General features: G+C 73.2%; 50 protein-coding genes and 1 tRNA gene (1 of these 51 cut by a window edge). 20 read left to right on the top strand and 31 right to left on the bottom strand.

Annotated elements, in window-relative coordinates:
• Window positions 1-129 precede the first annotated feature (129 nt).
• Window positions 130-990, bottom strand: coding sequence for a helix-turn-helix domain-containing protein (locus ACZ6AQ_RS21420; RefSeq protein ID WP_388692498.1), 861 nt, complete (start codon window positions 988-990; stop codon window positions 130-132).
• 326 nt (window positions 991-1316) lie between these two features.
• Entirely contained in the window at window positions 1317-2015 is a 699-nt protein-coding gene (locus tag ACZ6AQ_RS21415; RefSeq protein ID WP_388692500.1) for a GOLPH3/VPS74 family protein, read from the bottom strand.
• A gap of 162 nt (window positions 2016-2177) precedes the next feature.
• On the opposite strand from ACZ6AQ_RS21415, the gene ACZ6AQ_RS21410 reads away from it, so the two are divergent.
• Both ACZ6AQ_RS21410 and ACZ6AQ_RS21405 read left to right on the top strand, forming a co-directional pair.
• Window positions 2178-4913, top strand: coding sequence for a D-alanyl-D-alanine carboxypeptidase family protein (locus tag ACZ6AQ_RS21410; RefSeq protein ID WP_468761372.1), 2736 nt, complete (start codon window positions 2178-2180; stop codon window positions 4911-4913).
• A gap of 122 nt (window positions 4914-5035) precedes the next feature.
• Window positions 5036-7054, top strand: coding sequence for an MFS transporter (locus ACZ6AQ_RS21405; RefSeq protein ID WP_468761370.1), 2019 nt, complete (start codon window positions 5036-5038; stop codon window positions 7052-7054).
• Between the two features lie 203 nt (window positions 7055-7257).
• On the opposite strand, the gene ACZ6AQ_RS21400 is transcribed toward ACZ6AQ_RS21405, so the two are convergent.
• The 3 genes from ACZ6AQ_RS21400 to ACZ6AQ_RS21390 all read right to left on the bottom strand — a co-directional run bounded on the left by ACZ6AQ_RS21400 (window position 7258) and on the right by ACZ6AQ_RS21390 (window position 10059).
• A tRNA-Arg gene (locus tag ACZ6AQ_RS21400) sits at window positions 7258-7330 on the bottom strand.
• A gap of 185 nt (window positions 7331-7515) precedes the next feature.
• Entirely contained in the window at window positions 7516-8550 is a 1035-nt protein-coding gene (locus ACZ6AQ_RS21395; protein WP_468761368.1) for an aldo/keto reductase, read from the bottom strand.
• A gap of 42 nt (window positions 8551-8592) precedes the next feature.
• On the bottom strand, window positions 8593-10059 hold the full coding sequence (locus ACZ6AQ_RS21390) for an MFS transporter (RefSeq protein WP_468761366.1): 1467 nt from the start codon (window positions 10057-10059) through the stop codon (window positions 8593-8595).
• Between the two features lie 57 nt (window positions 10060-10116).
• Between ACZ6AQ_RS21390 and ACZ6AQ_RS21385 the strand changes: the two genes are divergently transcribed.
• The 3 genes from ACZ6AQ_RS21385 (at window position 10117) to ACZ6AQ_RS21375 (ending at window position 12690) form a co-directional block, all read left to right on the top strand.
• Window positions 10117-10992, top strand: a complete 876-nt coding sequence (locus ACZ6AQ_RS21385; RefSeq protein WP_468761364.1) for a helix-turn-helix transcriptional regulator — start codon at window positions 10117-10119, stop codon at window positions 10990-10992.
• Window positions 10993-11119: 127 nt separating this feature from the next.
• A complete protein-coding gene (locus ACZ6AQ_RS21380) occupies window positions 11120-11635 on the top strand; it encodes a cupin domain-containing protein (RefSeq protein ID WP_468761362.1) in 516 nt (171 codons plus the stop codon).
• Window positions 11635-12690, top strand: a complete 1056-nt coding sequence (locus ACZ6AQ_RS21375; RefSeq protein ID WP_468761360.1) for a 3-oxoacyl-[acyl-carrier-protein] synthase III C-terminal domain-containing protein — start codon at window positions 11635-11637, stop codon at window positions 12688-12690. The genes ACZ6AQ_RS21380 and ACZ6AQ_RS21375 overlap by 1 nt, the downstream gene beginning before the upstream one ends.
• A 151-nt stretch (window positions 12691-12841) precedes the next feature.
• Here the strand turns inward: ACZ6AQ_RS21375 and ACZ6AQ_RS21370 are convergent, their stop codons facing one another.
• The 4 genes from ACZ6AQ_RS21370 to ACZ6AQ_RS21355 form a co-directional block, all read right to left on the bottom strand.
• Window positions 12842-13699, bottom strand: coding sequence for an AfsR/SARP family transcriptional regulator (locus tag ACZ6AQ_RS21370; protein WP_468761358.1), 858 nt, complete (start codon window positions 13697-13699; stop codon window positions 12842-12844).
• Window positions 13700-13998: 299 nt separating this feature from the next.
• Window positions 13999-14448, bottom strand: coding sequence for a MarR family winged helix-turn-helix transcriptional regulator (locus ACZ6AQ_RS21365; protein WP_468761356.1), 450 nt, complete (start codon window positions 14446-14448; stop codon window positions 13999-14001).
• Window positions 14449-14540: 92 nt separating this feature from the next.
• Window positions 14541-14972: a hotdog fold thioesterase gene (locus ACZ6AQ_RS21360; RefSeq protein ID WP_468761354.1), complete on the bottom strand. Its 432-nt coding sequence runs from the start codon at window positions 14970-14972 to the stop codon at window positions 14541-14543.
• A gap of 10 nt (window positions 14973-14982) precedes the next feature.
• A complete protein-coding gene (locus ACZ6AQ_RS21355; RefSeq protein ID WP_468761352.1) occupies window positions 14983-16587 on the bottom strand; it encodes an MFS transporter in 1605 nt (534 codons plus the stop codon).
• Window positions 16588-16734: 147 nt separating this feature from the next.
• Here ACZ6AQ_RS21355 and ACZ6AQ_RS21350 point away from each other — a divergent pair, with 147 nt between their 5' ends.
• A complete protein-coding gene (locus ACZ6AQ_RS21350; protein WP_468761350.1) occupies window positions 16735-17691 on the top strand; it encodes an aldo/keto reductase in 957 nt (318 codons plus the stop codon).
• 66 nt (window positions 17692-17757) lie between these two features.
• On the opposite strand, the gene ACZ6AQ_RS21345 is transcribed toward ACZ6AQ_RS21350, so the two are convergent.
• The 10 genes from ACZ6AQ_RS21345 to ACZ6AQ_RS21300 form a co-directional block, all read right to left on the bottom strand.
• Window positions 17758-18495: an HAD family hydrolase gene (locus tag ACZ6AQ_RS21345; protein WP_468761349.1), complete on the bottom strand. Its 738-nt coding sequence runs from the start codon at window positions 18493-18495 to the stop codon at window positions 17758-17760.
• Entirely contained in the window at window positions 18492-20087 is a 1596-nt protein-coding gene (locus ACZ6AQ_RS21340) for an FAD-dependent monooxygenase (RefSeq protein ID WP_468761347.1), read from the bottom strand. Before ACZ6AQ_RS21340 ends, ACZ6AQ_RS21345 begins: the two co-directional genes overlap by 4 nt.
• The gene (locus ACZ6AQ_RS21335; RefSeq protein WP_468761346.1) at window positions 20075-20833 is read right to left on the bottom strand and encodes an SDR family NAD(P)-dependent oxidoreductase; all 759 of its coding nucleotides are present in this window, start codon (window positions 20831-20833) and stop codon (window positions 20075-20077) included. Before ACZ6AQ_RS21335 ends, ACZ6AQ_RS21340 begins: the two co-directional genes overlap by 13 nt.
• 86 nt (window positions 20834-20919) lie before the next feature.
• Window positions 20920-21906 carry a 3-oxoacyl-ACP synthase III family protein gene (locus ACZ6AQ_RS21330; protein ID WP_388692531.1) on the bottom strand — a complete coding sequence of 329 codons (987 nt, stop codon included), beginning with the start codon at window positions 21904-21906 and terminating at the stop codon, window positions 20920-20922.
• 54 nt (window positions 21907-21960) lie between these two features.
• The gene (locus ACZ6AQ_RS21325; protein WP_468761344.1) at window positions 21961-22704 is read right to left on the bottom strand and encodes an SDR family oxidoreductase; all 744 of its coding nucleotides are present in this window, start codon (window positions 22702-22704) and stop codon (window positions 21961-21963) included.
• A complete protein-coding gene (locus tag ACZ6AQ_RS21320; RefSeq protein WP_468761342.1) occupies window positions 22701-23960 on the bottom strand; it encodes a beta-ketoacyl-[acyl-carrier-protein] synthase family protein in 1260 nt (419 codons plus the stop codon). The genes ACZ6AQ_RS21325 and ACZ6AQ_RS21320 overlap by 4 nt, the downstream gene beginning before the upstream one ends.
• Window positions 23960-24199 carry an acyl carrier protein gene (locus tag ACZ6AQ_RS21315; protein ID WP_388692536.1) on the bottom strand — a complete coding sequence of 80 codons (240 nt, stop codon included), beginning with the start codon at window positions 24197-24199 and terminating at the stop codon, window positions 23960-23962. The genes ACZ6AQ_RS21320 and ACZ6AQ_RS21315 overlap by 1 nt, the downstream gene beginning before the upstream one ends.
• A gap of 140 nt (window positions 24200-24339) precedes the next feature.
• A complete protein-coding gene (locus ACZ6AQ_RS21310; RefSeq protein WP_468761341.1) occupies window positions 24340-25395 on the bottom strand; it encodes a ketoacyl-ACP synthase III family protein in 1056 nt (351 codons plus the stop codon).
• 6 nt (window positions 25396-25401) lie between these two features.
• The gene (locus ACZ6AQ_RS21305; protein ID WP_468761340.1) at window positions 25402-26430 is read right to left on the bottom strand and encodes a ScbA/BarX family gamma-butyrolactone biosynthesis protein; all 1029 of its coding nucleotides are present in this window, start codon (window positions 26428-26430) and stop codon (window positions 25402-25404) included.
• A 319-nt stretch (window positions 26431-26749) separates the two neighbouring features.
• Window positions 26750-27679, bottom strand: a complete 930-nt coding sequence (locus tag ACZ6AQ_RS21300; protein ID WP_468761338.1) for an NADP-dependent oxidoreductase — start codon at window positions 27677-27679, stop codon at window positions 26750-26752.
• Between the two features lie 160 nt (window positions 27680-27839).
• On the opposite strand from ACZ6AQ_RS21300, the gene ACZ6AQ_RS21295 reads away from it, so the two are divergent.
• On the top strand, window positions 27840-28481 hold the full coding sequence (locus ACZ6AQ_RS21295; RefSeq protein WP_468761336.1) for an MBL fold metallo-hydrolase: 642 nt from the start codon (window positions 27840-27842) through the stop codon (window positions 28479-28481).
• Window positions 28478-29509, top strand: a complete 1032-nt coding sequence (locus tag ACZ6AQ_RS21290) for a quinone oxidoreductase family protein (protein WP_468761334.1) — start codon at window positions 28478-28480, stop codon at window positions 29507-29509. Before ACZ6AQ_RS21295 ends, ACZ6AQ_RS21290 begins: the two co-directional genes overlap by 4 nt.
• 94 nt (window positions 29510-29603) lie before the next feature.
• Here the strand turns inward: ACZ6AQ_RS21290 and ACZ6AQ_RS21285 are convergent, their stop codons facing one another.
• Window positions 29604-30875 carry a M6 family metalloprotease domain-containing protein gene (locus ACZ6AQ_RS21285; RefSeq protein ID WP_468761332.1) on the bottom strand — a complete coding sequence of 424 codons (1272 nt, stop codon included), beginning with the start codon at window positions 30873-30875 and terminating at the stop codon, window positions 29604-29606.
• Window positions 30876-31134: 259 nt separating this feature from the next.
• Here ACZ6AQ_RS21285 and ACZ6AQ_RS21280 point away from each other — a divergent pair, with 259 nt between their 5' ends.
• Together ACZ6AQ_RS21280 and ACZ6AQ_RS21275 are read left to right on the top strand one after the other, a co-directional pair.
• Window positions 31135-31815 (top strand): TetR/AcrR family transcriptional regulator, encoded by a 681-nt coding sequence (locus ACZ6AQ_RS21280; RefSeq protein WP_388692550.1) that lies wholly within the window; start codon window positions 31135-31137, stop codon window positions 31813-31815.
• 280 nt (window positions 31816-32095) lie between these two features.
• The gene (locus tag ACZ6AQ_RS21275; RefSeq protein WP_468761330.1) at window positions 32096-33634 is read left to right on the top strand and encodes an MFS transporter; all 1539 of its coding nucleotides are present in this window, start codon (window positions 32096-32098) and stop codon (window positions 33632-33634) included.
• Between the two features lie 130 nt (window positions 33635-33764).
• On the opposite strand, the gene ACZ6AQ_RS21270 is transcribed toward ACZ6AQ_RS21275, so the two are convergent.
• On the bottom strand, window positions 33765-34262 hold the full coding sequence (locus ACZ6AQ_RS21270; protein ID WP_388692554.1) for a MarR family winged helix-turn-helix transcriptional regulator: 498 nt from the start codon (window positions 34260-34262) through the stop codon (window positions 33765-33767).
• A gap of 189 nt (window positions 34263-34451) precedes the next feature.
• Here ACZ6AQ_RS21270 and ACZ6AQ_RS21265 point away from each other — a divergent pair, with 189 nt between their 5' ends.
• Together ACZ6AQ_RS21265 and ACZ6AQ_RS21260 are read left to right on the top strand one after the other, a co-directional pair.
• On the top strand, window positions 34452-35240 hold the full coding sequence (locus ACZ6AQ_RS21265) for a dioxygenase family protein (RefSeq protein WP_468761328.1): 789 nt from the start codon (window positions 34452-34454) through the stop codon (window positions 35238-35240).
• A 462-nt stretch (window positions 35241-35702) separates the two neighbouring features.
• Window positions 35703-36704 carry a sigma-70 family RNA polymerase sigma factor gene (locus ACZ6AQ_RS21260; RefSeq protein ID WP_468761327.1) on the top strand — a complete coding sequence of 334 codons (1002 nt, stop codon included), beginning with the start codon at window positions 35703-35705 and terminating at the stop codon, window positions 36702-36704.
• Window positions 36705-36786: 82 nt separating this feature from the next.
• On the opposite strand, the gene ACZ6AQ_RS21255 is transcribed toward ACZ6AQ_RS21260, so the two are convergent.
• On the bottom strand, window positions 36787-37746 hold the full coding sequence (locus tag ACZ6AQ_RS21255; protein ID WP_468761325.1) for a helix-turn-helix transcriptional regulator: 960 nt from the start codon (window positions 37744-37746) through the stop codon (window positions 36787-36789).
• Between the two features lie 63 nt (window positions 37747-37809).
• Here ACZ6AQ_RS21255 and ACZ6AQ_RS21250 point away from each other — a divergent pair, with 63 nt between their 5' ends.
• The gene (locus tag ACZ6AQ_RS21250) at window positions 37810-39435 is read left to right on the top strand and encodes an MFS transporter (protein ID WP_468761323.1); all 1626 of its coding nucleotides are present in this window, start codon (window positions 37810-37812) and stop codon (window positions 39433-39435) included.
• Window positions 39436-39523: 88 nt separating this feature from the next.
• Here ACZ6AQ_RS21250 and ACZ6AQ_RS21245 read toward each other — a convergent pair whose 3' ends face one another.
• The 3 genes from ACZ6AQ_RS21245 to ACZ6AQ_RS21235 form a co-directional block, all read right to left on the bottom strand.
• A complete protein-coding gene (locus tag ACZ6AQ_RS21245) occupies window positions 39524-40300 on the bottom strand; it encodes a DUF6227 family protein (RefSeq protein ID WP_468761321.1) in 777 nt (258 codons plus the stop codon).
• A 137-nt stretch (window positions 40301-40437) separates the two neighbouring features.
• Entirely contained in the window at window positions 40438-41514 is a 1077-nt protein-coding gene (locus ACZ6AQ_RS21240; protein ID WP_468761319.1) for a P1 family peptidase, read from the bottom strand.
• Window positions 41515-41547: 33 nt separating this feature from the next.
• The gene (locus tag ACZ6AQ_RS21235; RefSeq protein ID WP_468761317.1) at window positions 41548-42723 is read right to left on the bottom strand and encodes a low temperature requirement protein A; all 1176 of its coding nucleotides are present in this window, start codon (window positions 42721-42723) and stop codon (window positions 41548-41550) included.
• A gap of 355 nt (window positions 42724-43078) precedes the next feature.
• Here ACZ6AQ_RS21235 and ACZ6AQ_RS21230 point away from each other — a divergent pair, with 355 nt between their 5' ends.
• The gene (locus ACZ6AQ_RS21230) at window positions 43079-43300 is read left to right on the top strand and encodes a hypothetical protein (RefSeq protein ID WP_388692571.1); all 222 of its coding nucleotides are present in this window, start codon (window positions 43079-43081) and stop codon (window positions 43298-43300) included.
• A gap of 19 nt (window positions 43301-43319) precedes the next feature.
• On the opposite strand, the gene mscL is transcribed toward ACZ6AQ_RS21230, so the two are convergent.
• The 5 genes from mscL to ACZ6AQ_RS21205 form a co-directional block, all read right to left on the bottom strand.
• The gene (gene mscL / locus ACZ6AQ_RS21225; RefSeq protein ID WP_468761516.1) at window positions 43320-43853 is read right to left on the bottom strand and encodes a large conductance mechanosensitive channel protein MscL; all 534 of its coding nucleotides are present in this window, start codon (window positions 43851-43853) and stop codon (window positions 43320-43322) included.
• A gap of 117 nt (window positions 43854-43970) precedes the next feature.
• Window positions 43971-44231 carry a hypothetical protein gene (locus ACZ6AQ_RS21220; protein WP_468761315.1) on the bottom strand — a complete coding sequence of 87 codons (261 nt, stop codon included), beginning with the start codon at window positions 44229-44231 and terminating at the stop codon, window positions 43971-43973.
• A 732-nt stretch (window positions 44232-44963) separates the two neighbouring features.
• A complete protein-coding gene (locus ACZ6AQ_RS21215) occupies window positions 44964-45293 on the bottom strand; it encodes an FmdB family zinc ribbon protein (protein WP_468761313.1) in 330 nt (109 codons plus the stop codon).
• A gap of 68 nt (window positions 45294-45361) precedes the next feature.
• The gene (locus ACZ6AQ_RS21210; protein WP_388692877.1) at window positions 45362-46588 is read right to left on the bottom strand and encodes an MFS transporter; all 1227 of its coding nucleotides are present in this window, start codon (window positions 46586-46588) and stop codon (window positions 45362-45364) included.
• A gap of 359 nt (window positions 46589-46947) precedes the next feature.
• A complete protein-coding gene (locus ACZ6AQ_RS21205; RefSeq protein ID WP_468761311.1) occupies window positions 46948-48585 on the bottom strand; it encodes a potassium/proton antiporter in 1638 nt (545 codons plus the stop codon).
• Between the two features lie 259 nt (window positions 48586-48844).
• On the opposite strand from ACZ6AQ_RS21205, the gene ACZ6AQ_RS21200 reads away from it, so the two are divergent.
• Entirely contained in the window at window positions 48845-51607 is a 2763-nt protein-coding gene (locus ACZ6AQ_RS21200) for a penicillin acylase family protein (RefSeq protein ID WP_468761309.1), read from the top strand.
• Window positions 51608-51634: 27 nt separating this feature from the next.
• On the opposite strand, the gene ACZ6AQ_RS21195 is transcribed toward ACZ6AQ_RS21200, so the two are convergent.
• Complete coding sequence (locus tag ACZ6AQ_RS21195; RefSeq protein ID WP_468761307.1) at window positions 51635-52243, bottom strand: 5-formyltetrahydrofolate cyclo-ligase; 609 nt, start codon at window positions 52241-52243, stop codon at window positions 51635-51637.
• Window positions 52244-52347: 104 nt separating this feature from the next.
• Here ACZ6AQ_RS21195 and galU point away from each other — a divergent pair, with 104 nt between their 5' ends.
• The 5 genes from galU to ACZ6AQ_RS21170 all read left to right on the top strand — a co-directional run.
• The gene (gene galU, locus ACZ6AQ_RS21190; protein WP_468761305.1) at window positions 52348-53259 is read left to right on the top strand and encodes a UTP--glucose-1-phosphate uridylyltransferase GalU; all 912 of its coding nucleotides are present in this window, start codon (window positions 52348-52350) and stop codon (window positions 53257-53259) included.
• Between the two features lie 163 nt (window positions 53260-53422).
• Window positions 53423-54691 (top strand): molybdotransferase-like divisome protein Glp, encoded by a 1269-nt coding sequence (gene glp, locus ACZ6AQ_RS21185; protein WP_468761514.1) that lies wholly within the window; start codon window positions 53423-53425, stop codon window positions 54689-54691.
• A 57-nt stretch (window positions 54692-54748) separates the two neighbouring features.
• On the top strand, window positions 54749-55234 hold the full coding sequence (moaC, locus tag ACZ6AQ_RS21180) for a cyclic pyranopterin monophosphate synthase MoaC (RefSeq protein WP_468761303.1): 486 nt from the start codon (window positions 54749-54751) through the stop codon (window positions 55232-55234).
• Entirely contained in the window at window positions 55231-55797 is a 567-nt protein-coding gene (locus ACZ6AQ_RS21175) for a MogA/MoaB family molybdenum cofactor biosynthesis protein (RefSeq protein ID WP_468761301.1), read from the top strand. Before moaC ends, ACZ6AQ_RS21175 begins: the two co-directional genes overlap by 4 nt.
• On the top strand, window positions 55794-56249 hold the 5' portion of the coding sequence (locus tag ACZ6AQ_RS21170; RefSeq protein ID WP_468761299.1) for a GNAT family N-acetyltransferase. The gene runs 156 nt beyond the window's last position; 456 of the gene's 612 nt are visible here — the first part of the coding sequence; it begins with the start codon at window positions 55794-55796; its stop codon lies off the right edge, out of view. Before ACZ6AQ_RS21175 ends, ACZ6AQ_RS21170 begins: the two co-directional genes overlap by 4 nt.

The following is a 56249-nucleotide window of genomic DNA, read 5'->3' as shown; positions in this document are numbered from 1 at the left end:
CGTGATCGACGCTACTCGCAGGCCCCGGCCGACGGGGTCGGCGTTCACACGTCCGAGTGGCATATACCAATCAGGCTTCCGTGGGAGCGATTTCGCGGTGTACGGTGCCTGCCCCGACCGGTTCGGCCCTCAGCCCTGAGCGTGCTTCTTGGCCATTTTCACGATGAACTCCCTGGTCTGGTCGACGTTCAGTGCCTGTGCCCGCAGGTGCTCGTACATGACGCTGTACTTGCCGACGTCCTGGGCCTTCTCCAGGTACAGGTCGCTCGTGACGCCCTCGATGTAGACGACGCTGGAGTCCGACGTGTCCGGGAACTCCAGGATCGAGTACTGCCCGCTGATCCCCGGGTGCGCGCCCATCTCGAACGGCATCACCTGCACGGTCACGTGCGGCAGCTGCGACTGTTCGAGCAGGTGCTCCAGCTGCTGCACCATCAGCTGCCGGCTGCCCACGATCCGGTGCAGCGCGCCCTCGTCGATGACGGCCCAGAGGCGCAGCGGACGCTCCTCGTCCCGGATCCGCTCCTGACGGCGGGTGCGGACCTGGACCCGCTTCTCGATGTCCGCGGGCGTGGACTCCGGCAGCGCGCCGGCGATCACCGCCTCGGCGTACGCGTGGGTCTGGAGCAGTCCGGGGATGATCTGCGGTTCGTACATCCGCAGGCTCTCCGCGTCCGTCTCCAGGCCGATGTAGACGCTGTACGGGATGTCGCCGAAGGCGTGCCACCAGCCCTGCTGGCGCGAGTCCTTGGCCATCTGCATGAGGGAGTCGACCATGCGCTCGTCCTCGACCTCGTACACGCCGCACAGGTCGCGCACGTCACGCTGGCTGATGGAACGGCGGCCGTTCTCCAGGCGGCTGATCTTGGACTGGGAGACGAGGAGGCGCTCGGCGACCTGCTCGGCCGTCATGTTCTTCGCCTCCCGGAGCTTGCGCAGCTCCTGTCCCAATCGGCGTCGCCTGACGGTGGGGTTGACGTTGGACGCCACGGAAACGGCACCTCCGGCTGTCTGCTGCGTAGCTGTGGGTATCTCCTGCTTGGCAGACTGCCACCAACGGCCGGGTGCGCGCTGGGAAACCGGGACAACGCACGCGTGCGGGGCGGTCGTCCAGACCGCCCCGCACAGTGGTGCGGCTCCCGGGATGGTTCGGTGGTGCGTGGGTGAAGCGCGGTGGTGCGTGGTGCTGCCGGGCCCGCGTGGTGCGTGTGCGTGTGGTGGTGCGCGCTCGAATGGTGCGTGTGCGTGTGCGTGTGCGTGTGCGCGTGGTGGTGCGTGTGCGCGCGTGGCGGCGGCTCGCTACCGCCGGCCGGTGCTCAGTGCGCCGCCGCGCGGGCCATTCCGCCGCGTGGTTGCGCCGGAACGCCCCCGGCGCCCCGGCGCGGTTGCGCCCCCGCGCCGTTCTGGACGTCCATCACGGCGTGTGCCACGAGGCCGCCCATCGGGTCGTGCCGGATCAGGTCGCGCAGCCGTGACCGCGACGACCGTCCTTCGTTGCCGGGATAGAGGTGCTTGCCGAGTCCGACCGCGTGGGCCAGCGCGGCGAGCGCCGCGGTCCGCGGGTCCGGCGGTACGCCGGTGCGGATCGCACTGTCCAGCCGGGCACGGATCTCCCTGCTGATCGCCGTCTCCGTCGCCTGGTAGCGAGTCGTCGGCAGCACCCCGCACATCTGGCCCTCCACGGCATGGACCATGCCGCATCGCTCCAGATGCGAGAGGTACGTCTGGCGGAGCCCCAGCCGGGGCCCGCCTATCCAGTGGACGGCCCGGACCGGACTGCCGCGCCTGCGCAGCAGTTCCAGTGCGGAGTCCAGTGTCGGATCTCCGGTCGGCCGTGGCATCACCACGGCGATACGATCCCCATCAGGGGCTATCCGGCCTGCCAGCGCCAGCTCCACTAGCTGTGCTCCGGCCAGGCCGAGGTCGAGCGACTGCGGCTGCGCTGTGGTACCCGTGGTCGGGTCCAGAGCGAGCAGCAGAAGCTCCTCCGGAATGGTTCTGCGGCTCCTGCCCATCCATGCCTCCCCGCGTGGATGAATGACAGGGTGACCCCTCTCACATTCATCTGTCGAGAGCACCCGGGTGGTTCATCCGGGAACCAGTAGGTATGTCGTTCTCGTCTAGCACGGGGGCCAAGGGGTTCACACAGGACACTGGTAGACGGTTCGGACGTACGCATGACGCATGGAGGAGGCACGGTGGCGGGCGAGTCCCCCGACAGGGCGGAGCAGCAGGGGTCGTCGCAGGAGACGGCGGGCTCGGGCGGCGGCCGTGATCCCCGGCTCTCCGTGCTCCGCGAGGCAGAGCCCTCGGGGTCCTCGGTGTCTTCAGGGTCTGCGGAGTCTTCGGTGTCTTCGGTGTCTTCGGCGTCTGCGGCGCCCTCGGCGTCTTCCGCGCGGACGGCTCCGGACGCGCCGGAGCGGACCGACCAGCCGACCGCCGTCTTCAGGAACCTGGTTCCGCGCACGTCCGGGGACGACGCGGTGAAGGACCCCGCCGGACCGGAGACCGGGACCGGGGCGGACGAGGACGCGAAGGCCCCCCGGGAGCGCGCCGAGGACGCGTCCTCGAAGCCCGAGGCGCCCGAGGCGTCCCGGGAGACCGGGAAGTCCGGGGAGGCCGACGGTTCCGGCCAGGCGGCGTCGGAGCCGGAGAGCGAGCGCCTGAAGGCGGCTGTGGCGGCGTGGGTCGCCACGGCGGCGGAGGAGCCCCGGGGCGACGCGCACGACGACACGGACGACGACACGGCCGGCGGTGCGGACGGCGGTGCGGACGGCGAGAAACCGGCCGGGAAGGCGGCGGAGGCGGAGCCGGCGGACGGGAAGCCGACGGCCGGGAAGCCGTCCGCCGCCGAACCCGAGCCCTCGGAGGCCAGGGAGGCCGCCGCCTCCACCGGTGCTTCCGCGGAGCCGGCCTCCGTGGAAGACATCTCGAACACCTCGAACACCTCGAACACCTCGGACACCGAGAACGCCGAGGACGCCGAAGGCACGGGGAGCACCGGGAAGTCCGGGAAGGCCGGGAAGCCCGGAGACGTCGAGGACGCCGGAGGCGCCGGGAAGGCCGGGAGCGGCCGGAACGCCGGGGACACGGGGACCACCGAGGCCCCCGGCACCCCGCGCCCCTCCGTTCCCTCGCCGGGTTCCGCCCCCGCCTCCCCTTCGGCGGCCGACTCCCCGGCCGATGCCTCGCCCGAGGGCAGGACCGGAACCGGCAAGGCAGAGGCCGAGGCCGACGAGACCAAGACCAAGACCGAGACCAAGAACAAGACCGAGACCAAGAGCAAGACCGAGGCCGAGGCCGACGAGGAGCCGGTCGACCAGCCCACGGCCATGTTCAGGACGGTCCGCCCGCCCGTGGACCAGCCGACGACCGCCCTGAAGCTCCCGGGCGGCCCGAAGGGCACGGGCGCGGACCCCGACAGCGAGCGCACCAGCACCTTCCTGCCGCTGCGGCCCGACATTCCGGCCGAGCGAAAGGCCGAGCGGGAGCGGGACGCCGTCTCCACGGCCTCCGCCGCCGCTCCGGGTGCCCCGGCCGCCCCCGGGGCCCCCGGGGCGCCCGCGTCCGCCCCCGTACCCCCGGCGCTCGCCGAGGCGGAGCGGACCCGGCAGCAGCCGCTGCCGCCGCTGCCCCCGCTCGACCTGCTCGCGGAGCTGACGAACACCCCGCCCCCGCCGCCGACCCCGCTGCGGACGGCCGTGCGCCGCCTCCGGATCTGGACCCCGCTGGTCCTGCTCCTCCTGATCGTCTTCGCGATCGCGCAGATGGTCCGCCCGCTGCCCGCGCCCGCGCTCTCGCTCACGGCGGCGCCCACCTTCACCTTCGAGGGCGGCGCGCTGAACATGCCGTGGCCCGGCGAGGGACAGGGGGCCGTCGAGGTCGAGGGCGTCGGCTCCATGGGCACGTACGGGCCGCAGAAGCCGGCCCCGATCGCGTCCGTCACCAAGACGATGACGGCGTACGTGATCCTCCGCGACCACCCCCTGAAGGGGAAGGCGACCGGCCCCGAGATCAAGGTCGACAAGAAGGCCGCCGACCAGGGCAGGTCCGAGCACGAGTCGACCGCGCCGGTCAAGGAGGGCCAGACCTACACGGAGAAGGAGCTCCTGGAGCTCCTCATGATCCCCTCCGCGAACAACGTGGCCCGGCTGCTCGCCCGCTGGGACGCCGGTTCCGAGGCCGCGTTCGTCCAGAAGATGAACGCCGCCGCCAAGGACCTCGGCATGACCCAGTCCGCGTACACGGACCCGTCCGGTCTGCTCGACAGCACCGTGTCGACCCCGCAGGACCAGCTGAAGCTGGCGAAGGCGGTCATGCAGTACGACGTGTTCCGCGAGATCGTGAACATGCCGAACGTGACCGTCGAGGGCATCCCCGGCCGGATCGAGAACAACAACAACATCCTCCTCAAGCCGGGGGTGAGCGGCATCAAGACCGGCTCCTCCACCCCGGCCGGCGGCAACCTGCTCTGGGCGGCGAACACCGTGGTGGACGGGCAGAACCGCCGCATCCTCGGCATCGTCATGGGGGCCAAGGACGCCAAGCTCCTCAACGACAAGCTCCAGCTCTCCATCGACTACAGCTACGAGCTGATCAAGCAGGCGCAGAAGGACGTCACCTCGGCCGTCGTGATCCGCAAGGGCCAGGTCCTCGGCCACGTCGACGACGGTCTCGGCGGCAGGACCCCGGTCGTCGCCACCAAGGAGCTCAAGGCGGTCGGCTGGCCGGGCCTGAAGGTGAAGCTGGAGCTCACCGACGGCGGCAGGGCCGTCCCGCACAGCGGCCGGGCGGGCGACGTCGTCGGCCAGGTGTCGATCGGCACCGGCGCGGGCCGGGTCAGCTCCCCGGTGGCCCTCCGGACCGATCTGGTGGAGCCCGGCTTCGACAAGAAGCTGACCCGCGTGGGCTGAGGAGCCACCCGCTCGGCCCGACGCCCCGGCTCTCCGGGGCGTCGGGCTGTTAGCGTTTCCGGGGGACGAGAAGCACGCGTGATCCCCGCGCCGTGCGAGAGGGACGTACGGAAGGGGCCGCAGTGACCACCGCCGAGCCGACACGCGCCGACCGCGCGGAACCGCCTTCCGGCGTCCTGCCAGGAACCCTCCCCGGCACGGAACCCGGCCCCGGCGCCCCGCCCGGCCCGGACCCGGCGCTTCCGGACCCGGCCCGTACGGACCGGACGGCCCCGCCCCGTACGGACCGGACCGCCCCCTCCCGTACGGGGGCGGGCGTCCCGGCCGGGGACACCCCCCTCCCCGGTGACCCATCGGGAGTAAAATTGCTCTCGCGAATACCGCTACCGGCCCAGCGGACCTCCTCGGAGCCGTCCGCCCCGGCCCCCCGGCGCAAGCGCCGTCACACCGTCATGGCGGCCACGGGCCTCGCCGCGCTCACCCATGTCCTCTGGTTCTTCTTCTTCGCCAACAGCGGCGGGGACCTGGCCGCGCAGGACGCCTGGGCCGAGTTCGTCGGCCGGCACCCGGACTCGGCGTACAACCTGGCCTGGTACGGCGGGATGCACCCGGTCTCGTACAGCGTCGTCTCGCCCTACCTGATGTCGGTGCTCGGCGTCCGCAGCACGATGATGATCGCGGGCACCCTGTCGGCCGCGCTGACCGCGCTGATCCTGGTGCGGGTGCGGGCGGTCCGCAACCCGATGGCCTGCGCGGTCGCGGGCGTCTTCGCCTTCCTCTGCAACGCCCTGTCGGGCCGGGTGACCTTCGGCCTCGGCATGATGTTCGCGCTCGGCGCGGTCGCGGCCGTCTTCTGCTGGCCCCACCGCTGGCGCCGCAAGCGCTGGGCCAAGGCCGCGGTCGCCGCCCCCCTCGCCGGCCTCGCGACCGCGTGCAGCCCGGTCGCCGGACTCTTCCTCGGGGTGGCGGCGGCGGCGCTCTTCCTCAACAAGCGGCGCCCCGGCGCGTACGCCCTCGGCCTCGCCCCGGTGGCCGTGGTCGCCCTCTCCTCCTGGCTCTTCCCCTTCTCGGGCACCCAGCCGATGGCCTTCGGATCGGCCGCGCTGCCGATGCTCTTCGGGGTCCTGGTCCTCCTCCTCGTGCCGAAGGACTGGCGGACGGTCCGCACCGCCGCCGCCGTGTACACCGTGGGGACCTTCCTCACCTGGGCGATCGACTCGCAGATCGGCTCGAACATCTCGCGGCTGCCGATGCTCTTCGCCGGGGTCGTGCTGCTCGCCGCCCTGCCGTACACCGCGCCGCGCTCGCGCCGCTGGTACGCGCTGCTGCTCGCCTTCGCCGGGCTGAACTTCTGGATCGGCTTCAAGGGCGTCGACGACGTCATCCGCACCGCCCCGGACGCCTCCTGGGCGCGCGAGCTGGCACCGCTCGTGAACCAGCTCCAGGTACGGGGCGCGGGCAAGGCGCGGGTCGAGGTCGTGCCGGCCTCCAGCCACCGCGAGTCCTCCGCGCTCAGCCCGTACATCAACCTGGCGCGGGGCTGGAACCGGCAGGCCGACATGGAGCGCAACCCGCTCTTCTACGACGACACCCTCGACGCCGTGAACTACGAGGACTGGCTCGACCGCTGGGCCGTCCACTTCGTGGTCCTGCCGACCGGCGCCCCCGATTCCGGCGCCGAGCAGGAGGCGGAGCTGGTCCGCAAGGGCCTGCCGTACCTGAACCAGGTGTGGTCGGACGAGAACTGGCGCCTGTACGAGGTCGAGAACCCGACCCCGCTGGCGGACCCGCCCGCCCGGGTGGAGAGCGCCGCGGCGAACGAGGTCGTGATCCGGGTCGACAGGCCCGGCCGGGTCCTCATCCGCGTCCCGTACTCGCCGTGGCTCGCCCTCGTGGACGAACACGGCGCCAAGATCGAGCCGCCGCAGGAGACGGAGGCGTCGAAACTGGCCCGCGAGACGTCGGAGACGGAGCTGCCCAAGGTCTTCGCCAACAAGGAGGGCTGCCTGTTCAGGACCGAGGCGGACAGGGAGGGCGACGAATGGACGCAACTCGTCGCCCCCAAGGCGGGCGTCTACCGCCTGGCCGCCCCGTACAAGCTCTCCCGGGGGACGGCGTGCCCGGAGGAACTGCGGCACTGAGCCCTTGTGCGGAGGGCCCCGGCCGGCGTGCGTGCGACCCGGACGCCCGGGGCCCCACGCGCCGGACGGCACTGATCGTTGAGGGGGCATTTAGGGGTCCACGACCTCCGCCCCCCTGCGCCAACGGCCCCGGACGAGACGTCCGAGGCCGAAGCGGGCCCCTTCCCGGGAGGAAGAACCCCAGGTCAGAGCGTGATGTGCTGTGCCCCCGGCAGGATTCGAACCTGCGACACCCGCTTTAGGAGAGCGGTGCTCTATCCCCTGAGCTACGAAGGCGGGGATCCGTGGAAACGCGCGGGAACCGCGAGGAAAGCCGCGATACCGGACACGGGCCACCGACCCGGCGGTGCGCCGGTGGTCTGGCGCACCGCCGTCAGTGTAGCGGGTGAGGCGTGCGGGCGTAGGGCCGCCCGTGGTCGCCCGTCGGTCCTCCGGCGGGCGGTGCCCGGCCCCCGGCGCCGTCAGCTCTCCTCCGGCTCCCGGACGCGGTCCGCGTCGCAGTAGTCCTGGTGCCAGTACGGGTAGGGCAGCGGCGAGGAGCTGACCTCGTCGAGGGCTGCGCGCTCCTCGGGGGTCAGTGACCAGGTCGTCGCGGCCAGGTTGTCGGCGAGCTGCTGTTCGTTGCGGGCGCCGATGACCACGGAGGTGACGCCCCTTCCGTCCAGCGCCCAGCGCAGTGCCACCTGGGCCGGGCTCACCTCCCGTTCCCGTGCGATCCGGCGCAGCACGTCGACGGTGTCGAAGGCGAGCCCGGGGTTCACGGGCTCGAACCAGCCCACCGCCCGCCGCGTGCCCGGAGGCGGTGTGGCGCCCCGCTCCTGGTGGCCGCTGAGCAGGCCGCCGGCGAGCGGGCTCCACACCATGACGCCCACGCCTTCGGCCTCGGCCATGGGCAGCAGTTCCCACTCGACCTCGCGGGCGGCCAGGTTGTACTGGATCTGGTGCGAGGCGAAACGCTCCAGACCGGCCCGCTCGCTGGTGGCGAGGGCGCGGGTGAGCTGCCAGGACGTCAGGTTGGACGCGCCGATGTAGCGGACCTTGCCCGCCCGGACGAGGTCGTCCAGGGCCCGCAGGGTCTCCTCCCACGGGGTGCGGCCGTCCCAGCCGTGCGTCTGGTAGAGGTCGATGTGGTCGGTGCCCAGCCGGCGGAGGCTGGCCTCCACCGAGCGCACGATGTGGTGCCGGGACAGGCCGCGGTCGTTCGGGCCCCCCTTGCCGTCCGGCATCTGCCAGCGCACCTTCGTCGCGATGACCACGTCGTCGCGGCGGGGGCCGAGGGCGGCGCCGAGGACCTCCTCGGACTGTCCGGCGGAGTACATGTCGGCGGTGTCGAAGAAGTTGACGCCCGCGTCCATGCTCGCGTGGACGAGCCGCCGGGCCTCGATGGTGTTGAGCTGCCCCATGTGCTGGAATCCGTGGCGGCCGCCGAAGGTCATGGTGCCGAGACAGATCTCGGAGACCTGGAGGCCGGTGCGGCCCAGGTAGCGCATGCGCATGTGGATCGTTTCCCTCAGTCTCTCCGTGTGTTCCGCGGTCGCTCAGTGCGCCTCGGCGGGGACCTGGTGGTCGGCCGCCGGGGCCTTCGCCCCGGCCCGGCCGGGACGCAGGAGGGCGAGGGCGGCGAGGCCCGCGAGGAGCAGCGCGCCGGCGGCGACCAGCAGGCCGTTCTGTACGCCGTTCAGGACGGCGGAGGGGCCGCTGCCGCCCGCGGAGTCGATGCCGGCCGCGGCGACGGTGGCGAGGACCGGGGTGCCGACGGTGACGCCGAGCTGCTGGCCCGTGTAGGCGAGGCCGGTGGCCAGGCCCTGCTCGCGGTCCGGCAGGCCCGAGGTGGCGGTGATCATGTAGCCGACGACCGCGAGGAGGTGGCCGAACCCGCCGGTGGCGGTGGCGACGAGGAGCAGCGGCATGTTGCCCGCGGCGTCGAGGAAGAAGAGGGCGGCCGTGCTGGCGGCCTGGAGGAGCAGGCCGTGAACGAGGGCGCGGTGGACGCCGATCGCGCCGATGATCCGGGCGGCGAAGGCGCCGCCGAGGACGGCCGCGACGCCGAGGGAGGCGAAGGTGAAGCCGGCGTTGAGCGGGCTCATCCCGCGTACCTGCTGCATGTACAGGGTCAGCAGGAAGACCATGCCGGTCATCATCGCGAAGGTGATCAGGCCGGTGGTGTTGCCCCAGCTGACGGTGCGGCGGCGCAGCACCTTCAGGTCGACGAGGGGGGTGGCGACCCGCGACTCGACGGCGAAGAAGGCGACGAGGAGCACGAGTCCGGCGGCGAGGGAGAGCAGGGTGACCGTGGAGCTCCAGCCGTTGCGCTCGGCCGAGGTGATGCCGAAGATCACCGAGAGGAGACCGCCGGTGACGGTGACGGCGCCGAGGAGGTCCAGCTTCGGGGTCTCCTCGTTGCGGCTCTCCTTGATGAGGATCGGGGCGGCGACGGCGGCGACGACGCCGACCGGGACGCTGATGAAGAGCGTCACGCGCCAGCTGGTGAGGTCGGTGATGACTCCGCCGAGGACCACGCCGGACAGGAAGCCGAGCGACAGCAGGGCGCCGTTGATGCCGAGCGCGCGGTCGCGCTGGGAGCCCTCGGCGAAGCTGGTGGTGAGCAGGGACATCGCCGCCGGGGTGAGCATGGCGGCCGCGACGCCCTGGGCGGCGCGGGCCGCGAGCAGGAAGCCGGGGGTGGGGGCGAGGCTGCCGGCGAGGGAGGCGATCGTGAAGAGGACCATGCCGGCGACGAACCAGTTGCGGCGGCCGTAGAGGTCGGCGGCCCGGCCGAAGAGCAGCAGCAGGCCGCCGGACGGCAGGGCGAACGCGGTGACCACCCACTGCAGGTCGCTCAGTTCGAAGCCGAGGTCCTCGCCGAGGACGGGGAGCGCGACGCTGAGGATGGAGAAGTCGAGGGCGAGCATGAACTGCGCGCCGCACAGCAGGGCGATGATGAGCCACTGACGGGTGGTGAACGGCACCTTGTCCGTCCGCTGAGTGGCTGAGTCTTGAGTCATGGCAGAAGGCTGGCAAAAGACGGCATGCTGTGGGGAGCCCGAAGATATCCTGGGTCCATGACCACCAGCCTCAACGCAGTGCGGGAGCCCCGTCGACGCGAGGAGCTCAAGCACTTCCTGCGCACCCGCCGGGAACGGCTCAAGCCCGAGGACGTGGGAATTCCGCCCGGTGCGCGCCGGCGCACGCCGGGGTTGCGCCGGGAGGAGGTCGCGATGCTGGCCGGCATCGGCGCCTCCTGGTACACGTGGCTCGAACAGGGCCGCGACATCAAGGTGTCGGAGCAGGTCGTGGACGCGATCAGCCGGACGCTGCTGCTGGACGCCGTGGAACGGGACCACCTGTACCGGCTGGTGGGGATGAACCCGCCGCAGCGCGCGGCGGACGACCTCGCGGACACGGCGCAGCTGACGTCCCTCGTGGAGGGCTGGATGCCGAGCCCGGCGTACGTGATCGACCGGTGCTGGGACATCGTGGAGCTCAATCGCGCGGCCGGCCTCGTCTTCGGGTTCGGCGAGCGGGACACCAACTGCCTGGTCTCCTTCTTCACCAACCCGGTGTTCCGGGCGCGCCACCGGTACTGGGCGGAGGTCGCCCCGGGGCTGGTGTCCGAGTTCCGCAGGGACGCCGCCCGTTACCCGGAGGAGGCGCGGTTCGCGTCGATCTCGCGGAGGCTGACGGAGGAGAGCGAGGAGTTCGCGGAGCTGTGGTCCCGGTACGAGCTCACGGCGAAGAACCAGGGCACGAAGGCGATCGACCATCCGCGCGCGGGGTTCATGATCTTCGACCACTCGGTGCTCGAGATCCCGGACAGGCCGGGCATCCGGCTGATGCTGCACACGGCGCGGCCCGGTACGGAGACCCGCGAGAAGGTCGTGGAGCTGCTGGGGCGGGACGAGCGGAAGGGCAGGATCTCGCTGGTCGAGGTGGGGTGAGCGGCTCGCACGAGGACGACTGAAGACCGGCTCAAGGACCGTACGGGAAGTCACGACAGGGCACGTTTTCATGCCAATGCTCTGATACACATGGCTGCGTTCGGTTCCCGTGAGCGGAGGACTTCCCGTGGTCAAGAAGAACAGGTTCATCACCGTCGGCGCCGCCGCGGCGGTGGCGCTCGGCGTCGGATTCGCCACCCAGCCCGCCCGGGCCGACGTCGCGGCCGACGTCCCCCCGGTCAGCTCGGTCACCCTGAGCCAGGGCGTCACCTCGGCGCCCTTCAGGATCAAGGCGCAGGACGGCCGCAAGGTCCTCTACCGCAAGGCGGTCGTGCAGCCGGGCGCCTCCACCGGCTGGCACTACCACGTGGGCGAGGAGATCGCCGTCATCAACTCCGGTACGTTCACCCGGATCGACGGCTCGGACTGCTCGGTGAAGGAGTACGGTCCGGGCGAATCGCTCGTGGAGCCCGTCGGCCCGACCACCGTGCACATGGGCGTCAACAGGGGCACCGAGCCGGTCGAGCTGTACGTCGTCGACATCGTCCCCACCACGGCGACCGGGCCGACCACGCCCGCTCCGGACCCGGGCTGCGACGTCGACGCGATGGCCTCGAAGAGCACGGCCGCCGGGGCCGAGTGATGCGTCTGCCGAGACCTCTGGGCATCTCGGGCCCCTCGCTCTGGCTGCCCCCGGACCGGCAGAGCGGGGCCGAGGCGGTCGCACGCGGCCTGGTCGACGCCGAGACCGCCGACGAACTCGGTTACACCGGACTGCCGGTGGCCGGCCTGGCGCCGCCCGAGATGGCAGTCGAGGCCGGCCGGGAGGCCCTCTCCGCGGCCGGGGTCGACCCCGGTGCCGTGGGGCTCCTGCTGCACGCCTGGATCCATTACCAGGGGCACGACCTGTGGTCCCCCGCGCACTTCGTCGCCGACCGGCTGGGCGCCGACGGCGCCGTGCCCCTCGGCGTCCAGCAGGTCTGCAACGGCGGCGCGGCGGCCGTGGAGCTGGCCGCCTCCCGCCTCTTCGTCGAGCCCGGCCTCGGGCACGCCCTGGTGACCACCGCCGACGCCTTCCCGGAGCCCGGCTTCGACCGCTGGAGCGGGGACTACGGCATCGGGTACGGAGACGGGGCCACCGCCCTCGTCCTGCACCACCTGCCGGAGGGCGGGGGCGGCCGGCCGGCCGACCTGGTCCTGCACGCGATCGCCACGGTCGCCGCGCCCCGGCTGGAGCGCATGCACCGCGGCGACGACCCGTTCGGCCCGGCCGCCCGCTCCCTCGGGCCGAAGATCGACATCCGCCGGACCAAGAAGGCGTTCCTCCGGGCCGAGGGCATGGAGGCGTTCACCGAGGCGAGCACCGCGTCGCTGCGGACGGCGGTGGAGGCGTGCCTGACGGACGCGGGGCTGTCCGGGGGGCCGTCCGCGGGAGGCGACAGGCCACTGCGCTACGTGGTGGCGCCGCGGCTCGGCCGCAAGACCGTCGACCTGGCCTACGCGCCGCTGCTGTCCGGGATCGGCGGTGCCGAGCTGCTGCGGCCCGGCGCCGACACCGGGCACCTGGGAGCCGGTGACGCCGCGGCCAGCCTCGCGGAGCTGCACGCCCGGCGGATGCTGGGCCCCGGCGAGTACGCGCTGGTGGTCAGTGCCGGGGCCGGGTTCACCTGGTCGTGCCTGCTGGTCGGCGGGGTCTGAGCGGGCGTCGCACGCCCCCGTCGCGCACCCCAGTCGCGCACTCCCCGGCGCGGACGCCGGGGAGGCGGGCCGGCCCCGGGAGGGCCGCCCGGGCGGAACGCCCGGCCGGGAGATCCCGGCCGGGCGTTCCGTCGCGTGCCGCCGGCCCGGTTCAGCCGGTCGCGCGCAGCGCCGGCGCCAGGCTGCGCACCGTACCGCCCACGATCCGGCGGTTCTGCTGCCGTACGACGGTGGTCCGGTCGGCCGACCGGAACCGGTGCGTGTCGAGCGACGGCTCGCCGCGCAGGATGTCCTGCTCCATCTGGACCAGGAACGGCGACGGCTCCAGGCCCAGTTCCTCCACCAGCCGGGCCCGCAGCCGCCGCATCACGGCGAGCGACTCGGCCCGCCGGCCGCAGCGGTAGAGCGCGAGCATCAGGTGGCGGTGGAAGTTCTCGTGGAGCGGGTGCCGGGCGGTGAGCTCGGTCAGCTCCGGAACCAGGGTGTGGTGCGCGCCGCGCTGGAGGTCGGCGTAGATCCGGTGCTCCAGCGTGCACAGGAGGGACTCGTCCAGATGGACGATCCGGGCACCGAGCAGTTCGCCGGCCTCCACGTTGACGAGCGCCGGGCCGCGCCACAGCGCCACGGCCTGGTGGAGCAGATCGGACCCCTCGACGAATTCGCCGCGCTGGACCGCCGCGTTCCCGGCGGCGGCCAGCATCTCGTATTCCGTGATGTCGAGTGCGACCCTCCGCGTGGACAGCACGTAACTGCTGCCCTCGGTGACGAGGATTTCTTCGGCTATTTCGTTGACGCTCTTCTTGAGGGCTTCCGCGAGGATGCGGCGGACCTGCCCGATATATGTCTGAATCGTTGCGGTGGCCGTACGAGGGGGACTGTTCCCCCACAGCTCCCGCACGAGCGAACCGACCGATACCGCGCTGTCGGCGTTGACAGCGAGTAAGGCGAGCAGACGACGCGGCTTGGGCGCCAGCGCCACTGGTTCCAGGTCGTCGCCGAATACGTTCATCGGCCCCAGGACATGAATCTGCACCATTCCCCCTTATTGGTACATCCATCACACTCTGCGGTGAAGTGATTGAACATTCCACCTCTCGTCCGGGTGTGTGTACCTGGCACGAGTCACGGGGTCAGCCTAGCAGGGACCTGGCCGAAAATCGCTTCCAGTTGATCTTCGTACGGAGTGTTTACGAGCCGGAGTCCTCTTTGTTACCTGCCGCCTCCGAGGGCAAAAAGAAAACCACGTCGAATTTCGCCGGCGAGCGAAATTCGACGTGGTTTTCCCACGTTCCCGGAATAACCGGGAGGTTATTTCATGGTGCCCAGGACGGCGATGGCCCGCTCCAGGTACTCCTCGAACAGGGCCCTCTCCTCGGGCGTGAACGCGGCGCCCAGCGTCCCCTCGACGTGGAGGGCCGCCTTGTCGGCCTTCTTCGCGATGGCGCGGCCCGCCCGGGTCGCCCGGTTGACCACGACCTTCTGGTGCAGCTCCGAGGGTTCCCGGAACACCAGGTCGGCCTTCTCCAGGTTGGCCAGGACCGTCGCCATCGTCTGCGGCGTGACCATGCACTCGCGCGCCAGCTGCGCCGCGGACATGCCGTCCGACACCGACAGCAGCAGCAGGACCGAGTACTGGGGAACCGTCAGGCCGAATTCCCGCAGCGCGTCCGTCTTGCGCCCGATCAGAGCCTGCTCGGCCCTCTTGATCGTGTGCCCGAGCCGTCCCGCGGCGACCGTCTCCGTCGTCGTCTTCGCCATGTCAACAGTCTTGCATACGACAGAGGACGAAGCAGTAGACGCGTATTGTCTCCGCCGGGCCGGCCGGCCGTCGTTTCCCGGGGAGCGTCCGGTCACCGGCTCGGCCGACGCCTGGCCGGCGGGATCGCGCAGGTCAGCCGGGCGGTGCAGGTGCGTCGGCCCCGTTCGTCGCGGATGACGATCTCGTACGTGGCGGTGTGCGTGCCCACGTGCAGCGGACGGCACTCGCCGGTGACCCGGCCCGACCGCGCCCCGCCGTGGTGGGTGCAGGACAGTTCCTGGCCGACGATGATCCGGTCGGCGCCCGCGTGCGTCCAGGCCGCGAGCGAACCGAGCGTCTCGGCCAGCACGGCGTTGGCCCCGCCGTGCAGCAGGCCGATCGGCTGGCGGTTGCCCGCCACCGGCATGGTGCCGATCACGAGGTCCGGCCCGCAGACCTCGATCTCGATGCCGAGCCGCTCCACCAGCTGCTCGTCGGCGTAGGGGGACAGGACCTCGACGGGACCGAGGGCGGTCTGTGTCATGCCCGCCCCCTCAGTGCGCGGAGGCGGGCTCGGGCGACGCCGCGGACGGCTCGCCGACGGCACCGGCCTTGTCGCCGGCCGCCGCCCCGCCGCCCTTCAGCAGGCTGCCGACGACCACGGCGGTGACCACGCAGGCCGCCGCGACGATCCACATCGTGGTGTGCAGGCCGGAGGCGTAGGCGTCGGCCATCGCGGTCACCGCCCGGTCCCGGACCCCGCCCGCGGGCAGCGTCCCGGCGGCCTCGGTCAGACCGCCCTGGAGGGCGCGCGAGGTCAGCGCGTCGGCACCGCCCCGGAAGGCGGAGACGGCGTCCTCGTCGAGGGCGCTCCTGGTGAGCGCCGTGACCAGGGCGCCGAGACCGGCCATGGAGACCGCGTCCGAGGTGAGCCGCACCGTGTTGAACATGCCGGCGGCCATGCCCATCCGCTCCGGCTCGACGGCCGACACGGCCGCGCCGTCCAGGATGCCCAGCGAGATGCCGTAGCCGATGCCCAGGAAGAGCAGCGGGCCGGCCAGGGCGGGGGCCGGGGCGCCCGGTTCGACCAGGGTCAGCCAGGCGGCGCCGACGGCCGAGAAGGCGAGCAGCACGACGAACAGGACGCGCTGGGAGACCTTCTGCGCGGCCATGCCGGTCAGGGCGGGCATCACCAGCGAGGGGCCGGTCAGCAGCAGCAGGACCAGACCGATCCGGACGGCCGACAGGCCGCTCGTGGAGGTCAGGTACGGCGGCAGCACGATGACGAGCGCGACGAAGCTGAACGCCAGCACCAGCGGGACCAGGCAGACGGCGAGGAACTGCGGGCGGGCGAAGAGGCCCAGGTCGAACATGGGGTGCTCGGAGCGCCGTTCCACCACCACGAAGACGGCGAGCAGGAGCAGGCAGCCGACGGCCGGGGCGAGCACGATCGGGTCGGTCCAGCCGCGGCCCGGCCCCTCCACCAGGGCGAGGACGAAGAGGGCGATGCCGAGGCCGAAGGCGAAGGTGCCGGCCCAGTCGAAGCGGGGCCCGCGGTTCGGCTCCGTGCGGGGCAGCAGCGGGGTGCTCAGCAGGACGAGCGCGGCGACCCCGGCGAGCACGAGGAACACCGAGCGCCAGCCCCACAGGTTGACCAGGACGCCGCCGAACATCGGGCCGAACGCGAGGCCCGCTCCCAGGAAGGTGCCGAACAGGCCGAACGCCTTCGCGCGGGCCGGGCCGTCGAACGCCTGGGCCACGATCGCGGTGATGGAGGCGAGCGCCGCGCCGCTGCCGAAGCCGGAGACGGCGCGCGAGACGTCGAGCAGCAGGATGCTGTCGGAGAGGCCGGAGACGGTCATCCAGAACGCGAAGAAGGCCATGCCCCAGGTGAACATCCTGCGGTGGCCCACGCGGTCGGCGAGCGAACCCATCGCCGCGAGGCTGCTGGACGCGGTCAGCATGTAGCCGTCGACCACCCACTGGGCGGCGGCGAGAGAGCTGTGCAGGTCGGCGCCGATGTCGGGCACGGCCACGGACGGGCCGGTCACCACCAAGGTCATCAGCGGGCCGACGACGCACGCCGCGGCGAGAGTCGCCCGCGGGTTGCCGGTGGACACGGGAATCACCCCTGTTCTGTTCTGTTCGTTGTCAGGCATGTGTAAGAACCCTGGCATAGATTAGGAGTCTCAACCTATGCGATGTCAATGTCGTATGGCAGAGTTCTGTCTGAAGGCGAGGGACTGTCTCACGGATCGAGTGGACGGCCCTCGCGGGCACACACGGGAGAGGCGGTGCGCACGCACATGCGCAGGATCCAACTGGGCGGTTCACGGCGGAGCTTCGCGGCCGTCGGCCTCGGCTGCATGGGCATGTCGTGGGGGTACGACGAGCTGGGCCGGGACGAGAGCGAGTCCATCGCGGTCGTACGGCACGCGCTCGACCTCGGCGTCGACCTGATCGACACGGCCGACCAGTACGGCCCGTTCACCAACGAACTGCTGGTCGGCAAGGCGCTGCGGGGCCACCGCGACAGGGCGCTGCTCGCCACCAAGGGCGGGCTCGTCGTGGACGACCCGGCCACCTACAGGAGCCACCGGGACGGCCGGCCGGAGTACCTGCGCGCCGCCGTCGACGCGAGCCTGGAGCGGCTCGGCGTGGACCACATCGACCTCTACCAGCTGCACCGCGTCGACCCCGGGGTGCCGGTCGAGGAGAGCTGGGGCGCGCTCGCGGAGCTGGTCGCGGAGGGCAAGCTCGGCGCCCTCGGGCTCTCCGAGGCGTCGGTGGAGGAGATCCGCCGGGCGCACGCGGTCCACCCGGTCGCGTCCGTGCAGAGCGAGCTGTCGCTGTGGAGCCGGGAGGCCCTGAAGGACGGCGTGGTGGACCACTGCGGACGCGAGGGCATCGCGTTCGTCGCGTTCGCCCCGCTCGGCCGCGGCTTCCTGTCCGGCCTCATCAGCAGCCCGCGGGACCTGCCGGAGGTGGACGGCCGGCACCGGATCCCCCGGTTCCAGCCCGAGGCCATCAGCGCCAACCAGGCCCTCGTCGACCGGGTGCGGTTCCTGGCCGACGAACTCGGCGCGACCACCGCCCAGGTGGCGATCGCGTGGGTGCTGGCCCAGGGCGAGCACGTGGGCGTCATCCCCGGCACCAAGACCCTCCGCTACCTGGAGGACAACGTGGAGGCCGGCTCCCTGGTCCTCCCGCCCGGCGCCCTCGCCGCGCTGGACGACCTGCCGGAGGCGGTCGGCGCCCGCTGACCCCTCCGCGCGGCACGTACCGAAGGGGCGCCCCGTCCGCGGCGCCCCTTCGCGTCCGTCCGGCGGCTACACCGGCTGGCGGTGCGTCCCGGCCGTCAGGGTGGCCGGGAGGACCGGCCAGCCCCGCTCGGCCGCGTGGGCCGTCATCCGCGGGTTCTCGCCGACGACCGTCGGGTGGCCCACCATGCTCAGCATGGTCAGGTCCCCCGGGTCGTCGCCGTACGCGTGGCAGTCGGCCGGGTCCGCGCCGAACGTCGCCAGCGCCTCCCGGACCGCGTCCGCCTTCGCCGGGCCGAACATCGCGTGCCGGATCGCCCCCGTCATGCGCCGGTCCGCGTCCAGCTCCGGTTCCGTGCACAGGACCAGATCGACGCCCAGGTCGTCGGTGATCGGGTGGAGCGTCGCCGGCCAGGAGCCGGAGATGACCACGGTGTGGTGGCCCGCCTCCTGGTGGGCGCGCAGCCGCGCGACCGTCGGCTCGATGAACGGCGCCCCGCGCTCGCGCAGATGGGCGTACCACTCCCGCGCCTCGGCGACCACGTCGTCCCAGGGGACGCCGGCGAACAGCTCGTAGAACCTGGACACCACCTCGACCGGCGTCACGCCCTTCGAGGCCATCCGCCGCAGCGGCTCGACCAGCCGCTCGTACGCGGCCCCGGTGACGTCGCCCTCCCGCTTCATCCGGTGCCGCAGCAGCGAGAACGGCGTCTTCATGGCGACGAGCGTCTCGTCGGCGTCGAAGAACGCCACGACCGGACGGGAGTGGCCGGTGGTGAGGGACGGGAGGACGGGGGACGTGGTCAAGACCGGCTCCTGGGGTGTGCCGCTCGGGTGAGCAGTCGTGTGGTGCCCCGGGGGTCCCGGGGGTCGATCCGCGCGAGCAGGTGGCCGTCCGGGCGCACGACCGCCACGGCGGGCCGCGGACCGAGCGCCCGCGCCAGGCCCCGGGGGACGGCCCGGGTCAGGTCGAGGACCGGGGTGCCGTCGGGAAGCTCCCGGCGGACCCGGTCGCCGGTCCGCCGCCAGTCCTCCGGCGGGGTCCGCGTACCGGGCCACAGCAGCACGGTGTGCCGGTCCCGGTCGATCGTCGGCCAGCCGCCGCCGTCGAGCCGCGGGGCGGCGGGCCCGCGGCCGGCGGCGGGCCCGCCGGGAGCGGCGACGGGGCCCGACGAGACCCGCAGCGGCATCCGGGGGTGGCGGTCGCCGTCGTAACTGACGTCCGTCTGGCTCAGCTGCGGGGCGAACCTGCGCTGGAAGAGGCCGGTCCGGTCGGCCACCGCGAACGCGGCGTCCCGCAGCGCGACCTTCGCGGGCGTGTCGACCAGGCCCGCCTTGGTCAGCAGCGCCGTCGAACGGGCCACCTCGTGCGAGACGGTGCGCCGCTCGGAGTCGTACGAGTCGAGGATCGCCTCGCCGAACTCCCCCCGGAGGACGCCGGACAGCTTCCACGCCAGGTTGAACGCGTCCTGCATGCCGGTGTTCATGCCCTGGCCGCCGGCCGGGCTGATCACATGGGCGGCGTCGCCCGCGAGGAAGCAGCGGCCGCTGCGGAAGGCGGAGGCGATCCTGACCCGCACCCGGAAGGACCCGCTCCACAGCAGTTCCTCGACGCGGCTGCGGCCGGCCGCCCGGTCGTCGACGACCTGCTGGAACATCTCGCGGGGCGGCGGGTTGTCCTCGTCGTACGCGTCGTGCGGCACGTTCAGCGCGATGCGGTGCACGCCGCCGCCCATCGGGCCGAGCACCATGGCGCCGCTCGGCGCGTAGCAGTAGTGCGACAGGTCCTCGGAGAGGGTGGTGGTCAGCCGGGCGTCGGTGATCGCGAACGACACGTCGACCGGCGGGCCGTCGTAGCCGATGCCCAGCTCCTTGCGGACGGTGCTGTGCGCCCCGTCCGCGCCGACGAGCCAGGCCGGCTCCACCTCCTCGGTCCGGCCGTCCTCGTGCTCCAGTGCGACGGCGGGACCGTCCGCCGCGTTGTCGAGAGCGGTGAGCCGGACGCCCTGCTCGACGGTTCCGCCGAGGGCGGCGAGCCGCCGGCGCAGCACCCCCTCGGTGTCGCTCTGCGGGAGGGTGAGCGCGAACGGGTAGGGGGAGTCGGGCAGTCTGCTCATCCAGGCGGTCGCCAGGCGGCGGCCGCGGGAGTAGAACGCGGTGCCCGCGAGGCGGTGGCCCGTGTCGAGCAGCTCCTCGGTGACCCCGATCCGGTCGAGGAGTTCGAGGTTGCGCGGCCAGACGACGTTCGCGCGGGAGTGCGCGGTGTGTCCGCGGCCGGCGTCCACGACGCGCACCGGGACGCCCTGCTGGAGCAGTTCGCACGCGACGACCAGGCCGACCGGGCCGGCGCCGACGACGAGGACGGGCCGGTTCGCCCGTACGTCCGTCAGGCCGCCCACATCAGGCCCCCGTTGACCTCGACCACGCTGCCGTTGACGTACGAGCTGTCCTGCGAGGCGAGGAACACGGCGGTCGCCCCGACCTCGGCGGGACGGCCGAGGCGACCCGACAGCAGACGGCCGCGGTAGCTCTCCCAGGCGCGCTCGTTGGAGGCCAGCTCCTTGCCCATGCCCTCGTCGATGTAGCCGGGCGAAAGGCAGTTGACGGTGATGCCCTTGGGGGCGAGCTCGACGGCGGAGGTCCGGGTGAACATCTCCACGGCGGCCTTGCTCGCGCTGTAGGCGGCGGCGCCGATCGCCGCCCGGCCGGCCACGCAGGACGACACGTTGATGATGCGGCCGCCGACACCGGTCGCTTCGCGCCGGGCGGCCATCGGGGCGATCACCGCGCGCGTGCAGAGGAAGACGCCGGTCAGGTTGGTGGCGAGCGTGGTGTTCCAGTCGTCCACCGACAGGCGGGCGATCTTGCCGTCGCGGCTGACCCCCGCGTTGTTGACGAGGACGTCGACGCCGCCGAACCTCTCGGCCGCGGCCCCGACCAGACCGGCCACCGAGGTCTCGTCGGTGACGTCGGTGGGGTGGAAGAGCAGCCGGTCGCCGTGGTCGTCGGCGAGCTCCTCGATGTCGTACGGGTTGCGCGCGGCGACCACGACCGAGGCGCCCTCCTCCAGGAACGCCTCGGCGATGGCCCGCCCCAGGCCCCGTGTGCCGCCAGTGATGACGGCCGTCTGTCCGTCGAGCCTCATGGCTCCTCCATCCGGTGCTGCGTGTGGTGTGTGTACGGGGGCGACGCGCCGGCGCGGAAACCGTGCCGGCGCGTCGGATCGGGCCGTCAGTACCAGGTCAGAAGGGCCGCGCCCGCGGTCATGCCGCCGCCGACCGACGCCATCAGGATCCGCTCGCCGCGCTTCAGCGGCCGCTCCCGGTGCGTGGCGTGCAGGGTGAGCGGCACCGAGGCGGCGACCGTGTTGCCCAGCCGCGGCGCGGTGTACGCGACCCGGTCGGGATCGATGCCGGCGTCCGCGACGAAGGTCTCCAGGAGCCGGGTGTTGGCCTGGTGGAAGACGAACCGGTCGACGTCCTCCAGGGCGAGCCCGCATTCGTCGAGCGTCCGGGCGGTCAGCTTGGCCAGCACCGCGAGGGCGTAGTCGCGCACCGCGCGGCCGTCCATCCGGAAGTAGTGCTTGCCGGCCGCGCGGGCCTCGGCGTCGAGCGGGGTCCGGGTGCCGCCGCCCTCCACCCCCACGTAGTGGTGGAACTCCCCGTCCGTGACCAGGTGCACCGACTGCAGGCCGTAGCCCTCGGGCACCTCGCCGAGCAGGACCGCGCCCGCGCCGTCGCCGAACAGGCTCACCGTGCGCCGGTCGGACCTGTCCATGATCGTGGAGAACATGTCGGCGCCGACCAGGAGCACGTGCTTCCCGGTGCGGCCCGCCCTCAGCAGCCCCTCGGCGACCGAGAGGCCGTAGAGGAAGCCGCTGCAGACGGCGTTGACGTCGAAGGCGGGCAGGGTGGAGAGCCCCAGTTTGTGCTGGAGGATCGCCGCGGTCGACGGCTGCGGCACGTCCGGGGTGCTGGTCGCCACGATCAGCGCGCCCAGCCCCTCGCGAACCTCGTCCGGAACGCCTTCCAGCGCCTCCCGGGCCGCGTGCAGGGCCAGGTCGGACGTGGTCGTCCCGGGCTCGGCGTACCGCCGGGTGAGGACGCCGGTCCGCTCGGTCACCCAGGACTCGGGCATCCCCGTCCAGGCGCTGATCTGCTGGTTGTCGACCACCTTGTCGGGGATGTGGGAGCCGATCGACAGGACACCGACGGGCATGGTTTACCTTCCCTGGGCTTGGTGAATGGTGGTGGGCGCGGGCGGCACGGGGCCTCAGTGACCCATGCCGAGCCCACCGCTGACCGGCAGCACGGCGCCGGTGACGTACGAGGACTCCTCGCCGGTGAGGAACCGCACGGCGGCGGCCACCTCGTCGGCGGTGCCGGCCCGGCCCAGCGGCGTCATCGCCAGGTACTGGTCCATGCGGGCCGGCCGCACCCCGCGCAGCATGTCCGTCTCGACGAGCCCGGGGGCGACGACGTTGACGGTGATGCCGCGGCCGCCCAGCTCCCAGGCGAGGGAGCGGGCGAGACCGACGAGGCCGGCCTTGGCGGCGGTGTAGTTCGTCTGGCCGGGCGAGCCGGTGAACGCGACGGCCGAGGAGATCAGCACCATGCGGCCCCACCGCCCGCCGAGCATGCCCCGGGCCGCGTGCCTGGCGACCCGGATCACCGACCGCAGGTTGGTGTCGAGGACGGTGTCGACGGCGTCGTCGTCGAGGGCGAGCAGCAGCCCGTCCCGGGTGACGCCGGCGTTGGCGACCAGCACCTCCACGTCGCCGTGGGCGGCCGCGACCTCCTTGAAGGCGCGTTCCACCTGCGCCGCGTCGGTGACGTCGCAGCGCACCCCGAGCAGCCCCTCCGGGGGCTCGCCGGTGCGGTACGTGACGGCCACCCGGTCGCCGCGCGCGGCGAGCGACCGGGCGACGGCCAGACCGATGCCGCGGTTGCCGCCGGTGACGAGGACGGAGCGGCCCGAGGGGACCGGGCCGCCGGAGGGGCCGGGAGTCGCGGTCATGCCGGCGTCACCACGATCACCGCGTTCTGGCCGCCGAAGCCGAACGAGTCGTTCACCGCCGCGCCGATCTCCATCGGCCGCGCCTCCTTGGCCACCACGTCCACCCCGATGCCCGGGTCCAGGCTGCTCAGGTTGGCCGTCGGCGGGACGAGCCGCCGCTCCACGGCGAGCACCGTGTACACCGCCTCGGCCGCCCCGGCGGCGCCCAGCAGGTGACCGACGACCCCCTTGGTGGAGGTGACGGCGGGCTTCTCGCCGAAGACCCGGCGGAGCATCCCCGCCTCGGTGATGTCGTTGAGCGGGGTCGACGTGCCGTGCGCGTTGACGTGGTCGACCTCGGAGACGTCGACCAGGGCGTCGGCGAGCGCGGCCCTGACGGCCCGCTCGGCGCCGCCGCCGGTCGGGTCGGGCGCCGACGCGTGGTGGCCGTCGGCCGAGGCGCCGAAGCCGGAGACCCGGGCCCTGACGCGGGCGCCGCGCGCCCGCGCGTCCTCCATCCGCTCCAGGACCAGCATGGCCGCGCCCTCGCCGGCGACGAACCCGTCGCGTTCGGCGTCGAAGGGGCGGGAGGCCGACGCCGGGTCGTCGCGCCGGGTGGACAGCGCGCCGGCCCGGGCGAGGCTGGCCATGGCGGTCGGGGACATCGCGGCCTCGGCACCGCCGGCCAGGACGACGTCGCAGACCCCGGACTCCAGGAGCGCGCGGGCGTATCCGATCGCCGTGTTGCCGGAGGCGCAGGCGGTCGACACGACCTGGTTGGGGCCGAGCGCCTTGAGGTCCATGGCGATGTAGCCGGCGGTCATGTTGACCGGGCCCATCACCATCAGCAGCGGTGAGACGAACCCGGGCCCGTCCTCGAGGTGCTTGCCGTGCTCGCGCTCGACGGTGGACCAGCCACCGAGGGAGGTGCCGACCACCACGCCGACGCGGGCGCCGTCCCAGGCGGCCGGGTCGAGTCCGGCGTCCTCGACCGCCTGCCGGGCGGCGACCACGCCGAAGTGGCTGATCGGGTCCATGCGGACGGCACTGCGCCGCCCGAGCAGGGCGCCCGCGTCGAAGTCCGGTACGCGACAGGCGAAGTCGACCGGCAGGCCGGCCAGGTCCGGATCGACGGCCGCGGTGGACTCGCCCGACCAGACCCGCGCGAAGTTGGCCTCGACGCCGAGGCCGGCCGGGGTGACCAGGCCGACGCCGGTGACCGCCACGTCGAAGCGTTTGGCGCGCCCCTCCGGGCGCTGCGTCGGTATGCCGTTCATCAGGCCACCGCGGCCTTGGCGTCGATCTCGGCGAGGACGTCGGCGAAGGTGTTCTCCGGGGTCAGCGCCGTCTCGTCGATCTGGACGCCGAACTCCTTCTGGACGATGACGCTGAGCTCGATCAGGGCGAGCGAGTCCAGGTCGAGGCGGTCGAAGGTGGAGGCGGTGTCGAGCTCCTCGGCGGGCACGCCGAGCTTCTCGGAGACGAGGGCGAAGAGACGGTCCTGGTGTGCGGACATGACGGTTCTCCTTGGAATGCGGATCGGTGCGGATCGGTGCGGATCAGTGCGGATCAATGCGGATCGGTGTGGATCAGTGGGACCGGTACGGGCCGTGGTCCGGTACGGGTCGTGGCTCGGTGCGGGGCGTGCCGCGGGGATCAGCGCCGGCTGACCACGGCCGCGGTGAAGGTGAAGCCGCCGCCACCGTTGAGCACGAGGGCGTGGGCCCCCGGCCTCAGCAGGTCCGAGCGGGCCAGGTCGGCGAGGGAGGCGTTCAGGTCGCCCGCCCCCACGTGTCCGGTGGTCCGGCCCAGGTCGAGCACCTGCGCGGAGGTGACCTCCGTCAGCGGCGGGACGTACGCCTCGTTCATCGCCTTGGTGCCCAGGCGGGGGATGACGGCGTAGTGCAGCCGCGGGTCGTCGCCGGTGAGCCCGGCGTCCGCCAGGCACTCCTCGACGACGGCGCGGATGCGGTCGGCGGCCGTCTTGACGAAGAACTCGACGCCGTACGCCTTGATGAAGGCGCGCTTGGTGCGCCGCACGTCGATCATCGGACCGTGCCCCATCGGCGTCGCGTTCAGTTCGTCGTCGCCGCGGTGCATCACCTCCAGTTCGGAGGCCGTCCGGGTCGAGAGGGCGTGCAGCAGCAGGTCGGGGGGGAAGGCGTGCGCCGAGCCGGGTTCCGCCGCGGGACCGGTGCGGTGCACGAGGACGGCGGTGGCCGCGTCGCCGGCCGCCATCCCGTAGTCGCTGCGCCAACGGTGCCAGCTCGGCATCAGGAAGCGGTCGGCGGTGGTGACCAGGGCGGGGCCGGCGGCCGGGTCCCCCTGGAGCCGGCTCGCGGCCAGTTCGACGCCGATGGCGCCGCCGTTGCACTGCTGGAGCAGCCCGATCGGCACGGCGCGGTCGGCGCCGATCCTGCGGGCGATGTAGTGCGGGGCGGACCAGGCGTCGTGGCCCTGGTGGTGGACGCTCGCGTGCAGGACGAGGGAGAGCTGGTCGGGCCGGGCGCCGGAGAGCTCGAAGAGCCGGTTCGCGGCCTCGACGGCCATGTCCGGCGGCGCGGTGTCCTCGCTGACCGGGAGGGAGGTGTAGCCGAGTTCGCGGGCGGTCCGGGCGTCGACGTCACCGGCGGCCACGGCCTCTTCGGCCGTCTGGAGGCCGTCCGGGTACCAGGCCGTCGCCGAGAGGCCCAGGGGGGAGTCCAGTCGCACGGGTCGTCACCTGCCGTCCGTGCCGGGTGCGGCGGGGGTGCCGTCCGCGCCGGGCGCGGGGAGGGCCGCGACCCGTACCTCGGCCGTGCAGAGCGACTCCCCGTCCTGGAGGAAGTCGACGGTGAAGCGCTCGCCGGCGCGGGGCGCGACGGAGACCGTGACCGGGCTGTCCAGTTCCACGAAGCGGCGGAACGTGGCGTCGAAGGCGCGGGCGTACCGCAGCTCGCCTGGCCCGCCCGAGGCGAGGACCGCGGCCTGGCGCGCCGCCTCCATCAGGGCCATCGCCGGCACGTGGTCCAGGGGGTGGTCGTACATGGCCGCGTGCCGCACGGGGACGTCGAGCACGGCGCGCAGCGCGGTCGTGCCGCCGGGGTCGCGCGTCACGTCCGTGAGGACGACGTTCTCGGTCCGCTCGCGGCCCACCAGGGCGGGGGCGACGGGGGTGCCGGTGCGGGTGGCCGGCAGGTCGGAGGAGAGCGGCGGGACGGAGCCGCGGGTCTTCGCCCGGTGGGCGCCGTAGCCGTCGCGGCTGAGGTACCCGGCCACGACGGTGCTCGTCCCGGCCCGCCGGCCGCCCACCAGGAACGCGCAGTCGAGGGTGGCGGCCAGGAGCCGGGCGCCGCGCCGCTTGAGGTCGCGGGCGGTGACCTCGACGACGAGTTCGTCCGGGGCGTCGCCGCGGGCCCGCAGCGCCGCGAGGTCGGTGAACTCGGTGGTCCAGTCGCTGATCAGGAAGGAGGTGTCGTACGTGACGTCCAGCCACCGGTGCGCCACGACGGTGACGGCCTGGCGGGCCGCCTCCAGGAGGAACAGCGGGTCGAGCAGCGTGGGCCGCTGGGTGTGGTCGTTGTAGTAGTCGTGTGCGCGGGGCGCCTGGACGGCCACGGCGAAGGCGTCGTCGCCGTGCCGCACGGCGTCGGTGACGAACACCTCCATCACGGCCCGGCGGTGCACCAGGACGCGGTCCACAGGACGCTGGTAGGCGAGTGCGGCGGCCGGGGCGGCTTCCGCCGGCTCCTGCTCAGCAAGGGTCATGCCCGGTTCCGTTCGTCCGTGAGTCTGCTTCAACTGCCCCTGGGAGGGCATGAATCAAGCCTCGCAGTCGCCTCTGGGGTTTCATCTGCGAATGACGGGAAGGTGGACCGGGGCCTCACGCGGGGCCCGCTTGAGAGCCACTGAAGACTCGCTGAAGAGTGGCCCCGGAGTCCTCGGGGCACGGAAAAGGGCCGCCCCGGCAGGGACGGCCCTTCTTTTCTCGGCAGGTGGGGTGTGGTTCTCCTCGTCGGTGGAGGGGGCCGGACGCTTCCCGTACGGAGCCCGGACGTCTGCTCTCCGGTCGGCGGGAAGCGCGGTTTCAAGCCGTTTCGACCGCGAGGACGACCTTGCCGCGCACATGGCCGGTTTGCACGAGTTCATGGGCGCGGGCCGCTTCGGCGAGCGGGAACTCGGCGCTCACGTGGACCCGCACCTCGCCGCGGTCCGCCATCGCCACCAGCTCGGCCAGGTCGACCGGGTCGGGGCGGACGAACACGTAGCGCCCGCCGAGTTCCGTCACGTCGCCGGAGACGGAGGCGAGCCGTCCGCCCGGCCGCAGCAGCGCCGGCGAACCGGCCAGGGTGTCCCCGCCCATGAGGTCGAGGACGGCGTCGACGCCCTCCGGGGCCGCGGCGCGCACCCGGTCGGCGAGGCCGGGGCCGTAGGTCACCGGCTCCGCGCCGAGCGACCGCAGGAAGTCGTGGTTGTGCTCGCCGGCCGTACCGATGACGCGGGCGCCGAGGGCGCGGCCGATCTGGACGGCGAGCGAGCCGACCCCGCCGGCCGCCGCGTGGACGAGCAGCACGTCGCCGGCGGTGATCTCCAGGTGGCGGCGGAGCGCCTGGTACGCGGTGAGGCCGGCGGCCGGCAGTCCGGCCGCCTCCCGCGCGTCGAGGGAGGGGGGCCGGTGCGCGAGGGTCCGGACGGGCGCGGCCACGAGTTCGCCGTACGTGCCGCGCTGCATGTGGTCGGCGCGGACGTAGCCGACGACCTCGTCCCCGGGGGCGAACTCGGTGACGCCGAGACCGACCCGCTCGACGACGCCGGACAGGTCGCAGCCCATCACCAGGGGGAAGTGGGACTCGAACCAGTCGTCGATGTAGCCCTCGCGGATCTTCCAGTCGGCGGGGTTGACGCCGGCGTACCGCACCCGGACGAGCACGACGTCCGGGCCGAGGCGCGGCTCGGGGAGGTCCATGAGCTCCAGGACCTCCGGACCTCCGTAGCGCTGGATGGCGATGGCCTTCACGGGCGAACCCCCTGACGGGACGGCGGATCTGCGGACGCCGGACGCCGTCCGCGGGTGCGGGCGGCCCTTCGGCCCCGTCACTATAGATCAGATGTGAGGCAGGGTTCTGCGACAGCTACGGTAATTGACATATGACCGAAGGCTCGGTCAGAGTCGCGTCATGCTCGTACTGTCCGCAGCCACCGGCAAGTTCGGAACGAACGTCCACATCGTCGCCGCCGGGCCGGGGAACCCCTGCCTCCTGGTCGACCCCGGACACGACTCCCGCGAGGCGGTCCTGCGGGCCGTCCGCGCCCACCGCCTCGAACCCGAGGCGATCCTGATCACGCACGGCCACATGGACCACACCTGGGACGCCGTGCCGCTCGCCCGGCACTACGGCGTCCCGGCCTGGATCCATCCGGCCGACCGCTACCAGCTCGGCGCCCCCGCCAGGGGGCTGCCCGACTCGTTCCCCCGCGAACTGCTCGTCGGGCACCCCGACCGGGAGCCCGACGAGGTCGCCGAACTCCCCGAAGAGGGAGGGGAGCTGACCTTCTCCACCGGCACCGTCACGGTGCTGCACACGCCCGGTCACACCAGCGGCTCGGTGATGTTCCGCTTCGACGGCGGCGACGCCCCGCTGCTCGCCACCGGCGACACCCTGCTCGCGGACGGCCCGGGACGCGCGGACGCGCCGACCGCGAGCCCCGCGAGCATGGCGGACTCCCTCCGTACGGTCGCCGGCCTCTGCCCGGACGAGACCCGGTTGCTCACCGGCCACGGCCCCACCACCCTCCTCAGCCAGACGGGAATCCGATGACGAACACCGCCCCGACCGCCCCGACCGCCCCGCTCTCCGGCGGCCGCATGCGCGCCGTCCGCTTCGACGCCTTCGGCGCCCCGTCCGTCCTCACCGTCGCCGAGACCGACGCGCCCGAGCCCGGGGCCGGACAGATCACCGTCGACGTCCGTCACGCGGGCGTGAACTTCGCCGAAGTGATGTTCCGCCGCGGACAGTTCCCGGTCGACCTGCCGCACTTCCCCGGCCTGGAGGCGGTCGGCACGGTCCGCGCCGTGGGCGAGGGCGTCACCGGTTTCGAGCCCGGTGACCGGGTGGCCGCGCTCACCCTGGGCGGCGGCGGCAACGCCGAGGTGGTCGCCGTCGGCGCCGAGCACGCCGTCCGCCTCGACGGCGAACTCGCCGACCTGGACGGGGCCCTCGCGGCCGGTGCCCTGTGCAACGTCACCACCGCCCTCGGCGTGCTCACCTCCGCCGGCCACCTCGCCGCGGGGGAGACCGTGGTCGTCCTCGCCGCGGCGGGCGGCGTCGGCACGGCCGCGGCGCAGCTCGCCCGCTCGCTCGGCGCGGGCACGGTCATCGGCGCGACGAGCTCCCCCGCCAAGGCGGAGTACGCGCGCGGCTTCGGCTACGACGGCGTCGTCCTGTACGAGGAGCTGGAGGGCGAGGTCGCCGCGCGCACCGGCGGCGCGGGCGCGGACCTGGTCCTGGACTCCGTCGGCGGCGCGTTCCGGTCCTCCGTGACCGGCCTCCTGGCCGCCTTCGGCCGTCACGTCGTCTTCGGCAACGCGGCGGCCGAGGACGTCACCTTCGAGGGCAACCACCCCTGGTACACCAACAGCTCCCTCGCCGGATACAACCTGGGCGGCGTCGCCGGCCGCGCGCCGCGGTTGCTCCGCGCCCACATGGAGCAGGCCCTGTCGGAGGTCGCCAAGGGCGGTGTCCGCGTGGACGTGACCGTCCTGCCGCTGGCCGGGGCGGCCCGCGCCCACGAACTCCTGGAGACCCGGGCGTCCACGGGCAAGTACGTCCTCGACGTCCGGGCCTGACCACGGGGCGGCCCGCCGCCCGGACGGCCGGCGGCGGACGCGCCGGCCGTCCGGGCGCCCCGGCCGGCCTCCCGGTCCGAAGGCGCGGAAGCGCTCAGTTCCGGGTGACGCGGACCCGGTACGCGCCGTCCTCGTCCTCGTCCAGGACCGTGATCCTGATGCCGTTCGCGCGGTCCGTGAAGGTCTCGCCGGGGCCGTACGGCGCGTCCGACAGCTCCGCGTGGACGTTGGCGCGGCGCGTGCAGCCGCCGCTGGCCCGCTCGCTGTCGGCCACGGTCACCGGGCCGTGGCCGGTGTCCACGTCCGACTCGACCCGGTAGACGAGGACGCCCCGCTCGCACACCGCCTCGTCGTTGCCGCCCCCGGCGCGTACCTCGACCGCGTACCCCGAGGTGCCGGAGAGCGGGACGAACACGAGCTTGGGACCGCCGGCGTCCGCCAGCGGGGTCAGCGTGTAGTCGGCGGTGCCGGTGCCGGAGGCGCAGCCGACCTGGCCGTTGTCGAGCCAGCCCAGTTTCCACTTGTGCCAGCCGAGGAAGTCGTTGTTGGCCCCCCAGTCCTCGGACATGATGTCCCAGTGCCCGACGGTGCCGCCGCCGTCCGGGGTGTAGAGGTCGGGCAGGCCGAAGACGTGCCCGTTCTCGTGCGGCAGGACCCGGTAGCCGGTCTCCGCGAAGCTGCCGGAGCCGTCGTCCTGGCGGCTGTAGACGAAGGACGCGTTGGCGAGCGGCACGCCGTCGGCGTACGGGGCCTCGTCGTTGCCGGAGAAGGTCACGGACAGGACGGTGTCGAGGGCGGAGGGGCCCGCGTTCGGGGTGACCAGGACGTTCACCAGGTCGTACGCGCTGAAGTCCACGCGCGGGTCGGCGGCCTTCACGATGTCCTCGACGAGGGCGCGGTAGCCGGGTTCGTACGGGGAGCCGCGCCCGATCCCGTACGAGGAGAACGTCCGGGGCATCCGCAGCCAGTCGGGTATCGGCGCCTCGGCCTTGTAGTGCAGGCGGCCGTACGAACTGGTGCGGAACCACTCGGCGGTCTGCGGGAAGAACTCGCGGAAGCGGCCCATCGCCGTGCCGTCCCCGGTGGCGTCCGGGAAGTCGATCATCAGGTTGAGGGCCCTGACGAGGCCCGTGGAGCGCACGTACCCGGGGGCCGTGGGCAGCCCCTCCGACATCTGCACGCCCATCGTCGTGGCGATGCGGCACGGCGCCAGCCGGACGTTGTCCGGCGCGGTGGCCACGGGCCCCGCCGAGGCCGGGGCGGGCCTGCGCAGGGTGGTGCTCGCGGAGGTGAGCAGGCCGAGGGAGAGCGCCGCGGTCGCCGCCAGGGCGACGGGTCTGCGTATCCGTCGTCGGGGATGCTGCATGCGGTCGCCTCTCCGGTGGGGGCAGGTCGGCGGTCGAATCCCCGTCGCGCGCGGAGGGGTTTCGCGCTGTGCGATCAGCCTGTGACGGGTGGTGCGGGTGCGCGCGCCGGGTGACCCGATCGTGGGTATTCCGTGAAACGAGGCATGTGTGACTGGGGTCACAAGGGTGAGGGGAAATAACCGGGGAGCGATTCCCCGTTCCACCCTGTGTTCAGCGAAGTGGGGAAGAATTCCCCGGTGAGGCCGAGGAGGACATGACGTGACCAGGACCGCCGACGCCACCGCCGGTACCGGCGCCACCCGTGCCCCGTCCGTCCGCCGGACGCCCCGGCCGAGGGCGGACGCCCTGCGCAACCGCGAGCGGATCGTCACGGCGGCCCGCGAGATGTTCGTCGAGTCCGGCCCCCAGGTGCCGTACGACGAGGTCGCGCGCCGCGCGGGCGTCGGGAACGCCACGCTCTACCGGAACTTCCCCGAACGCGCCGACCTCGTCCACGAGGTCGTCCTCTCGATCATGGCCCGCGTCACCGCGCTCGCCGAACGGGCCGCCGCCGAGGAGGGCGACGCCTTCGCCGCCCTCCGCCGCTTCGTCCACGCCGCCGCCGAGGAGCGCGTCGGAGCCCTCTGCCCGATGCTCGACGACGCCTTCGACCGGGAGCACCCCGACCTGAAGGCCGGGGGCGAGCGGCTGGAGGAGGCCGTCCGGGGGCTCGTGGAGCGGGCGCAGCGGGCCGGCCGGCTCCGCCCCGACATCGGCGTCGGCGACCTGATGGTGGCCCTCTCCCAGCTCACCCGCCCGCTGCCGGGAACGGGGTGCGGCACCTTCGCCCCGTTCGTCCACCGTCACCTGCAGCTGTTCCTGGACGGCCTGGAGGCGCCCGCGCGCTCCGAACTGCCCGGGACGGCCGCGACCCTGGAGGGCCTCAGGCACGGCTCCTGACCGTCACGACCCGCCCCCGGGCCCGTGCCCGTGCCCGCCGGACCTCCCGTCCCACGGATCCCGGGCCGCATGCCCATGAACCCGTAGATCCGTAGACCCACAACCCGCGGACCCGCGGACCCGCGGACCCGCAGACCCGCAGACCCGCAGATCCACAGACCCGCGCAGATCCACAGACCCACAGACCCCCGGGTCCGCAGCCCTCCGGGCGCGGTCCCGAGTTCCCGTACGCCCTTTTCCTCCCTCACGTACCCGTACGCGCCAAGAGGTGGCCCCACCCATGCCGAAAATCGCCGACACCGCCCCGAGCGCCCCGCCCGGGACCGACCCCGGGCGCTGGAAAGCGCTCGTCTTCATCGCCCTCGCCCAGCTCATGGTCGTCCTCGACGCGACGATCGTGAACATCGCCCTGCCCTCCGCCCAGCGGGACCTCGGGATCTCGGACGGCAACCGGCAGTGGGTCATCACCGCCTATGCCCTCGCCTTCGGCGGGCTGCTCCTCTTCGGCGGGCGCGTCGCCGACCTGTGGGGGCGCAAGCGCGCCTTCGTCGTCGGCCTCGCCGGCTTCGCCGCCGCCTCCGCCCTCGGCGGGGCCGCGAACAGCGAGGTCATGATGCTCGGGGCCCGCGCGCTCCAGGGCGCCTTCGGCGCGCTCCTCGCGCCCGCCGCGCTCTCGCTGCTCGCCGTGACCTTCACCGACGCCAAGGAGCGCGCCAAGGCGTTCGGCATCTTCGGCGCGATCGCCGGCGGCGGCGGTGCCGTGGGCCTGATCCTCGGCGGCTTCCTCACCGAGTACCTGAACTGGCGCTGGACCTTCTTCGTCAACATCCCGTTCGCCGTGGTCGCCGCCGTCGGCGCGTACCTCGTCGTCCGCGAGCCCGTGGGCGGCCGCAACCGCTCCGCGCTCGACGTCCCCGGCGTCGTCCTGTCCACCCTGGGCCTGGTCGCGCTCGTGTACGGCTTCACCCGCGCCGAGTCCGAGGGCTGGGGCGACACCGGCACGGTCGGGCTCTTCGCCGGCTCCGCCGTCCTGCTCCTGGCGTTCGTGCTCACCGAGGCGCGCGTGAAGTCGCCGCTGCTCCCGCTGCGCGTCCTGGCCGACCGCGACCGCGGCGGCGTCTACCTGTCGCTCGGCCTCGCCGTCATCGCGATGTTCGGCCTGTTCCTCTTCCTGACGTACTACCTGCAGGTCGTGGAGGGGTACTCGCCGGTCAAAACGGGCTTCGCGTTCCTGCCGATGATCGTCGGCATGATCACGGGCTCGACCCAGATCGGCGCGCGCCTGATGACCCGCGTCCCGCCGCGCCTGCTGATGGCCCCGGGCTTCCTGACCGCCGCCGTCGGCATGCTGCTCCTGACGCGGCTGGAGATCGGCACCTCGTACGCCGGTCTGATCCTGCCCGCGCAGCTGCTGCTCGGCCTGGGCATGGGCACGGCGTTCATGCCGGCCATGTCGCTCGCGACGCAGGGCGTGGACCCGAAGGACGCCGGTGTGGCCTCCGCGATGGTCAACACCTCGCAGCAGGTCGGCGGCGCCATCGGTACGGCCCTGCTGAACACGATCGCCGCCTCGGCGACCACCGCCTACCTGGTCGATCACGCGGCCGGCGCCACCACCCCGGCCGCCCGGAGGCTGCTCCAGCTCCAGGGCATGGTCGAGGGGTACGCGGCGGCCATCTGGTGGGCGGTCGGCATCCTGGCCGTCTCGGCCGTGATCGCCTTCGTGTTCCTCACCCCCGGGAAGCCGGAGAACGGCGCGCCCGCCGGGTCCGGCACGGACGCCGGTGACGAGGTGAGGGTCCCGGTCCTGGCCCACTGACCCCGGTCCCGGGGCCCCGGACCACGGAGCCCGTCGGCTCCGGGTCCGGGGCCACCGGTCCCTGGACCCGGTCCGCCGCTCCCGGTCCGCCGCGCCCGGTCCGTCGTGTCCCCGCCCCGGCTCCGCCTCCTCAGCGGAGCCAGGGCAGGTCCGCGTCCGGGTCCGCGGGTTCGAGCCCCTCGGCCATCACCCGCATGATCGCGCCGAGCTGCCCCACCTGTTCCGGGGAGAGCCGGTCGAAGAGGGCCTGGCGCACGGCCGCCACGTGGCCGGGGGCGTTCCGGCGGAGGATCTCCATGCCCTCGTCCGTGAGCCGGGCGAACTGGCCGCGCTTGTCGGAGGGGCAGTCCTCGCGCCGCACCCAGCCGTTCTTCTCCAGCCGGGCCACCGCGTGGGAGAGCCGGGAGCGGGTGATCTTGGCGTCCTTGGCCAGTTCGGTCATCCGCAGCCTGCGGCGGGGTGCCTGGGAGAGCCGGACGAGCAGGCCGTAGTAGAGGTGCGGCATTCCGGCGTCGCGCTGGAGCTGGCGGTCGAGGTGGTCCTCCAGGAGCGTGGTGGCGTGGAGGTAGGCGCGCCAGACGCGGTGCTCCTCGTCGGTGAGCCAGCGGGGTTCGGTCGTGTCTCCCATGACCCCATCGTACGACTCATCCTTGAAAGTTGAACTATATCGATCTAAGCTGTCCCCACGGTGAGCTTGAACTTTCAAGCATCATGGCGCGGCGAACCGGAGCGCGCGGAAACGCGCCGGAAGGCATCCGGACCCGCCGCGGCGCGCCGGAACACATCGGAACCCTGTCGGAAGCCGGAGGTGGCCGCCATGGACGCCACGCTGGAACGGATGCCCGCCCTCTACCTGTCCCACGGGGCCCCGCCGCTCGCCGACGACCCGCTCTGGCCCGGCGAACTGGCCGCCTGGGCCGCCGCCCTGCCGCGCCCGAGGGCGATCCTGGTCGTCTCCGCCCACTGGGAGGAGGCCCCGCTCGCGCTCGGCGCCACCGCGACCGTGCCGCTGGTGTACGACTTCTGGGGCTTCCCCGAGCACTACTACCGCGTGCGGTACGGCGCCCCCGGCGCGCCGGCGCTCGCCGAAAGCGTCCGCAAGCTGCTCCGCGCGCCCGGCACGCCCGTGCAGGACATGCCCGACCGGGGCCTCGACCACGGCGCGTACGTCCCGCTCGTCGAGATGTACCCGGACGCCGACGTCCCCGTGCTCCAGATCTCCCTGCCCACGCTCGACCCGCGCCGGCTCATGGATGTCGGGCGCCGGCTCGCCCCGCTGCGCGACGAGGGCGTCCTGATCGTCGGCAGCGGCTTCTTCACCCACAACCTCGCCGCGCTCCGGCACCCCGGGGGCGGGGTGCCCGCCTGGTCCGCCGAGTTCGACTCCTGGGGGCGCGAGGCCCTGGCCGCGCGGGACGTCGACGCCCTCCTCGACTTCGCGGACAAGTCGCCCGCCGGGCGCCTCGCCCACCCCCGCACCGAACACTTCGCCCCGCTCTTCGTCACCCTGGGCGCGGCGGACGCGGCCGGCGACCTCGACGCGGAGCGGTCGGTGATCGACGGCTTCTGGATGGGGCTCGCCAAGCGGTCCGTGCAGTTCGGCTGACCGCCCCCGGAAGACGGGCGGATTCGGCTCGACCGAACGGAGGGCGGCCGGGGGCGAGCGGCTGGTGGCGGGCCACCCAGTACCCGAGGGCGTCCGCCGGGCCGGTGCGGCGCGGGCCACCCCCCGCCGCCCCCCACCGGTCGCGGGTCCGCGCCCGATGGGGCAACCCCGTACCCCCGCGACGCGTCTGAAGGAGTGCCACCGGATGTGATCGCGATCTCACCGGCGGTGGGGACGGGGCTCGCGCCGGGGATGCCGCACCACCCCTCGGGACCGGCCTGACCAGCGCGTCCGTGGGTACGGGCACTCCACCGGGCGGTGCGGAAGCCGCGCAGGATACTGCATGATCGCGAGATTTCATGGGGCGGGTGGGAATTCTGTCCTGATTCCAGTCGTTGTTTCCCACGGATACAGGGCACCCGAAAGAGTGTCGTGACCTACTCAGCAAGCAAGGGAGCACGCATGGCAACCCGTGCCGTTGCCCGCCGCAAGACCTCCGCCGCGAGCGGGGCCGGCCGGGCAAGCAGCGTTCGCGCCGTGGGCGGGGAGATCGCCGATCGCGACCTGGTCGGCATGTACCTCGACGAGATCGCGCGCACGCCCCTGCTCGACGCCGCCAGGGAGGTCGAGCTCTCCCAGACGATCGAGGCCGGCGTGTACGCCCGGCAGATCCTGGACAAGGAGGTCGAGAGCGAGGCCGGCGGAGCGACCCGTGAGGAGCTCGAAGCGCTGGTCGCCGAGGGCGAGCGGGCCAAGGACCTCTTCATCAAGTCCAACCTGCGGCTCGTGGTGGCCGTCGCCCGGCGCTACCCGCGCAGCGGGCTCCCGCTGCTCGACCTGATCCAGGAGGGGAACGCGGGCCTGGTGCGCGCGGTCGAGAAGTTCGACTACGCCAAGGGCTTCAAGTTCTCCACGTACGCGACCTGGTGGATCCGGCAGGCCATCACCCGCTCCATCGCCGACCAGTCCCGCACCATCCGGCTCCCCGTCCACCTGGTGGAGGAGCTGGGGCGGATCCGGCGCGTGCAGCGCGAGTTCAACCGGGAGAACGGGCGCGATCCCGAGCCCGCGGAGATCGCCGCCGAACTCGGCTCGACGCCCGAGCGGGTCGTCGACGTCATGGACTGGGCCCGGGACCCGGTCTCGCTGAACATGTCGGTGGACGACGAGGGCGAGACCCAGTTCGGCGACCTCCTGGAGGACACCTCGGCGGTCTCGCCGGAGCAGTCGGTGCTCACGCTGCTGCGCAGCGAGGAGCTGGACGACCTGATCGCCAAGCTGGACCACCGCACGGCCTCGATCATCCGCATGCGGTACGGCATCAAGGACGGGCGCGAACGGACCCTGACCGAGGTCGGCAAGGAGCACGGACTGACCCGTGAGCGCATCCGCCAGATCGAGAAGCACGCCCTCCTGGAACTGAAGAAGATGGCCCGCGACACGGGCTTCGACGCGGTGGCCTAGAACGGCCGCGCGGCCGGACCCGGCCGCGTTCCGGCCCCGCCGCGTCCCCCGGACGGGAGCCCGGACACGGGCCCCGGGGTGCTCACGTGCGCGCCGCCGCCGCCAGGCGCCCCGCCAGGTCCTCCACGTACGCGCGCAGGGGCTCCGGGCCGTGGACGGTGAAGGGGGACTCGACCAGGGCCAGGCGCAGGGCCAGCCACTCGACGGAGTCGGTGGAGCGGACGCGCAGCCGGCAGGCGGCCGGTCCCGTCGCGACGGGGGTCAGGTGGGACGGGAGGCGGGCCGTCACGAAGTCGGCGGGCGCCTCGAAGGAGACGTCCAGGTCCAGCTCCGGCTGCGCGCGCGAGATCGAACCGGCCAGCAGCTGCGCCGCGTCGCCCCCGGGCAGCTCGCGCGGGCCGAACCGGGCCCCGGTGGCCAGCGGGTCGCTCACCCGGTCCACCCGGAAGGTGCGCCAGTCCTCGCGGCCCAGGTCGTACGCGACGAGGTACCAGCGGCGCCCGGTGGAGACGAGCCGGTAGGGCTCCACCAGCCGCTTCGACTCGGCCCCGTCCCCCGCCCGGTAGCCGAAGCGCAGCTTCTCCCGTCCGGTGACCGCGCCCGCGAGCGCGGTCAGGGTGGCGGGCGTGACCGTCGCGCCGTCGCCCCGGGTCAGCGGGATCGTCGCGTTCTGGAGCGTGGAGACCCGGTGCCGGAGGCGCGCGGGCAGGACCTGCTCCAGCTTCGCGAGGGCCCGTACGGACGCCTCCTCCACGCCTTCGATGGCGTGCCCGGCCCCGGCGCGCAGCCCGACCGCGATCGCGACGGCCTCCTCGTCGTCGAGGAGCAGCGGCGGCAGGGCCGTGCCGGCGACGAGCCGGTAGCCGCCCACCGCGCCCATGGTCGCCTCGACCGGATAGCCGAGGGCGCGGAGCCGGTCGACGTCCCGGCGGATGGTGCGCGGGGAGACCGAGAGCCGTTCGGCGAGTTCGCTCCCGGGCCACTCGCGCGGCGTCTGGAGGAGCGAGAGCAGGTTCAGGAGTCGTGCCGGGGTGTCCGTCATGCCGTCCAGGATGCGCCCGATCTAGGACATGATCCGACCTACATACCTCCTATCTTCCTTCGTATGAGTTCACACGACGCCGTCACGGACGCGGCGGCCCCCACCGGCACGGGCCCCGTCGGCACGGCCCCCACCGCCCCGGCCACCACCGCCCCGGTCCCCGCCGACCCGGGCGACCGGCGGCGCTGGATCGCCCTCGCCATCGTCATGACCGCCGCCTTCATGGACCTGGTCGACGCCACGATCGTCAACATCGCGATCCCCAGCATCGAACGGGACCTCGGCGCCTCCTTCGGGGCCATCCAGTGGATCACCGCCGGGTACGCGCTCGCGTTCGCCGCCGGGCTGATCACCGGCGGACGGCTCGGCGACATCTACGGCCGCAAGCGCCTCTTCCTCCTCGGCACCGCCGGCTTCACCCTCGCCTCGGCGCTCTGCGGTTTCGCGGCCAACCAGGAGATGCTGGTCGGCTCCCGCCTCCTCCAGGGCGCGGCGGCCGCGATGATGGTGCCGCAGGTCCTGTCGATCGTCCACGTCACCTTCCCGGCGCACGAACGCGGCAAGGTCTTCGGCCTCTTCGGCGCGATCGTGGGCCTCGGCGCGGTCTCCGGACCGCTCCTCGGTGCGCTGCTCACCCAGGGGAACGTCGCGGGCCTGGAGTGGCGCCCGATCTTCCTCATCAACCTGCCGGTCGGCATCGCGGGCCTGCTCCTGGGCCGGAAGTTCATCATCGAGTCGAAGGCGCCCAAGGCGCTCCGCCTCGACCTGGTCGGCGTGCTCCTGGTGACGGTCGCGCTGCTCATGCTGATCTACCCGCTGACGCGCGGCCGCGAGCTGGACTGGCCGCTGTGGGGCCACCTGATGATGGCCGGCAGCCTCGTCGTCTTCGCCCTCCTCGTCGCATACGAGAGGCACAAGACGCGCAGGGACGGTTCGCCGCTCGTCGAGCTGTCGCTGTTCCGGGTGAAGAGCTTCGCGGCCGGCGTCGCGGTGCAGCTCACCTTCGGCGTCGTGATGGGCATCTTCTTCCTGGTCTGGACGCTCTACATGCAGGTCGGGCTCGGCTGGAGCGCGCTGCGGGCGGGCCTCACCGGCGTGCCGTTCTCGGTCGCGGTCTCGACGGCCGCCGGCCTCTCGGTGCAGAAGCTGGTGCCGCGCTTCGGCCGGAAGGTGCTCCAGACGGGTGCCCTGACCATGGCGGCGGGCGTCCTGCTCTACCTCTTCGAGGCCGGCCGGTACGGGACCGCGATCACGTCCTGGCAGATGATCCCGCCGCTGGTCGTCATGGGCCTCGGCATGGGCCTGATCGTGGCGCCGCTGACGGACGCGGTCCTCTCGGAGGTGCCGCGCGAGCACGCCGGTTCGGCCTCGGGCCTGATCAACACGACCACGCAGATGGGCAACGCGCTCGGTCTCGGCCTGGTGTCGGTCGTCTTCTTCGGCGTGATCGACGACGAGCGCCTCGCCAAGGCCCCGGCGGAGACGGGCGCGGCCTTCACGGACGCCTTCCAGAACGCGATGGGCTGGGTCGCGGGCGTGCTCGCCGTGATCTTCCTGGTGATGTTCGCGCTGCCCGCGAAGCCGAAGCAGCACCTGGAGGGCGGCGGCGAGGGCGGCGAGGGTGACGACGGCGTCGGCGGGGACGGCGGCACCGCCGTCGTCGGGAAGGAGCCGGCGCTCACGCGCTGAGCCGCCGCGCGAAGGGCCCCGGTCCCGGGAGGAGTCCCGGGACCGGGGCCCTTCGCCGTACCCGCCGGGGCCCGCCGCGCCGTCCGCGTCAGCGCACCCGGGCGCGGGACTCCATCGCCCTCCGGGCCGTGTCCTCGTCCTCGTACACCTCGCACATGTGACGGCCGTCGGGGGTCGCCGTGTGCTCGACCTCCCAGAGGCTGACCTCGCTGCCGTCGAGCAGCAGGAACTGGTGCTCGTAGAGGGTGAAGCCGGCCTCCCGGCCCCCCTCCACCGGGCAGCGGCGCCCGAACGCCTGGGTGATGTGGTGCGCGAAGGCCAGCCGGAGACGGCGGGCCACCGCCCCGCCCGGCCGGTCCGCGTTCTCCGCACGCCGCAGGACACGGCGCGCGTGGTCGGCGGAGTCGTCCGGCACGTACGTCCTCGGCGGGGCGGGTACCGGGCGGTCGGGCAGGACGGCCGGCGGTTCGAAGCCGTCGCCCCCGCCGGGAACCCGTCCGCCGGCGGGCTCCGCCGGGCGGCCCGGCGGCGTTCCGTACGGCAGACGGGAGGCGGCGAGCCGGGCGTCCGCCTCCCGCACGTACAGCTCGTGCCGCTCGGTGTCGTCCCGGCCCGCGACGTGCGCGAGCTCCCAGAGACTGAGCGTGCTGCCGTCGGCGAGCAGGTACGTGTGGCGGTGGATCGTGCGGTGCAGCGACGCGCTGTGGTGCGAGGAGTGCGGCGTGCTGGAGTGCGCGAGCGCCGTGCCGAGGCGCTCGACGGTCGAGTCGGGCAGGTCGAAGGAGTTGAGTGCCCGGCCGAGAAGCCGCTCGATGTGCGTCTCGGTCGTCTCGTACGGATCGGGAAGATCCTGCGGATCGTTCAAGAGGGTCTCCAGGCCGTCGCCGCATGTCACTCGGTGCTTGCTCAACGTAGTCCCTGGGACTGACATCGTGTCCGGGTTCCGGCAGAACGGGCGGAGAAAGGCCGGAGTTCCCGCCTCCGGCCCCAACTCCCCCGGCCCTAAAGGGAACGCGGGTCCGCCCCGGGCCCGTACAGCTCCCGGTACGAGGGGAAGTTCCCACCGGGACCGCGCGGTCCGGCGGGGGCCGCGAGCAGCGCGCGGACGATCGCCCGGGTCACCAGGTCCGCGCCCGCCGCCAGGATCTCGTTCAGGGCGAGCGGGTCCGGCTCGCCCGACGGTTCCCGGGCCCCGGTGGCGAGGGCGAAGACCGTGTCCCCGTCGTTCATCAGGTGCGCCGGCCGGACGGCGCGCGCGATGCCGTCGTGCGCCGTGCCCGCGACCTTCCGCGCCTGCGCGCGGGTCAGCGGGGCGTCCGTCGCGACCACGGCGAGCGTGGTGTTCAGCGGGGGCGGGGCGGACGTCGTCCGGGCCTCCGCGAGGCGCCGTCGCGCCGCCTCGTGCACCTCCGGGTCCGGGAAGACGGGCCGCCCGTCCTCGAAGTAACTCCCGTACGGGACGCCCGTGGACGGGTCCACGGCCGAACCGACCGCGTTCACCACGACCAGCGCGCCGACCGTGACGCCGGACGCCAGGACCGCGCTCGCCGTCCCGACACCGCCCCGCAGGCCGCCGACGACGGCCCCGGTGCCCGCGCCGACCGCGCCCGTCGCCACGGGCGCGCGGTCGCCGCTCGCGTCGGCCGCCTCCGCCGCCGCCCGGCCCGTCGCCGCACCGGGCCGGGCCGCGAAGTCGCCGCCCCGGCCCAGGTCGAAGAGGCACGCGGCGGGCACCACCGGCACCACGTGGGACGGGTCGGACCCCACCCGGACGCCCCGGTGCCGCTCCGCCAGCCAGGCCGCCACCCCGGAGGCGGAGTCCAGGCCGTACGCGCTGCCGCCGGTCAGGACGACCGCGTCGATCCGCCGGACCACGTTCCGGGGGTCCAGGGCGTCCGTCTCCCGCGTGCCCGGCCCGCCGCCCCGCACGTCCACGGCGGCGACCGCCCCGCCCTCCGGCGCGAGGACCACCGTGGTCCCGCTCAGCGCCCCGGGCCCGGCCACGCGCGCGTGCCCCACGCGCAGCCCGTCCACATCGGTGATCGCGTCCTGGCCGTCCGCCCGCCCGGGGAGTGTCATGCCCCTTGCCTACCACGGGGTCCGGCGCCGGGGTCAGGCTTCCGCGGAACGGGTCGCCGGGTTCCGGGCGGACAGGGTGACCCCGGTCGCGACGGCCGCCGCCGCGACCAGGCCGGCCGCGAGGACGGCCCAGCGGCCCGCGAACGAGCACATCAGGATCGCGAACGCCGCGACCGGCAGGACCGACTGCTGGGCGATGCCGACCTTGAAGTAGCGGGCGTGCAGCAGCCACACCGACAGCAGGAAGAGGGCCGCCGGGATCGTCACGGCGGCGGAGGCGGCGAGCGTCGACAGGGGGGCCTCGCCCACGGCCTGTTCGACGGCGATCTCCAGGCCCGCCCCGACCGCTGCGGCCGACGCGAAGATCACGTAGTGGCCGTAACCCCACAGGAAGCCCTGGCGGCTGGAGGTCAGCCGGTCGTGGGCGGGCACGACGAAGTAGATCCACCAGGCGGCGAAGACGAGCAGCAGGCCGCCGACGGCGATCGGCAGCAGTTCGTCCAGGGCGTCGTTCTCGACGATGCCGGACTTCACGGCGACGGTCGCGGCGGCGATGGTCTCGCCGAGCACGATGATGGTGAACAGGCCGTACCGCTCGGCGATGTGACGGGGATGCCAGGTGCTGGGGACGGCCCTCTCCGCGTACACGGGCACGGCCATCTCGGCGAGCGCCATGACCAGGAAGACCCACGGGCGTGCGGGTTCGGGCGCGAGGACCAGCGCGAGCCAGCCGACCTGGACGGCGAAGATCCCGCCCGCGTACCGGTGGCACATCGTCCGCTCGGCCGGGTCGGTGGCGTGGTGGGCGGCGCGCAGCCACTGCGAGACCATGGCGAGGCGCATCACGACGTAGCCGAGGTAGACGACGAGGAAGTCGTGCTCCTCGAAGGCGCGCGAGACACCGGCGGCGAGGACGAGCACGCCGGCGATCTGGACGAGGGTGACGACCCGGTAGAGCACGTCGTCGTTGTCGTAGGCGGAGGCGAACCAGGAGAAGTTCATCCAGGCCCACCAGATGGCGAAGAAGATCATGGCGTAGTCGGCGACGCCCTCGCCGGCGTGTCCCCCGGCCACCGCGTGCACCAGCTCGGCGCCCGCCTGGGCGACGGCGACGACGAAGCACAGGTCGAAGAGGAGTTCCAGGGGGGTGGAAGCCCGGTGCGACTCCTCGCGGGAGCGGGCGGCGAGCGGACGGAAGGGTGCTGTCATGGGTCCCAGCACATCAGAACGTACGGGCCGGGGCACACCGGAGGGCGGATCCGGTGCTCCCCGCGGCCCCGGCGGCCGTGTGCCGCACGGTGGCGGCCGGGGAGGGGACGGGGCGCGGGCTTCCTCGTCCCGTTCTTCCCGGTGGTGCTCGCCCTCTGGCTGCTCGACCCGAAGGACCGCTGAGAGATGTGCCGCTGAGTGAAGGACCGCCGAGCGAAGTGCCGCCGAGCGAAGTCCCGCCGAGCCGGACCGGGCCGGACAGGGCGGAACGGAGCGGGGCGGGACGGAACGGAGCGGAGCGGTCCGGGACGGTCCGGGACGGGACGGGTACGGCGAGCGGGCGTACCCTGGAGGGATGAGCACCGCCCCCGCCCACGGCCCGCGAGACACGGAGCGATCCGGTACGCCTTCCCGTTCCGAGGACAGGCCGAAGCCGGTCATCGTCTTCGACGATCCGCTGGACCGGCAGTCCGCGGACGACACGGACCGCGGGTGGGGCGAGCGGCCTCCGGCCGGCGGTGACAGCGCCGCCGACCTCGCGCGCTTCCTCGACGAGAAGCCGCCGCACCACCTCTGAACCCGGCGTACCGCGCCGGTCAGAAGGTGGAGTGCGCCCCCGTTCCCCCCGGACCCGTGCCACCACCGGAGCCGGGACCGCGGCCCGCTCCCGGACCCGACGGGGGACCGCCCTGGGCGACCAGGTGGTCGCGGATCTCCTTGAGGACCTCCAGCTCGCTGATCTCCATGGTCTCCTGGACGCCTTCCTTCGCCTTGTCGTGCGCGGCGCGCTTCGCGAGGATCTTCGCCATCGGCAGGACCATCAGGAAGTAGACGACGGCCGCGGTGATCAGGAAGCTCAGCACCGCGCTGAGGACGAGACCCCACTGGATCTGGATGCCCTGCATCTCGCCGTCGACCATCTTGCAGGGACTCTTGAGGCAGGACGAGTAGCTCTCCAGGTCCTTCGTGCCGAAGGCACCCACGACCGGGTTGATGACGCCCTTGACCACCGAGTTCACGATGTTCGTGAAGGCGGCACCGACGACGACCGCCACCGCCAGGTCGATCACGTTGCCGCGCATCAGAAAGGCCTTGAAGCCTCCCAGCAGACTTTCCTTCTTCTCGGCCACCGAGGTGCCTTCCGTTTTCGTCACGTGTGCTGTGTGCGCAGTCATTAGGCCGTGTGGGGCACGGGAGCGTCCAATCGGTACACACGAGACGGTTACCCGCCAGGGTGTGCGTGCGAATCAGCACACCGTCACCGCCAGCCGGGACGTGACTCCGGCACCCGCGAGGGCCGCCGCCGTCGCCCGGGGCACGGACAGGACCACGAGCGCCCCTCCGTCCGGGCGGGACTCGTCCGGGAGCGGCACCTCGGCCACCCGGGCGTCCGTCGCGATCACCCGTGCCTCGCCCTCCTCGCCCCACTGCGCGTGGGGCGCGGCGATCACGTCGACCCGGTCACCGGGCCTCAGCAGCCGTACGGTCGCGGCGTCGGCGATTCGCACCGGGGCGGACACCGGGGGAGCGGCCACCGGCCGGGCGCGCGCGGCGGCCGGGGTCCTCGCCCCGGAGGACCGCCCCGGTCCGGACCCCGTTTCCGGCGAACCCGTCCCCGGTGGCCCCGGCGGTCCCGACCCCGCCACGGCCAGCGCCGCCGCCATCAGCGCCAGCAGCACCACCGACTCCCGTCGCCCCCTCCGGAGCGCCCGGCGCAACCGGTGCCGCGCGCCCCGGACCCGCAACGGCTCGAAGGCCGGCACCACACACGGCGCCGGCACGGAGGCAGCGGAGACGGAGGGGACGGCGGGGGTGCCGGAGGCGCCGGCAACGGCGGAGGCACCGGAACCACCGAAAGCGCTGGAACCCCTGAGAGCGCTGGAACCCCTGAGAGCGCCGGAAACGGCAGGAGCGCCGGGGAAAAGGGCCGGATCGTTCGTGGTCATCGCGGGACACCGCCTGTCCTGGTCGGCAACGGAAGCGGCTTCCACTCTCCCCGTCCCCGCCCCCACCCCGCTCCGGCCTGGGGATCACCGAGCGCCTGTGGAAAACTCCCTCACCCGCACGAGCGAAACCGCACGAGGTCCGCACGAGCGAAAACCGTACGAGATCCGCACGAGCGAAAACCGCGCGAGCAGCCCCGCACGGCGCACCCCACCGGCACCCGTACACACCGAGGGCCCCGTCGCATGCGACGGGGCCCTCGGTGTGTACGGGTGCCGGTGGGGTGCGCGGCCGGATCAGGCGGCCGAGCTTCCGGTGCTCGACGAGGACGTCGAGGAGGAGGAAGAGGACGACGAGGCCGAAGCGGCCGGCTTCGCGTCCGACGACGAAGCGGACGAGGACGCGGCGGTCGACGGCTTCGACGGGGCCGGCGAGCTGCTGGACGACGAGCCGCGGCTGTCGTTCCGGTAGAAGCCGGAACCCTTGAAGACGATGCCGACGGCCGAGAACACCTTCTTCAGGCGGCCCTGGCAGCTGGGGCACTCGGTCAGCGCGTCATCGGTGAACTTCTGCACCGCCTCGAGGCCTTCGCCGCACTCGGTGCACTGGTACTGGTAGGTCGGCACGTGACTTCCTCCTGGCACTCACACTCATCGAGTGCTAACGACGATCCATAGTGACGCATTCCGTGGGTTCAGTCCACCGACACCGGCTCGCGGTGACCGACACCACGCGCGGTGACCCGGCCCGGCTCGCGCGGCTTCAGCCGCGATCGCAGGGCGACCAGCGTGATCAGGGCCAGTGCCGTGCCGCCCAGCGGCACCAGGAATCCGGCACTGGCGCCCTGGGCGTCGGCGAGACGCCCGGCGACCGTGACGGCCGCGGCCTGCCCCAGCGCGACGGCGCCGGTGAGCCAGGTGAACGCCTCGGTGCGGGCGGAGGCCGGGATCAGCGTCTCGACGATGGTGTAGCCGGTGATCAGGGCGGGGGCGATGCACAGGCCCACGACCAGGCCCAGGGCGCCGAGGAGCAGCACCGAATGCACGGACCACAGCAGGGAGGCCGCGGCGGTGAGGCCGGTGTAGCCCAGGATCAGGCGGCGGCGGGGGCCGGTCTTCCAGGCGACGGCGCCCATGGCAATGCCCGCGAGCATGTTGCCGGCGGCGAAGACCCCGTACAGCAGGCCGTTGGCGCCCGGGTTGCCGATCTCCTCGCTGAAGGCGGTGAGGGAGACCTGCATGCCGCCGAAGACGGAGCCGATGCCGAGGAAGGCGACGATCAGGACGCGGACGCCGGGCACGGAGAGCGCCGGGCGGCGGGGCTCGGAGGCGTGGGCGCCGGCCGCGCCGAACGCGGGCTGGGTGGCCCGCTGCGCCGCGAAGAACAGGCCGCCGACCAGGGTCAGGGACGCCTCGGCGATCAGACCGGCGGCCGGGTGGACGCCGGTGCACAGGGCGGTGGTGAGGACGGGGCCGACGACGAAGGTGAACTCGTCCGTCACGGACTCGAAGGCCGCGGCCGTCGGCATCAGCGGGGTGCCGTCCAGTTTGGCCGCCCAGCGGGCCCGGACCATCGGGCCGACCTGGGGCACGGAGGCGCCGGAGGGCACGGCGGCCAGGAACAGCGCCCAGAGCGGGGCGCCCGCCAGGGCGAGGGCCACGAGCACGGAGACGGAGGCGGTGTGGACGAGGACGCCGGGGATCAGGACGGCGCGCTGGCCGAAACGGTCGGCGAGCTTGCCGCTCTGCGGCGCGAAGAGCGCCATGGAGACGCCGGTGGCGGCGGCCACCGCGCCGGCGCTGCCGAAGGAGCCGGTGGTGTGCTGGACGAGCAGCACGATGCCGATGGTCAGCATCGCGAAGGGCTGCCGGGCGGCGAAGCCGGGCAGCAGGAAGGACAGCGCGCCGGGGGTGCGCAGCAGCTGCCCGTAACCGGGCCGCCCGTCCGTGCGGACCCGGCCGGTGTCGGCCCCGTCCGTGGGGACGCGGCCCTTGTCGGCCTTGTCCGTGTCGACCGTGGACGCCACGGTCCTTGCCTTTCCGCCGCCTGGTAGCGCGTCCCGTGCACGGGTGGTGCGGGTGTCGCCGAGAGCTGTCCTCATGCGCGGAACTGCGGTAGATACCGGGCCGGCCCCACGGTGGAGGGGGCGCCACGGCCGCCATACGGTCGCGCCAGCTCTGCGTCAGGCAGAGTTGGTTCGATCAGGTGTGCCTTCATGATACAGGGAGGAGCGCCCTCCCGTCTGGGAAAGCGCCCCCGTCCCCGGACGAACGCCTGGCATCAGCCGGCCGTCCCCTTCTGCCGTCCGGCACGACCGTTCCGTCCGTCGCGACCGGACCGCCCGGCGTGTTCGGACCGCCCTTCGCGACCGGACCGCTGTTCCTTCTCCGTTCCGCCCGGTTCCTCCGTCCCTTCGGACCGTCCCGGCAGGTGGAACCGCAGGGCCGTGGCCGGAGTCGGGCCGAGCGCCGTCGAGCCGCCCGTCCCCAGCCAGCCCGCGAGCTTGCCGCCCTGGCCGACCGCCCGCAGGCGCCGCTCCGCGGCGTCCCGTACCGGATCGGTGGCCACGACCAGGAGTTCGTCGCCGTGCCGCAGGACGGTCGCGGGTCCCGGTACGAAGCTCTTGCCGTCCCGTACGACGAGGGTGACCGCCGCTCCGGCCGGGAGGCGCAGTTCCGCGACCTCCACGCCGTGCATCCGGGAGCCCTCCGGGACGGCGACGGAGAGCAGGTGGCCGCGCAGCCGTTCCAGGGGGGCGGACTCGACGCCGAGGTCGGCGGCCTCCGCGGAGCTCCCGAGCCGGAGCGCCTTCGCCAGCCAGGGCAGCGTCGGGCCCTGGATGAGGGTGTAGACGACGACGAGGACGAAGACGATGTTGAAGATCCGCTCGCTGCCCTCGATGCCCGCCACCATCGGGATGGTGGCGAGGATGATGGGGACGGCCCCGCGCAGGCCGGCCCAGGACATGAGGGCCTGCTCCTGCCAGGGGATGCGGAACGGCAGCAGGCTGACCAGGACCTCCATGGGCCGCGCGACCATCGTCAGGACCAGGCCGATGACGACGGCGGGCCAGAAGTCGTTGACGAGCTCGTGCGGGGTGACGAGCAGGCCGAGCAGGACGAACATCCCGATCTGGGCGATCCAGCCGAGCCCCTCGGCGAAGCCCCGGTTCGCGGGCGCGTGCGGCAGCTTGGCGTTGCCGAGGACCATCGAGGTCAGGTAGACGGCGAGGAAGCCGGAGCCGTGCGCCATGGCGCCGGCGGCGTACGCGGCGACGGCGATGGCCATGACGGCGATCGGGTAGAGGCCGGAGGCGGGCAGGGCGACGTGCCGCAGTCCGTAGGCGCCGGCGAAGCCGACCGCGAGGCCGACGGCCGCGCCGATGGCGAGTTCGAGGGCGATCTCGCCGAGGAGGACGTACCAGTGGTCGACCGGTCCGGTGGTGGAGAAGGCGACGACGAGGATGACGACGGGGGCGTCGTTGAAGCCGGACTCGGCCTCCAGGACGCCGGTGACCCGTGAGGGCAGGGGCACCTTGCGCAGCACGGAGAAGACCGCGGCGGCGTCGGTGGAGGAGACGACGGCGCCGATGATCAGGGCCTGCCGCCAGTCCAGGCCGACGAGGTAGTGGGCGCCGGCGGCGGTGATGCCGACGCTGACCGCGACGCCGAGGGTGGAGAGGACGACCGCGGCCGGCAGGGCCGGCCTGATCTCCTTCCACTTCGTGCCGAGGCCGCCCTCGGCGAGGATCACGACGAGGGCCGCGTAGCCGATGACCTGCGTCAGTTCGGCGTTGTCGAAGGCGACGTCGCCGATGCCGTCCTGGCCCATGGCGACGCCGATCCCCAGGTACAGCAGGAGGCTGGGGAGGCCGCTGCGGGAGGAGATCCGCACGGCCGCGACGGCGATCAGCAGCACGAGCGAGCCGACGAGCAGGAGTTCGTTGAGCTGGTGGACAGTCAGTGGCCGTTCCTTCCCCTCACATGCAGCTGGATCGTTCGTCCAGCGGGCGACACTTCGTTACCTTACCTAATCTTTAACGTTTTCTTGACGCCCGCTCCCCCGTTCCTCGCTCACCAGTACGGTTCTCTTCCCGGCACCGCGTCCAGACCGCCCGGACGCTGCGCCTAAGGTGGCTCCCGTACTCCAGGACCACCCTGCCCCGCGAAGGACAGCGATGCCCTCCCACACGACAGCGCCCCCCGCCAAGAAGAAAGGGCGGCGCGCCCGCCTGCTCCTCCTCGTCCTGGTCCTCGCGCTGGTCGCGGTCGTCTGCGGCGGCGGGTACTGGGGCGTCAGCACCGTCCGGGCCTCGTTCCCGCAGACGGCCGGCGAGATCCGCCTCGACCGGCTCTCGGGCCAGGTGGAGGTGAAGCGGGACGCGCAGGGGGTCCCGCAGATCTACGCCGACAACGAGACGGACCTCTTCCGCGCGCAGGGCTACGTCCAGGCGCAGGACCGGTTCTACGAGATGGACGTCCGCCGGCACGTGACCGCGGGCCGCCTCTCCGAGATGTTCGGCGAGAGCCAGATCGAGACGGACTCCTTCCTGCGCACGCTCGGCTGGCGCCGGGTCGCGCAGCAGGAGTACGACACGGTCCTGTCGGCGGAGACGAAGAAGTACCTCCAGGCGTACGCGGAGGGCGTCAACGCCTATCTGAAGGACCGGGCGCCGAAGGACGTCTCCGTTGAGTACGCGGCCCTGGCCCTCACCAACGACTACGCGATCGAGCCGTGGACGCCGGTCGACTCGGTGGCCTGGCTGAAGGCGATGGCCTGGGACCTGCGCGGCAACATGCAGGACGAGATCGACCGCTCGCTGCTCACCAGCCGGCTGACCCCGGCGCAGATCAAGCAGCTCTACCCGGAGTACCCGTACGCGCTCCACCAGCCGATCGTGGACAAGGGCGGGGTCGGCTCCTCCGGGAAGTTCGGGCCCGGGGGCGCGGGCGACGACGTGAGCACGGGCGAGACCCCCGGTACCGCCCCGGGCGGCTCCGGCGGTTCCTCCGGTTCCGGAGCCTCCACCGACTCCTCCCGGGACGTGGCGTCCCAGCTCGGCGCGCTCTCCGAGGTCCTGGACGGCATCCCCGCCCTGCTCGGCCCCAACGGCAACGGCATCGGCTCGAACTCCTGGGTCGTCGCCGGGAAGTACACCACCTCCGGCAAGCCGCTGCTGGCCAACGACCCGCACCTCGCGCCCCAGTTGCCGTCCCTCTGGTACCAGATGGGCCTGCACTGCCGCTCGGTCTCGGCCACCTGCCGCTACGACGTCGCCGGCTACACCTTCTCCGGCATGCCCGGTGTGATCATCGGACACAACGACAGGATCGCCTGGGGCCTCACCAACCTCGGCGCCGACGTCACCGACCTCTACCTGGAGAAGATCGGCCCCGACGGCTACCTCGTGGACGGCAAGGTCAAGCCCTTCACGGTCCGCGAGGAGGTCATCAAGGTCGCCGGGGGCAAGGACCGGAAGATCACCGTCCGTTCCACCGGGCACGGCCCGCTCGTCTCCGACCGCTCCTCCGAGCTGGAGACGGTCGGCCAGAAGGCCCCCGTCGGCAACACCGCCCCCGACCGCGGCACCGGCTACGGCGTCTCCCTCCAGTGGACCGCCCTCCGGCCCGGCAGGTCCATGGACGCGATCTTCGCCATCGACCGCGCCAAGGACTTCCCCTCCTTCCGGGCCGCCGCCAGGAACTTCGAGGTCCCGTCCCAGAACCTGATCTACGCCGACACCGAGGGCAACATCGGTTACCAGTCGCCGGGCACGATCCCGCGGCGCGCCAAGGGCGACGGCACGATTCCGGCGCCCGGCTGGGACTCCTCGTACAAGTGGAAGGGGTACATCCCCTTCGAGAAGCTGCCCTACGAGTACAACCCGGAGCGCGGCTACATCGTCACCGCCAACCAGGCCGTGATCGACCCGAAGAACTACCCCGACCTGCTCACCAAGGACTGGGGCTACGGCTCGCGCAGCCAGCGGATCAACGACCTCATCGAGTCGAAGACCAAGGACGGCGGCAAGATCTCGCCGGACGACATGCGGACCATGCAGACGGACAACCGCAGCGAGATCGCGACCCTGCTCAACCCGCTCCTGCTCAAGATCGACATCGCCGACCCGCACGTCCGCGAGGCGCAGAAGCTCCTGGAGGGCTGGGACTACACCCAGGAGCCCGACTCGGCCGCCGCCGCCTACTTCAACGCGGTCTGGCGCAACGTCCTCAGGCTCGCCTTCGGCAACAAGCTGCCCAAGGAGCTGCGCCCCGAGGGCGACTGCATCAACGTGCGCCCGGCCGACGCCACCGGACCGGTCGACGAGCAGAACAAGCTCGTCCGCGAGTGCGGCCAGCGCGACCCCGACTCGGCGCAGCCGGACGGCGGCGACCGCTGGTACGAGGTGGTCCGCCCGCTCCTCAAGCAGGAGAAGAGCGAGTGGTGGACCACCCCCGGCAACCGCACCGACCCGGCCACCGAGACCCGCGACCAGCTGCTCGCCCGCGCCATGAAGGACGCCCGCTGGGAGCTGACCGCCAAGCTCGGCAAGGACGTCTCCACCTGGAGCTGGGGCCGGCTGCACCAGCTGACCCTGAAGAACCAGACCCTCGGCACCGCCGGACCCGGCGTCGTGCAGCGGCTCCTCAACCGCGGCCCGTGGAACCTGGGCGGCGGCGAGGCGGCCGTCGACGCCACCGGCTGGAACGCGGCCGGCGGCTACGAGGTCATCTGGGTGCCGTCGATGCGGATGGTCGTCAACGTCGGCGACTGGGACAAGTCCCGGTGGATCAACCTGACCGGCGCATCCGGACACGCCTTCCACACCCACTACACCGACCAGACCGACGCGTGGGCGAGGGGCGACCTCCTCGACTGGGCCTACGGCAGGGCGGCCGTGGACGCGGCGACGAAGGACACGCTGGTCCTCAAGCCGTAGGGCCGGCGGTGAGGGACGTGCCGGTCCTCAGGCCGTAGGACCGGCGGTACGGAAGCGGACGACCCCTTCCGGGGTCACCACCGCGTGCACGGGGTGGTCGTGCGGTTCCTCCGGGACCCGGGCGACCACCTCCGCCGCGTGGAGGAGCACCACCAGGGCCGGATCCTTCCCGGCCCGCGCCAGCCGGGCCAGGACCCGGTCGTACGAGCCGCCGCCCCGTCCGAGCCGCATCCCGCGCGCGTCGACCGCGAGCCCCGGCAGCAGGACGGCGTCGGCCCCGCACACCGCCTCCGGGCCGAGCCGGGGCCCGACCGGTTCGAGGAGCCCCCTGCCCGCCCGCGCCAGCCGGTCCGGACCCTCGTACACGGCCCAGTCCAGGTCGTTGTCGGGGAGCAGGACCGGGAGCAGGACCCGCACCCCCCGCACGCGGAGCGCGTCGAGCAGCGCGCGCGTGCCCGGCTCGCGGCCCACGGAGACGTAGGCGGCGACGGTGGACGCGTCGGCCAGCTCGGCGAGTTCCAGCCCGCTCCGGGCGAGGGAGGCGGCCGTTTCCGCGAGGGTCTCGGCGTCCAGCGCGGCGCGGGCCGCCAGAAGTCGCGCGCGCAGTACGGCCTTTTCGGACATCTCCGGTGTCATGACGGTCCTCTGTGAATTCACGAAGCGCTCTTAAGTGCCTTTATGCGGAGGAAGTTAATCGGAGCCACATCTTTCTCCCATTCCGAGCCGTTAGTGTGCATCGCATGAATCACACGCCCCCCGGGTCCGGCCGGATCAGCAAGGCTGTCATCCCGGCCGCCGGCCTCGGCACCCGCTTCCTCCCGGCGACCAAGGCGACGCCGAAGGAGATGCTGCCGGTCGTCGACAAGCCGGCCATCCAGTACGTCGTCGAGGAGGCCGTCGCGGCCGGCCTCTCCGACGTGCTGATGATCACCGGACGGAACAAGCGTCCCCTGGAGGACCACTTCGACCGGAACTACGAGCTGGAGGAGACCCTCAGCCGGAAGGGCGACGACGACCGCCTCTCCAAGGTCCAGGAGTCCAGCGACCTGGCCACCGTGCACTACGTGCGCCAGGGCGCCCCGAGGGGCCTCGGTCACGCCGTGCTGTGCGCCGCCCCGCACGTCGGGGACCAGCCCTTCGCGGTGCTCCTCGGCGACGACCTGATCGACCCGCGCGACCCGCTGCTCGCGCGGATGGTGGAGGTCCGGGAGCGGGAGGGCGGCAGCGTGATCGCGCTGATGGAGGTCGAGCCCTCGCAGATCCACCAGTACGGCTGCGCGGCGGTCGGGCCGACGGCCGACTCCGACGTGGTGAAGGTGACGGACCTGGTGGAGAAGCCCGGTCCGGGCGAGGCGCCCAGCAACTACGCGATCATCGGCCGCTACGTGCTCGACCCGGCCGTCTTCGGGGTGCTGCGGGAGACCCCGCCGGGGCGGGGCGGCGAGATCCAGCTGACCGACGCCCTCCAGGAACTCGCCTCGGACGGGAGGACCGGCGGGCCGGTGCACGGCGTCGTGTTCAAGGGGCGCCGTTATGACACCGGCGACCGGGGCGACTATCTGCGTGCCATTGTCAGACTCGCGTGCGAACGTGAGGATCTGGGACCGGACTTCCGGGCCTGGCTCCGGAGATACGTCAACGAGGAGATGTAGCGCCTTGAGCAGCAGCACGGCACCGCCGCCGTCCCACGACGGACCCGGGGACCACGGCGGGCACGGGGACCACGGCGGGCACGGGGGCCGCACCGGGCCCGACGGACCCGACGGCCCGGGGAAGGGCGGCGCGGCGGACCCCTGCGCGGGCCCGGCCGACGGCCTGTGGACGGTGGACGAGCACCTGGCCGACGTCCTCGCGTCCGTCTCCCCGCTCGAACCCATCGAGCTGCAGCTCCTCGACGCGCAGGGCTGCGTCCTGGTCGAGGACGTGACGGTGCCGGTCGAGCTGCCGCCCTTCGACAACAGCTCCATGGACGGGTACGCGGTCCGGGTCGCCGACGTCGCCGGGGCCACCGAGGAGTTCCCCGCCGTCCTCACGGTGATCGGTGACGTCGCGGCCGGCGCGGGCGGCCTGCCCGAGGTCGGCCCCGGCCAGGCGGCCCGGATCATGACCGGCGCCCCGCTGCCGCCCGGCGCCGAGGCCGTCGTCCCCGTCGAATGGACCGACGGCGGTACGGGCGGGGGCGCGGCGACGGGCATGGGCGCCGCGAGCACCGCCCCCGGCGGCGCGTCCGGCGAGGTCCGGGTGCACCGCGCGGCCGGGGCCCGCGCCCACGTCCGCGCGCGCGGCGACGACGTCAGGAAGGGGGAGCTCGCCCTCGCGGCCGGCACCGTCCTCGGACCGCCGCAGATCGGCCTCCTCGCCGCGATCGGACGCGGCACGGTCCGGGTCCGCCCCCGCGCCCGGGTCGTCGTGCTCTCCACCGGCAGCGAGCTGGTCCAGCCCGGCGAACCGCTGGGACCGGGGCAGATCCACGACTCCAACAGCTTCGCGCTCGCCGCCGCCGCGCGGGACGCCGGCGCCCTCGCCTACCGGGTGGGGGCCGTCGCCGACGACGCGGAGACGCTGCGCGCCGCCCTCGAGGACCAGCTCATCCGGGCAGACCTGATCGTGACCACGGGCGGGGTGAGCGTCGGCGCGTACGACGTGGTGAAGGAGGCGCTGGCCGCGGACGGCGAGGTCGACTTCCGCAGGCTGGCCATGCAGCCCGGCAAGCCGCAGGGGTTCGGGGCGATCGGCGCCGAGCGGATCCCGCTGCTCGCCCTGCCGGGGAACCCGGTCTCCTCGTACGTCTCCTTCGAGCTGTTCGCCCGCCCCGCGATCCGCGCCCTGATGGGCTTCGAGGACCTCCACCGGCCCCGGGTGCGGGCGGTCCTCGACGCGGACGGGACGCTGAGGTCCCCGGCGGGCCGCCGCCAGTTCCTGCGGGGCGCGTACGACCGGGACACCGGCGCCGTCACCCCCGTGGGCGGCGCCGGCTCCCACCTGGTCGCGGCCCTCGCGCACGCGGACTGCCTGATCGTGGTCCCGGAGGAGACGGAGAGCGTGGAACCGGGCGCCGAGCTGGAGGTGGTCCTCCTCGGCTGAGGGAGTACGGGTGGGGGTACGGTGTCGTCCCACACAGCGACCGGGAGTGTCACGGCCATGAGCACGCAGCAAGGTCTCACCCACATCGACGAGGCGGGGGCGGCCCGCATGGTCGACGTCTCCGCGAAGGAGGTCACGGCCCGCACGGCGCGCGCCAGCGGACGGGTCCTCGTCTCGCCGCGCGTGATCGAGCTGCTGCGCGGCGAGGGCGTACCGAAGGGCGACGCGCTCGCGACCGCCCGGATCGCCGGGATCATGGGCGCGAAGAAGACCCCCGACCTCGTCCCGCTCTGCCACCCGCTCGTCCTCTCGGGCGTGACGCTCGACCTGTCGGTCGCGGACGACGCGGTCGAGATCCTGGCGACCGTGCGGACGACGGACCGCACGGGCGTCGAGATGGAGGCCCTGACGGCGGTCTCGGTGGCGGCCCTGACCGTGGTCGACATGGTGAAGGCGGTCGACAAGGGCGCGGTCATCTCCGACGTACGGGTGGAGGAGAAGACGGGCGGCCGGTCGGGCCACTGGACGCGGGGCGAGTCGTGACGCGCGCCGGCCGGGTGACGGGGACGCGCGAGCACCCGGAGCCCGCCGGGTCCGCGACGCCGGGGGAGACCCCGGTGGACGCCTACTCGGCGCTCGTCGTCACCGCCTCCAACCGGGCGGCGGCCGGGGTGTACGAGGACAGGGGCGGTCCGCTGATCGCCGAGGCCCTGGCCGCCCTGCGGTTCACGGTCGAGGGGCCGCGGGTCGTCCCGGACGGGGAGCCCGTCGAGGCGGCGCTCCGGGCGGCCGTCGAGGCCGGGTACGACCTGGTCGTCACCACCGGCGGTACGGGGATCTCCCCGGCCGACCTGACCCCGGAGGCGACCCGCCGGGTGCTGGAGCGGGAGATCCCGGGCATTCCGGAGGCGATCCGCGCGTACGGCCGGGAGAAGGTGCCGACGGCGGCGCTCTCCCGGGGCCTCGCCGGGGTCGCCGGCGGCACCCTGATCGTCAACCTCCCCGGGTCCACGGGCGGGGTGCGGGACGGTCTGGCCGTCCTGGAGCCGCTGCTCCGGCACGCCCTCGACCAGATCCGCGGCGGCGACCACCCGAGACCGTCGTGACTCCGTCCTGGCCCGTGGTCCTCGCCGACGGCGACGTCGTCCTGCGCCCGATAAGGATGCGGGACCACGCGGTCTGGCGCGAGGTGAACCGGCGCAACCGCGAGTGGCTGCGGCCGTGGGAGGCGACGGTTCCGCCGCCGCCCCCGGGGAGCCCGCCCGCCCGCCGCCCGACCTACCGTCAGATGGTGCGCCACCTGCGGTCGGAGGCGAACGCGGGCCGGATGCTGCCGTTCGTGATCGAGTACCGGGGACAGCTCGTCGGCCAGCTCACGGTGGCGGGCATCACCTGGGGCTCCATGTGTTCGGGGCACGTGGGGTACTGGGTGGACAGCGCGGTGGCCGGGCGCGGGGTGATGCCGACGGCGGTCGCGCTCGCCGTCGACCACTGCTTCCGCACGGTCGGGCTGCACCGCGTGGAGGTGTGCATCCGGCCCGAGAACGGGCCGTCCCGC

This window comes from Streptomyces sp. NPDC041191, assembly GCF_055591945.1.
Note: the sequence above shows the minus strand (reverse complement) of the source record. Positions and strands in the feature narration are given on the sequence as shown.

What these genes read in the sequence shown, in the direction of transcription:
- ACZ6AQ_RS21410 (WP_468761372.1), top strand. Translation starts at nt 2,178, where the DNA reads ATGACGCATGGAGGAGGCACGGTGGCGGGCGAGTCCCCCGACAGGGCG.
- ACZ6AQ_RS21360 (WP_468761354.1), bottom strand. Translation starts at nt 14,972, where the DNA reads ATGACACAGACCGCCCTCGGTCCCGTCGAGGTCCTGTCCCCCTACGCC.
- ACZ6AQ_RS21200 (WP_468761309.1), top strand. Translation starts at nt 48,845, where the DNA reads ATGCCCTCCCACACGACAGCGCCCCCCGCCAAGAAGAAAGGGCGGCGC.
- ACZ6AQ_RS21235 (WP_468761317.1), bottom strand. Translation starts at nt 42,723, where the DNA reads ATGACAGCACCCTTCCGTCCGCTCGCCGCCCGCTCCCGCGAGGAGTCG.
- ACZ6AQ_RS21365 (WP_468761356.1), bottom strand. Translation starts at nt 14,448, where the DNA reads ATGGCGAAGACGACGACGGAGACGGTCGCCGCGGGACGGCTCGGGCAC.
- ACZ6AQ_RS21255 (WP_468761325.1), bottom strand. Translation starts at nt 37,746, where the DNA reads ATGACGGACACCCCGGCACGACTCCTGAACCTGCTCTCGCTCCTCCAG.
- ACZ6AQ_RS21240 (WP_468761319.1), bottom strand. Translation starts at nt 41,514, where the DNA reads ATGACACTCCCCGGGCGGGCGGACGGCCAGGACGCGATCACCGATGTG.
- ACZ6AQ_RS21385 (WP_468761364.1), top strand. Translation starts at nt 10,117, where the DNA reads ATGACCACCAGCCTCAACGCAGTGCGGGAGCCCCGTCGACGCGAGGAG.
- ACZ6AQ_RS21335 (WP_468761346.1), bottom strand. Translation starts at nt 20,833, where the DNA reads ATGAGGCTCGACGGACAGACGGCCGTCATCACTGGCGGCACACGGGGC.
- ACZ6AQ_RS21230 (WP_388692571.1), top strand. Translation starts at nt 43,079, where the DNA reads ATGAGCACCGCCCCCGCCCACGGCCCGCGAGACACGGAGCGATCCGGT.
- ACZ6AQ_RS21305 (WP_468761340.1), bottom strand. Translation starts at nt 26,430, where the DNA reads ATGACCCTTGCTGAGCAGGAGCCGGCGGAAGCCGCCCCGGCCGCCGCA.
- ACZ6AQ_RS21285 (WP_468761332.1), bottom strand. Translation starts at nt 30,875, where the DNA reads ATGCAGCATCCCCGACGACGGATACGCAGACCCGTCGCCCTGGCGGCG.
- ACZ6AQ_RS21265 (WP_468761328.1), top strand. Translation starts at nt 34,452, where the DNA reads ATGGACGCCACGCTGGAACGGATGCCCGCCCTCTACCTGTCCCACGGG.
- ACZ6AQ_RS21275 (WP_468761330.1), top strand. Translation starts at nt 32,096, where the DNA reads ATGCCGAAAATCGCCGACACCGCCCCGAGCGCCCCGCCCGGGACCGAC.
- ACZ6AQ_RS21375 (WP_468761360.1), top strand. Translation starts at nt 11,635, where the DNA reads ATGCGTCTGCCGAGACCTCTGGGCATCTCGGGCCCCTCGCTCTGGCTG.
- ACZ6AQ_RS21325 (WP_468761344.1), bottom strand. Translation starts at nt 22,704, where the DNA reads ATGACCGCGACTCCCGGCCCCTCCGGCGGCCCGGTCCCCTCGGGCCGC.
- ACZ6AQ_RS21290 (WP_468761334.1), top strand. Translation starts at nt 28,478, where the DNA reads ATGACGAACACCGCCCCGACCGCCCCGACCGCCCCGCTCTCCGGCGGC.
- ACZ6AQ_RS21195 (WP_468761307.1), bottom strand. Translation starts at nt 52,243, where the DNA reads ATGACACCGGAGATGTCCGAAAAGGCCGTACTGCGCGCGCGACTTCTG.
- ACZ6AQ_RS21320 (WP_468761342.1), bottom strand. Translation starts at nt 23,960, where the DNA reads ATGAACGGCATACCGACGCAGCGCCCGGAGGGGCGCGCCAAACGCTTC.
- ACZ6AQ_RS21270 (WP_388692554.1), bottom strand. Translation starts at nt 34,262, where the DNA reads ATGGGAGACACGACCGAACCCCGCTGGCTCACCGACGAGGAGCACCGC.
- ACZ6AQ_RS21315 (WP_388692536.1), bottom strand. Translation starts at nt 24,199, where the DNA reads ATGTCCGCACACCAGGACCGTCTCTTCGCCCTCGTCTCCGAGAAGCTC.
- ACZ6AQ_RS21395 (WP_468761368.1), bottom strand. Translation starts at nt 8,550, where the DNA reads ATGCGCATGCGCTACCTGGGCCGCACCGGCCTCCAGGTCTCCGAGATC.
- ACZ6AQ_RS21295 (WP_468761336.1), top strand. Translation starts at nt 27,840, where the DNA reads ATGCTCGTACTGTCCGCAGCCACCGGCAAGTTCGGAACGAACGTCCAC.
- ACZ6AQ_RS21390 (WP_468761366.1), bottom strand. Translation starts at nt 10,059, where the DNA reads ATGACTCAAGACTCAGCCACTCAGCGGACGGACAAGGTGCCGTTCACC.
- ACZ6AQ_RS21370 (WP_468761358.1), bottom strand. Translation starts at nt 13,699, where the DNA reads ATGAACGTATTCGGCGACGACCTGGAACCAGTGGCGCTGGCGCCCAAG.
- ACZ6AQ_RS21355 (WP_468761352.1), bottom strand. Translation starts at nt 16,587, where the DNA reads ATGCCTGACAACGAACAGAACAGAACAGGGGTGATTCCCGTGTCCACC.
- galU (WP_468761305.1), top strand. Translation starts at nt 52,348, where the DNA reads ATGAATCACACGCCCCCCGGGTCCGGCCGGATCAGCAAGGCTGTCATC.
- ACZ6AQ_RS21350 (WP_468761350.1), top strand. Translation starts at nt 16,735, where the DNA reads ATGCGCAGGATCCAACTGGGCGGTTCACGGCGGAGCTTCGCGGCCGTC.
- moaC (WP_468761303.1), top strand. Translation starts at nt 54,749, where the DNA reads ATGAGCACGCAGCAAGGTCTCACCCACATCGACGAGGCGGGGGCGGCC.
- ACZ6AQ_RS21260 (WP_468761327.1), top strand. Translation starts at nt 35,703, where the DNA reads ATGGCAACCCGTGCCGTTGCCCGCCGCAAGACCTCCGCCGCGAGCGGG.
- ACZ6AQ_RS21415 (WP_388692500.1), bottom strand. Translation starts at nt 2,015, where the DNA reads ATGGGCAGGAGCCGCAGAACCATTCCGGAGGAGCTTCTGCTGCTCGCT.
- ACZ6AQ_RS21330 (WP_388692531.1), bottom strand. Translation starts at nt 21,906, where the DNA reads ATGCCCGTCGGTGTCCTGTCGATCGGCTCCCACATCCCCGACAAGGTG.
- ACZ6AQ_RS21250 (WP_468761323.1), top strand. Translation starts at nt 37,810, where the DNA reads ATGAGTTCACACGACGCCGTCACGGACGCGGCGGCCCCCACCGGCACG.